This is a genomic window from Providencia zhijiangensis (assembly GCF_030315915.2).
Classification (GTDB): domain Bacteria; phylum Pseudomonadota; class Gammaproteobacteria; order Enterobacterales; family Enterobacteriaceae; genus Providencia; species Providencia zhijiangensis.
The window spans coordinates 3,631,676-3,689,346 of the sequence record NZ_CP135990.1; the positions used below are offsets into that span (position 1 = coordinate 3,631,676).

At 44.0% G+C, this 57,671-nt stretch carries 41 protein-coding genes, 2 tRNA genes and 4 rRNA genes (2 of these 47 running past the window's edge); 22 read left to right on the plus strand and 25 right to left on the minus strand.

Going from position 1 to position 57,671, the window contains the following annotated elements:
* Window positions 1-710, plus strand: the 3' portion of a protein-coding gene (gene coaA, locus QS795_RS16730) for a type I pantothenate kinase (protein ID WP_154602943.1). 241 nt of this gene lie to the left of the window's left edge; only the last 710 of its 951 coding nucleotides appear in the window; the start codon falls outside the window, past its left edge; the stop codon is at window positions 708-710.
* A gap of 32 nt (window positions 711-742) precedes the next feature.
* Here the strand turns inward: coaA and birA are convergent, their stop codons facing one another.
* The 10 genes from birA to btuB all read right to left on the minus strand — a co-directional run bounded on the left by birA (window position 743) and on the right by btuB (window position 11,590).
* The gene (gene birA, locus QS795_RS16735; RefSeq protein ID WP_154638317.1) at window positions 743-1,720 is read right to left on the minus strand and encodes a bifunctional biotin--[acetyl-CoA-carboxylase] ligase/biotin operon repressor BirA; all 978 of its coding nucleotides are present in this window, start codon (window positions 1,718-1,720) and stop codon (window positions 743-745) included.
* Window positions 1,717-2,751, minus strand: a complete 1,035-nt coding sequence (gene murB / locus QS795_RS16740; protein ID WP_318626654.1) for a UDP-N-acetylmuramate dehydrogenase — start codon at window positions 2,749-2,751, stop codon at window positions 1,717-1,719. Before murB ends, birA begins: the two co-directional genes overlap by 4 nt.
* Before the next feature lie 175 nt (window positions 2,752-2,926).
* Window positions 2,927-3,042 (minus strand): 5S ribosomal RNA (gene rrf, locus QS795_RS16745).
* 29 nt (window positions 3,043-3,071) lie between these two features.
* Window positions 3,072-3,147 (minus strand) — tRNA-Thr (locus tag QS795_RS16750).
* A 45-nt stretch (window positions 3,148-3,192) separates the two neighbouring features.
* Window positions 3,193-3,308 (minus strand): 5S ribosomal RNA (gene rrf / locus QS795_RS16755).
* A gap of 141 nt (window positions 3,309-3,449) precedes the next feature.
* Window positions 3,450-6,355, minus strand: a 23S ribosomal RNA gene (locus tag QS795_RS16760).
* A gap of 359 nt (window positions 6,356-6,714) precedes the next feature.
* Window positions 6,715-6,790, minus strand: a tRNA-Glu gene (locus tag QS795_RS16765).
* Window positions 6,791-6,875: 85 nt separating this feature from the next.
* Window positions 6,876-8,416 (minus strand): 16S ribosomal RNA (locus tag QS795_RS16770).
* The 16S, 23S and 5S rRNA genes sit together here with 2 tRNA genes alongside, the layout of an rRNA operon.
* A 443-nt stretch (window positions 8,417-8,859) precedes the next feature.
* Entirely contained in the window at window positions 8,860-9,723 is an 864-nt protein-coding gene (gene murI, locus QS795_RS16775) for a glutamate racemase (protein WP_286272373.1), read from the minus strand.
* Window positions 9,668-11,590: a TonB-dependent vitamin B12 receptor BtuB gene (gene btuB, locus QS795_RS16780; RefSeq protein ID WP_318626655.1), complete on the minus strand. Its 1,923-nt coding sequence runs from the start codon at window positions 11,588-11,590 to the stop codon at window positions 9,668-9,670. The genes murI and btuB overlap by 56 nt, the downstream gene beginning before the upstream one ends.
* Window positions 11,591-12,067: 477 nt before the next feature.
* On the opposite strand from btuB, the gene trmA reads away from it, so the two are divergent.
* Window positions 12,068-13,165, plus strand: a complete 1,098-nt coding sequence (gene trmA, locus QS795_RS16785; protein WP_286272367.1) for a tRNA (uridine(54)-C5)-methyltransferase TrmA — start codon at window positions 12,068-12,070, stop codon at window positions 13,163-13,165.
* Between the two features lie 87 nt (window positions 13,166-13,252).
* Here trmA and QS795_RS16790 read toward each other — a convergent pair whose 3' ends face one another.
* Together QS795_RS16790 and fabR are read right to left on the minus strand one after the other, a co-directional pair.
* A complete protein-coding gene (locus QS795_RS16790; RefSeq protein ID WP_154603290.1) occupies window positions 13,253-13,642 on the minus strand; it encodes a YijD family membrane protein in 390 nt (129 codons plus the stop codon).
* 10 nt (window positions 13,643-13,652) lie between these two features.
* A complete protein-coding gene (gene fabR / locus QS795_RS16795; RefSeq protein ID WP_036950902.1) occupies window positions 13,653-14,312 on the minus strand; it encodes an HTH-type transcriptional repressor FabR in 660 nt (219 codons plus the stop codon).
* Window positions 14,313-14,647: 335 nt separating this feature from the next.
* On the opposite strand from fabR, the gene sthA reads away from it, so the two are divergent.
* Window positions 14,648-16,048: a Si-specific NAD(P)(+) transhydrogenase gene (sthA, locus tag QS795_RS16800; RefSeq protein ID WP_036950900.1), complete on the plus strand. Its 1,401-nt coding sequence runs from the start codon at window positions 14,648-14,650 to the stop codon at window positions 16,046-16,048.
* Between the two features lie 88 nt (window positions 16,049-16,136).
* Here the strand turns inward: sthA and oxyR are convergent, their stop codons facing one another.
* On the minus strand, window positions 16,137-17,042 hold the full coding sequence (gene oxyR, locus QS795_RS16805) for a DNA-binding transcriptional regulator OxyR (protein WP_036950898.1): 906 nt from the start codon (window positions 17,040-17,042) through the stop codon (window positions 16,137-16,139).
* A 1,349-nt stretch (window positions 17,043-18,391) separates the two neighbouring features.
* Here oxyR and QS795_RS16810 point away from each other — a divergent pair.
* Window positions 18,392-18,745, plus strand: coding sequence for a hypothetical protein (locus QS795_RS16810; RefSeq protein WP_154603289.1), 354 nt, complete (start codon window positions 18,392-18,394; stop codon window positions 18,743-18,745).
* A gap of 62 nt (window positions 18,746-18,807) precedes the next feature.
* Here the strand turns inward: QS795_RS16810 and argH are convergent, their stop codons facing one another.
* From argH to argC, 4 genes are all read right to left on the minus strand, one after another.
* Entirely contained in the window at window positions 18,808-20,184 is a 1,377-nt protein-coding gene (argH, locus tag QS795_RS16815) for an argininosuccinate lyase (protein WP_286272365.1), read from the minus strand.
* Window positions 20,185-20,261: 77 nt separating this feature from the next.
* Complete coding sequence (locus QS795_RS16820) at window positions 20,262-21,482, minus strand: argininosuccinate synthase (protein ID WP_036950892.1); 1,221 nt, start codon at window positions 21,480-21,482, stop codon at window positions 20,262-20,264.
* A gap of 67 nt (window positions 21,483-21,549) precedes the next feature.
* Complete coding sequence (gene argB / locus QS795_RS16825; protein WP_036950890.1) at window positions 21,550-22,326, minus strand: acetylglutamate kinase; 777 nt, start codon at window positions 22,324-22,326, stop codon at window positions 21,550-21,552.
* 34 nt (window positions 22,327-22,360) lie between these two features.
* Window positions 22,361-23,365 (minus strand): N-acetyl-gamma-glutamyl-phosphate reductase, encoded by a 1,005-nt coding sequence (gene argC / locus QS795_RS16830; RefSeq protein WP_286272360.1) that lies wholly within the window; start codon window positions 23,363-23,365, stop codon window positions 22,361-22,363.
* A 102-nt stretch (window positions 23,366-23,467) separates the two neighbouring features.
* Between argC and argE the strand changes: the two genes are divergently transcribed.
* The 4 genes from argE (at window position 23,468) to gadC (ending at window position 29,457) form a co-directional block, all read left to right on the plus strand.
* Window positions 23,468-24,622 (plus strand): acetylornithine deacetylase, encoded by a 1,155-nt coding sequence (argE, locus tag QS795_RS16835; RefSeq protein WP_181477707.1) that lies wholly within the window; start codon window positions 23,468-23,470, stop codon window positions 24,620-24,622.
* Window positions 24,623-24,885: 263 nt separating this feature from the next.
* The gene (metF, locus tag QS795_RS16840) at window positions 24,886-25,773 is read left to right on the plus strand and encodes a methylenetetrahydrofolate reductase (protein ID WP_036950884.1); all 888 of its coding nucleotides are present in this window, start codon (window positions 24,886-24,888) and stop codon (window positions 25,771-25,773) included.
* Window positions 25,774-26,440: 667 nt separating this feature from the next.
* On the plus strand, window positions 26,441-27,841 hold the full coding sequence (locus QS795_RS16845) for a glutamate decarboxylase (RefSeq protein ID WP_154603284.1): 1,401 nt from the start codon (window positions 26,441-26,443) through the stop codon (window positions 27,839-27,841).
* A gap of 77 nt (window positions 27,842-27,918) precedes the next feature.
* A complete protein-coding gene (gene gadC / locus QS795_RS16850) occupies window positions 27,919-29,457 on the plus strand; it encodes a glutamate/gamma-aminobutyrate antiporter (protein ID WP_154603283.1) in 1,539 nt (512 codons plus the stop codon).
* 62 nt (window positions 29,458-29,519) lie between these two features.
* On the opposite strand, the gene ppc is transcribed toward gadC, so the two are convergent.
* The 3 genes from ppc to metB form a co-directional block, all read right to left on the minus strand.
* Window positions 29,520-32,159: a phosphoenolpyruvate carboxylase gene (ppc, locus tag QS795_RS16855; RefSeq protein WP_286272359.1), complete on the minus strand. Its 2,640-nt coding sequence runs from the start codon at window positions 32,157-32,159 to the stop codon at window positions 29,520-29,522.
* Between the two features lie 363 nt (window positions 32,160-32,522).
* Window positions 32,523-34,964, minus strand: a complete 2,442-nt coding sequence (locus QS795_RS16860) for a bifunctional aspartate kinase/homoserine dehydrogenase II (protein WP_154638644.1) — start codon at window positions 34,962-34,964, stop codon at window positions 32,523-32,525.
* 17 nt (window positions 34,965-34,981) lie between these two features.
* Window positions 34,982-36,136, minus strand: coding sequence for a cystathionine gamma-synthase (gene metB, locus QS795_RS16865; protein WP_154603280.1), 1,155 nt, complete (start codon window positions 36,134-36,136; stop codon window positions 34,982-34,984).
* Window positions 36,137-36,461: 325 nt separating this feature from the next.
* Between metB and metJ the strand changes: the two genes are divergently transcribed.
* A complete protein-coding gene (gene metJ / locus QS795_RS16870) occupies window positions 36,462-36,779 on the plus strand; it encodes a met regulon transcriptional regulator MetJ (RefSeq protein ID WP_036950870.1) in 318 nt (105 codons plus the stop codon).
* 88 nt (window positions 36,780-36,867) lie between these two features.
* Here metJ and QS795_RS16875 read toward each other — a convergent pair whose 3' ends face one another.
* On the minus strand, window positions 36,868-37,131 hold the full coding sequence (locus QS795_RS16875) for a hypothetical protein (protein ID WP_154603279.1): 264 nt from the start codon (window positions 37,129-37,131) through the stop codon (window positions 36,868-36,870).
* A 38-nt stretch (window positions 37,132-37,169) separates the two neighbouring features.
* Here QS795_RS16875 and QS795_RS16880 point away from each other — a divergent pair, with 38 nt between their 5' ends.
* Both QS795_RS16880 and QS795_RS16885 read left to right on the plus strand, forming a co-directional pair.
* Window positions 37,170-37,895: an outer membrane protein gene (locus tag QS795_RS16880; RefSeq protein ID WP_154603278.1), complete on the plus strand. Its 726-nt coding sequence runs from the start codon at window positions 37,170-37,172 to the stop codon at window positions 37,893-37,895.
* A gap of 257 nt (window positions 37,896-38,152) precedes the next feature.
* Window positions 38,153-38,887, plus strand: a complete 735-nt coding sequence (locus QS795_RS16885) for an outer membrane protein (protein ID WP_286272355.1) — start codon at window positions 38,153-38,155, stop codon at window positions 38,885-38,887.
* A 99-nt stretch (window positions 38,888-38,986) separates the two neighbouring features.
* Here QS795_RS16885 and rpmE read toward each other — a convergent pair whose 3' ends face one another.
* A complete protein-coding gene (rpmE, locus tag QS795_RS16890) occupies window positions 38,987-39,202 on the minus strand; it encodes a 50S ribosomal protein L31 (RefSeq protein WP_036950864.1) in 216 nt (71 codons plus the stop codon).
* 225 nt (window positions 39,203-39,427) lie between these two features.
* Between rpmE and priA the strand changes: the two genes are divergently transcribed.
* The 7 genes from priA (at window position 39,428) to rraA (ending at window position 47,632) form a co-directional block, all read left to right on the plus strand.
* Window positions 39,428-41,626 (plus strand): primosomal protein N', encoded by a 2,199-nt coding sequence (priA, locus tag QS795_RS16895; protein ID WP_286272354.1) that lies wholly within the window; start codon window positions 39,428-39,430, stop codon window positions 41,624-41,626.
* 289 nt (window positions 41,627-41,915) lie between these two features.
* Window positions 41,916-42,944 (plus strand): DNA-binding transcriptional regulator CytR, encoded by a 1,029-nt coding sequence (cytR, locus tag QS795_RS16900; protein ID WP_286272353.1) that lies wholly within the window; start codon window positions 41,916-41,918, stop codon window positions 42,942-42,944.
* A gap of 72 nt (window positions 42,945-43,016) precedes the next feature.
* The gene (ftsN, locus tag QS795_RS16905; RefSeq protein ID WP_318626657.1) at window positions 43,017-43,847 is read left to right on the plus strand and encodes a cell division protein FtsN; all 831 of its coding nucleotides are present in this window, start codon (window positions 43,017-43,019) and stop codon (window positions 43,845-43,847) included.
* 167 nt (window positions 43,848-44,014) lie between these two features.
* Entirely contained in the window at window positions 44,015-44,545 is a 531-nt protein-coding gene (gene hslV, locus QS795_RS16910) for an ATP-dependent protease subunit HslV (protein ID WP_006660514.1), read from the plus strand.
* An 11-nt stretch (window positions 44,546-44,556) separates the two neighbouring features.
* Window positions 44,557-45,891: an HslU--HslV peptidase ATPase subunit gene (hslU, locus tag QS795_RS16915; protein WP_108479178.1), complete on the plus strand. Its 1,335-nt coding sequence runs from the start codon at window positions 44,557-44,559 to the stop codon at window positions 45,889-45,891.
* A 185-nt stretch (window positions 45,892-46,076) separates the two neighbouring features.
* Window positions 46,077-46,994: a 1,4-dihydroxy-2-naphthoate polyprenyltransferase gene (locus QS795_RS16920; protein ID WP_154603275.1), complete on the plus strand. Its 918-nt coding sequence runs from the start codon at window positions 46,077-46,079 to the stop codon at window positions 46,992-46,994.
* A 119-nt stretch (window positions 46,995-47,113) separates the two neighbouring features.
* On the plus strand, window positions 47,114-47,632 hold the full coding sequence (gene rraA, locus QS795_RS16925) for a ribonuclease E activity regulator RraA (RefSeq protein WP_154603274.1): 519 nt from the start codon (window positions 47,114-47,116) through the stop codon (window positions 47,630-47,632).
* A 228-nt stretch (window positions 47,633-47,860) separates the two neighbouring features.
* Here the strand turns inward: rraA and zapB are convergent, their stop codons facing one another.
* Window positions 47,861-48,100, minus strand: coding sequence for a cell division protein ZapB (zapB, locus tag QS795_RS16930; RefSeq protein ID WP_154603273.1), 240 nt, complete (start codon window positions 48,098-48,100; stop codon window positions 47,861-47,863).
* A 305-nt stretch (window positions 48,101-48,405) separates the two neighbouring features.
* Between zapB and QS795_RS16935 the strand changes: the two genes are divergently transcribed.
* From QS795_RS16935 to QS795_RS16945, 3 genes are all read left to right on the plus strand, one after another.
* Window positions 48,406-49,236, plus strand: a complete 831-nt coding sequence (locus QS795_RS16935; protein WP_154603272.1) for an MIP/aquaporin family protein — start codon at window positions 48,406-48,408, stop codon at window positions 49,234-49,236.
* Window positions 49,237-49,306: 70 nt separating this feature from the next.
* Window positions 49,307-50,833: a glycerol kinase GlpK gene (glpK, locus tag QS795_RS16940; protein ID WP_132497051.1), complete on the plus strand. Its 1,527-nt coding sequence runs from the start codon at window positions 49,307-49,309 to the stop codon at window positions 50,831-50,833.
* Window positions 50,834-51,092: 259 nt separating this feature from the next.
* Window positions 51,093-55,073 (plus strand): hypothetical protein, encoded by a 3,981-nt coding sequence (locus tag QS795_RS16945; RefSeq protein ID WP_286272345.1) that lies wholly within the window; start codon window positions 51,093-51,095, stop codon window positions 55,071-55,073.
* Window positions 55,074-55,110: 37 nt separating this feature from the next.
* Here QS795_RS16945 and emrD read toward each other — a convergent pair whose 3' ends face one another.
* The gene (gene emrD, locus QS795_RS16950; RefSeq protein ID WP_154603294.1) at window positions 55,111-56,295 is read right to left on the minus strand and encodes a multidrug efflux MFS transporter EmrD; all 1,185 of its coding nucleotides are present in this window, start codon (window positions 56,293-56,295) and stop codon (window positions 55,111-55,113) included.
* 442 nt (window positions 56,296-56,737) lie between these two features.
* On the opposite strand from emrD, the gene fpr reads away from it, so the two are divergent.
* Window positions 56,738-57,484: a ferredoxin--NADP(+) reductase gene (fpr, locus tag QS795_RS16955; RefSeq protein WP_286272344.1), complete on the plus strand. Its 747-nt coding sequence runs from the start codon at window positions 56,738-56,740 to the stop codon at window positions 57,482-57,484.
* A gap of 11 nt (window positions 57,485-57,495) precedes the next feature.
* Here the strand turns inward: fpr and QS795_RS16960 are convergent, their stop codons facing one another.
* Window positions 57,496-57,671 carry the 3' end of a DUF805 domain-containing protein gene (locus tag QS795_RS16960; protein ID WP_154603269.1) on the minus strand. Its footprint extends 247 nt past the window's final position, so 176 of the gene's 423 nt are visible here — the last part of the coding sequence; the start codon falls outside the window, past its right edge; it ends in the stop codon at window positions 57,496-57,498.

Below are 57,671 nucleotides of genomic sequence, written 5' to 3' on the forward strand. Positions count from 1 at the left end.
GAACTAATGGAGCAAAAGTGCCATACATCATTGGTATCGCAGGTAGTGTTGCTGTAGGAAAAAGTACTACAGCACGTTTGCTACAAGCGCTACTAACCCGTTGGCCAGAACATCGCAAAGTTGACTTGATTACTACCGATGGCTTCTTATATCCAAACCAAGTCTTACGCGACAAAGATATAATGAAGAAAAAAGGCTTTCCGCAATCTTACGATATGCGGAAGTTGGTTAACTTTGTTTCTCAAATCAAGTCTGGAGCGCGTAATGTTGCAGCACCTGTTTATTCGCATTTAACCTACGATATCGTTCCTGATCAGACACAAATTATCGACCAACCTGATATTTTAATATTAGAAGGCTTAAACGTTCTGCAAAGTGACATGGATTACCCTCAAGATCCTCACCATGTCTTTGTTTCTGATTTTGTTGATTTTTCCATTTATGTTGATGCGGCCCCTCACTTACTGAAGCAATGGTATATCGGACGCTTTTTGAAATTTAGACAAGGTGCGTTTTCTGATCCTGATTCATATTTCCATAATTATTCTAAGCTCAGTGAAGAAGAAGCGATCAATGTGGCGAGTTCAATTTGGGATGAAATTAATGGTTTAAATCTTGAAGAGAATATATTGCCAACTAAAGAACGGGCAAGTTTAATTATGACCAAGGGCGAAAATCATTCTATTCGGAATGTACGCTTAAGAAAATAATGGATAAGGCCGGTATTACCCGGCCACTATAGTTAATTTTCATTCGATCTTAATGATATTTCACCGCCAATATAAGGGATAATTTCTCCATTTTCTTTTTGTAATAACAGAGCGCCCTGCTCATTTATTCCCTTTTCAATACCAACAACAATATCGTTACCAATCAAAAGCTTAACCTTGCGACCTAAAAAATTATCTAATTCAAACCACCGAGACAAAAATGGTTTCAATCCTTGTTTCTCAAATATACGTAATGATTCTTTTAATGAATTAATAATATTACCAGCTAATTCATTTCTCTCGACATTCTCAATTTCATCAATTAATGCAGACCAAGCTTGGTTAATTGTTTCCTCTTTTTGAATGATATTTTTACTCATACCAATATTGATACCAACACCAATAATAATATGTGCTGCATCGCCAGTTTTGCCTGTTAGTTCAACCAGAATTCCAGCAAGTTTCTTATCATTCATGTAGAGGTCATTAGGCCATTTAACCTTGACTTTGTTTCCACATAATTTATTTAAAGTTTCAGCAATTACGATACCAACAACTAAGCTCAAACCAATTGCAGCTGCAGGGCCTTGTTCTAATTTCCAATATGTTGAAAGGTAGAGGTTACATCCGAATGGTGAAATCCATTGGCGCCCGCGGCGGCCTCTTCCTGCACTTTGGTATTCAGCTAAGCAAGTATCCCCAGACTGCAGGTGAGGAATTCGATCCAACATATATTGGTTAGTTGAATCAATAACAGGTTCAACTATGACATTAGAATCAGAAACATATTGCTCAATGCGTTCTTTACTCAATAGGTTAATTTGCGAAGGAAGCTGATATCCCTTACTAGTAACTGTTTGAATATCAAGACCCCATGAGCGCAATGTTTTGATATGTTTGTTAATTGCAGCTCTCGTCATTCCTAAGTGCTCACCCAGTTGTTCCCCTGAATGAATCTGCCCATCAGCTAAAATATCAATAACCTGTAATGGAATGCTCATCTCTTTCATTGTATACAATCCACCGCATTGACCTCGCCATTTCGCCCTATAAAGCGAACTTCAGGCTCTAAATATATATCAAAATGCTGTGCAACTGTGTGACTGACATGCTTAGCTAGCTCCACAATATCTTTTCCTGTTGCATTTTCTTTATTGATCAATACCAAAGCTTGCTGTTTATGAACTGCAGCACCGCCTAGTTCATAGCCTTTTAAGCCGCATTGGTCAATCAACCAACCTGCTGCTAATTTTACATTTCCATCAGCCTGAACATATTGAGGGCAATTAGGGTAACTAGCTTTGATTGTCTCCGCGAGTTCAGCAGATACGACTGGGTTTTTAAAGAAGCTACCAGCATTACCTGTTATAGCGGGATCAGGTAATTTACTTCTGCGAGTCTCACATACCGTCTCAAACACATCTGAAGGCGTTACAGTGCTAGGATCGAGCTTAGCTAAATCGCCATACGCTAGCTTTGGTGACCACTCCTTAGCAAAAATCAATCCAACACTGATAATCGCATGCGAATTCTGATATTCATGTTTAAAGATACTGTCTCGATAGCCAAAATTGCATTCTTCCGCAGGGATACGAGTGATCCTACCTGTATCCAAGCAGAGGATATCCACATACTCACAAACATCTTTTAGCTCTAACCCATAAGCGCCAATATTTTGTATCGGTGCAGAGCCTACGCATCCAGGGATCAGCGCTAAGTTTTCTGCGCCATATATTCCCTTATGAAGCAATGTTTCAAGTAGTTGATGCCAGTTTTCCCCCGCAGATGCGTGTACATGCCAAGCATCTGCAGATTCAGTAATTTCGATACCTTTAATTCTGTTTACAATGACCACACCTTCAAAGTCTTCAGTAAATAACACATTGCTTCCCCCGCCTAATAGCAGTACTGGAAGATTGTCATTTTTTGCTGTTGTCCACTGTTGGTACAGCGCATCAGCGCTTTGTACAATATTCACCTTAATGGCTTTGGCATCAATACCGAAGCTATTAAGTGATTTGAGTTCGGCGGTCAGGTTCATTGCTACCTTCATTTCAAATAATGATCTAAGATTTTATAAGTCTATCAGCCAGGCCTAGCAGTGAATAGCATGTAGGCGGAAATAATATGATAAGTAAGAAATTGAGAAGAGTTTTGAAAAGTACAGATCGTTAGATAGCAAAAAGCCACCCATTGGGTGGCTTCTTATATTTAAAACCTAGCAGTTCCCTACTCTCACATGGGGAGACCCCACACTACCATCGGCGCTACGGCGTTTCACTACTGAGTTCGGCATGGGGTCAGGTGGGACCACCGCGCTATTGCCGCTAGGTAAATTCTTTTAAACTATTTTAGTATTCATGGTGCTGATACCCAGATTCGAACTGGGGACCTCACCCTTACCAAGGGTGTGCTCTACCAACTGAGCCATATCAGCAATATGGTACGGTCAGTCAGCACTGACACAACCTTAAAAATTAATGTCTGGCAGTTCCCTACTCTCACATGGGGAGACCCCACACTACCATCGGCGCTACGGCGTTTCACTTCTGAGTTCGGCATGGGGTCAGGTGGGACCACCGCGCTATTGCCGCCAGACAAATTCTGTTTATTCCCGTTTAGTCTCTAATCCACTAAACCAGAATATCAATCCTGAACAAGCTGTCGTGTCCACCTCTCGGCGTCCCACTTCATTGAATCAACTTTAATCTCTCATCTCGAAAACACCTTCGGTGTTGTCAGGTTAAGCCTCACGGTTCATTAGTATTGGTTAGCTCAACGTATCGCTACGCTTACACACCCAACCTATCAACGTCTTAGTCTTAAACGTTCCTTTAGGACCCTTAAAGAGTCAGGGAAGACTCATCTCAAGGCAAGTTTCCCGCTTAGATGCTTTCAGCGGTTATCTCTTCCGCACTTAGCTACCGGGCAATGCCATTGGCATGACAACCCGAACACCAGTGGTGCGTCCACTCCGGTCCTCTCGTACTAGGAGCAGCCCCTTTCAATCTTCCAACGCCCACGGCAGATAGGGACCGAACTGTCTCACGACGTTCTAAACCCAGCTCGCGTACCACTTTAAACGGCGAACAGCCGTACCCTTGGGACCTACTTCAGCCCCAGGATGTGATGAGCCGACATCGAGGTGCCAAACACCGCCGTCGATATGAACTCTTGGGCGGTATCAGCCTGTTATCCCCGGAGTACCTTTTATCCGTTGAGCGATGGCCCTTCCATACAGAACCACCGGATCACTAAGACCTACTTTCGTACCTGCTCGAGCCGTCACTCTCGCAGTCAAGCTGGCTTATGCCTTTGCACTAACCGCATGATGTCCGACCATGCTTAGCCAACCTTCGTGCTCCTCCGTTACTCTTTGGGAGGAGACCGCCCCAGTCAAACTACCCACCAGACACTGTCCGCACCCCAGATAATGGGGCTACGTTAGAACATCAAACATTAAAGGGTGGTATTTCAAGGTTGGCTCCACGCAGACTGGCGTCCACGCTTCAAAGCCTCCCACCTATCCTACACATCAAGGCTCAATGTTCAGTGTCAAGCTATAGTAAAGGTTCACGGGGTCTTTCCGTCTTGCCGCGGGTACACTGCATCTTCACAGCGAGTTCAATTTCACTGAGTCTCGGGTGGAGACAGCCTGGCCATCATTACGCCATTCGTGCAGGTCGGAACTTACCCGACAAGGAATTTCGCTACCTTAGGACCGTTATAGTTACGGCCGCCGTTTACTGGGGCTTCGATCAAGAGCTTCTCCTTACGGATAACCCCATCAATTAACCTTCCAGCACCGGGCAGGCGTCACACCGTATACGTCCACTTTCGTGTTTGCACAGTGCTGTGTTTTTAATAAACAGTTGCAGCCAGCTGGTATCTGCGACTGGCTTCAGCTCCATGAGTAAATCACTTCACCTAATGCCAGCGTGCCTTCTCCCGAAGTTACGGCACCATTTTGCCTAGTTCCTTCACCCGAGTTCTCTCAAGCGCCTGAGTATTCTCTACCTGACCACCTGTGTCGGTTTGGGGTACGATTAATGATAATCTAGAGCTTAGAGGCTTTTCCTGGAAGCGGGGTATGAGCTACTTCGCCACCGTAGTGACTCGTCATCAGACCTCAGCATATAGTGAACCGGATTTGCCTAATTCACCTGCCTACATCCTTAAACCGGGACAACCGTCGCCCGGCCAGCCTAACCTTCTCCGTCCCCCCATCGCAATTATCACCAGTACGGGAATATTAACCCGTTTCCCATCGACTACGCATTTCTGCCTCGCCTTAGGGGTCGACTCACCCTGCCCCGATTAACGTTGGACAGGAACCCTTGGTCTTCCGGCGTGCGGGTTTTTCACCCGCATTATCGTTACTTATGTCAGCATTCGCACTTCTGATACCTCCAGCATGCCTCACAGCACACCTTCACAGGCTTACAGAACGCTCCCCTACCCAACAATATTTACATATCGCTGCCGCAGCTTCGGTGCATAGTTTAGCCCCGTTACATCTTCCGCGCAGGCCGACTCGACCAGTGAGCTATTACGCTTTCTTTAAATGATGGCTGCTTCTAAGCCAACATCCTGGCTGTCTGAGCCTTCCCACTTCGTTTCCCACTTAACTATGACTTTGGGACCTTAGCTGGCGGTCTGGGTTGTTTCCCTCTTCACGACGAACGTTAGCACCCGCCGTGTGTCTCCCGTGATAACATTCTTCGGTATTCGTAGTTTGCATCGAGTTGGTAAGTCGGGATGACCCCCTAGTCGAAACAGTGCTCTACCCCCGAAGATGAGTTCACGAGGCGCTACCTAAATAGCTTTCGGGGAGAACCAGCTATCTCCCGGTTTGATTGGCCTTTCACCCCCAGCCACAAGTCATCCGCTAATTTTTCAACATTAGTCGGTTCGGTCCTCCAGTTAGTGTTACCCAACCTTCAACCTGCCCATGGCTAGATCACCGGGTTTCGGGTCTATACCCTGCAACTCATTCGCCCAGTTAAGACTCGGTTTCCCTACGGCTCCCCTATACGGTTAACCTTGCTACAGAATATAAGTCGCTGACCCATTATACAAAAGGTACGCAGTCACACCACAAGGGTGCTCCCACTGCTTGTACGTACACGGTTTCAGGTTCTATTTCACTCCCCTCGCCGGGGTTCTTTTCGCCTTTCCCTCACGGTACTGGTTCACTATCGGTCAATCAGGAGTATTTAGCCTTGGAGGATGGTCCCCCCATATTCAGACAGGATAACACGTGTCCCGCCCTACTCGTCGAGTTCACAACACTAACACCTTCGGATACGGGGCTATCACCCTTTACTGCCGGCCTTTCCAGACCGTTCTCCTGATGCTAATGCTGATTAAGACTCTGGGCTGCTCCCCGTTCGCTCGCCGCTACTAGGGGAATCTCGGTTGATTTCTTTTCCTCGAGGTACTGAGATGTTTCAGTTCCCTCGGTTCGCCTCGTTTGACTATGTATTCATCAAACGATAGTGCAACGAATTGCACTGGGTTTCCCCATTCGGAAATCGTCGGTTATAACGGTTCATATCACCTTACCGACGCTTATCGCAGATTAGCACGTCCTTCATCGCCTCTGATTGCCTAGGCATCCACCGTGTACGCTTAGTCGCTTAACCTCACAACCCGAAGGTGTCTTTTCATCAGACGACACGAAACGTCATGGCTGTGCGTGGTGAAGTTCTTCGTTGGGCAGGGTTCGCAATGCTCACGTACTCATGTACGCTGCGCTTGCTGCACGCTGTCCGCCTTGAATTTCACACTGCTCGCTCATGCCACTTGCTTGTGTGTTTGAAAAACACGTTCAAGTTGAGATTTTTGAGAGACTCTCACATTGTTTAAGCGATAAACAATGTGCGTTGTTTTCAATTTTCAGCTTGTTCCAGATTGTTAAAGAGCATAATTGTTAAACCAACTACAAGGTAATTGGCTTAATCATTATTTGTGGGGAACGTCTTTCACTCATTCTCCGCGCAATTGGCGTCCCCTAGGGGATTCGAACCCCTGTTACCGCCGTGAAAGGGCGGTGTCCTAGGCCTCTAGACGAAGGGGACACTACAGTCAGCTTCGCAGACGCGCTTTTTGCTCTACTTTCTATCAGACAATCTGTGTGAGCACTTCACAAGTACACTTCAATGGTAAGGAGGTGATCCAACCGCAGGTTCCCCTACGGTTACCTTGTTACGACTTCACCCCAGTCATGAATCACAAAGTGGTAAGCGCCCTCCCGAAGGTTAAGCTACCTACTTCTTTTGCAACCCACTCCCATGGTGTGACGGGCGGTGTGTACAAGGCCCGGGAACGTATTCACCGTAGCATTCTGATCTACGATTACTAGCGATTCCGACTTCATGGAGTCGAGTTGCAGACTCCAATCCGGACTACGACGTACTTTATGAGTTCCGCTTGCTCTCGCGAGGTCGCTTCTCTTTGTATACGCCATTGTAGCACGTGTGTAGCCCTACTCGTAAGGGCCATGATGACTTGACGTCATCCCCACCTTCCTCCGGTTTATCACCGGCAGTCTCCTTTGAGTTCCCACCATCACGTGCTGGCAACAAAGGATAAGGGTTGCGCTCGTTGCGGGACTTAACCCAACATTTCACAACACGAGCTGACGACAGCCATGCAGCACCTGTCTCAGAGTTCCCGAAGGCACTAAAGCATCTCTGCTAAATTCTCTGGATGTCAAGAGTAGGTAAGGTTCTTCGCGTTGCATCGAATTAAACCACATGCTCCACCGCTTGTGCGGGCCCCCGTCAATTCATTTGAGTTTTAACCTTGCGGCCGTACTCCCCAGGCGGTCGATTTAACGCGTTAGCTCCGGAAGCCACTCCTCAAGGGAACAACCTCCAAATCGACATCGTTTACAGCGTGGACTACCAGGGTATCTAATCCTGTTTGCTCCCCACGCTTTCGCACCTGAGCGTCAGTCTTTGTCCAGGGGGCCGCCTTCGCCACCGGTATTCCTCCACATCTCTACGCATTTCACCGCTACACATGGAATTCTACCCCCCTCTACAAGACTCTAGCTGACCAGTCTTAGATGCCATTCCCAGGTTAAGCCCGGGGATTTCACATCTAACTTAATCAACCGCCTGCGTGCGCTTTACGCCCAGTAATTCCGATTAACGCTTGCACCCTCCGTATTACCGCGGCTGCTGGCACGGAGTTAGCCGGTGCTTCTTCTGTTGGTAACGTCAATCGTTGATGATATTAGCATCAACGCCTTCCTCCCAACTGAAAGTACTTTACAACCCTAAGGCCTTCTTCATACACGCGGCATGGCTGCATCAGGCTTGCGCCCATTGTGCAATATTCCCCACTGCTGCCTCCCGTAGGAGTCTGGGCCGTGTCTCAGTCCCAGTGTGGCTGATCATCCTCTCAGACCAGCTAGGGATCGTCGCCTTGGTGAGCCATTACCTCACCAACTAGCTAATCCCATATGGGTTCATCCGATAGCGCAAGGACCGAAGTTCCCCTGCTTTGCTCCTAAGAGATTATGCGGTATTAGCTACCGTTTCCAGTAGTTATCCCCCTCTATCGGGCAGATCCCCATACATTACTCACCCGTCCGCCGCTCGTCAGCGAGAAGCAAGCTTCCCCTGTTACCGCTCGACTTGCATGTGTTAGGCCTGCCGCCAGCGTTCAATCTGAGCCATGATCAAACTCTTCAATTAAAAAGCTTGATGCTCAAAGAATGTTACTGTCGTTTGATTTCCGAAGAAACCAAATTACCTATTAGTTCATATATATGAATTAACGTGTTAGTCACTCTTCAAGACTTAAAATCAAATATTTTTTTGATAGTGTCCTGTGAGTGCCCACACAGATTGTCTGATAAATTGTTAAAGAGCGGTGCGACATTTCTTAAGAAATTCGACTCAGTTTTTATCAACTTAGGTCGTTGTCGCGAGGTGGCGTATATTACGCTTTCCTCAGTGAGAGTCAAGCATTTTTTTGCTTAATCTTTTCAGATTCTCTCGCTGCCGGTTCAGTGTCCATCGCGCTTTGCGTTGGCTTGTTCCCAGTCAGTGGATGCGCATTATAGGGAGTCAGAAAAATCTGGCAACCCTTTTTTTGATGTTTTTTTTCGTTCGCTCAGCTTTTCAGCTAATTTGGCTTAAATGGCTAGTTTTTTCAGCGATTTGAAGCCTTCCGCCTCAAGAACAGGTCTTAATTCTTGTAAACTCTCGTTCATTAATAAGCAGTAAGCGAAGTCTTCTTCATTTGAATCCGTTACTTCAGCCTGATTATTGATGAGCCAAACGGTTCTTCTGGCAATCGCGGCGCCAGAATCAATGAATCGCGTTCCACTTGGTAGCACTTTTTCCAACTCTTCTACTATAAGAGGGAAATGGGTGCAGCCAAGAATCACCGTATCTGGGGCTTCTTTCATTTTGATCCACGGTTTGACGGCTTGAGCCACTTCATCCAGCGGCAGTATTTCACCATGTAACTTTCTTTCTGCCAATTGTACGAGTTCTGCTGAACCTAAAGAGATCACTTTGCAGTCCGTCGCAAAACGTTCAATCAGCTCTTTTGTGTATTCACGATTTACCGTGCCCCGAGTCGCCAATAAACCAACGATACCGTTACGCGTCAGTTTGGTTGCAGGCTTAATCGCTGGAACGACACCGACAATTGGGAAAGTAAAATTCGCTCTTAAGTTAGGTAAGCTCACCGTGCTTGCAGTATTACACGCAATAACGGCAATGGTGAGAGGATGCTTTTTCGCGATGGCATTAACGATTTGATAAACCCTATCAATAATGAACTCTTCGCTTTTCTCTCCATAAGGGAAAGCTTCATTATCGAATGCATATATATAGTGCGCATTTGGGATCAGTTTTTTGACTTCGCGATAGACAGATAACCCGCCCACTCCGGAGTCAAATACCAGAATGGTCGGGCGAACAGATAGGTTGTTATCAGAAGTTGTAGCTTCCTGTGAGGAAATATTCTCTTCCAGCGGTGCGATAACCATACGCGGTCTCATAGTCTTTATCGAACATATTAGCTATTTTACCACGAATTGTGAGATGTGAAGTGATTGGATATGCAGCTGTGATATCCCAAAGGCTTACACCCCCGAGTTTTAGGCTTTCTGACTTACCATTCTCATAATAAGCAGTATCATGTCGCGAGCCGATATATTGATAGGTCAAGCCCATATCGAGTTTTTCTATATTCCAATCTAACTGATACTTAACTTGTTGCTGAGCTCGGCGTTCCAATACCTTATTGGTATCTTTATTACGAGGATCAATATATTGGTACGTAAATTGGTGATGGAATATCCACGTATCAAACTCACCAACCCATTCAACACCTTTAATTTCAGCCTTACCAATATTTTCATAAGAATTGAACTGCGCACCAGACTTATATGCAATTAAATTATCAATATCATTATGGTACGCATTGATTTGCCAAAATAAAGGACCTGTTGTGCCTTCTAAGCCAATTTCCCATTGTTGGCTTTCTTCAGGTTTTAGGTCTGGGTTTCCTTTCATTTTCCATGAAGGGTTATCTACATATAGCTGATTTAAATTAGGTGCTTTATAGGCGGTAGCATAAGAACCAACAAGTTTGTAGCCATCATAAAACTCCCAACTCAGCCCAGACTGCCATGTTGTATGCCAATCAAACTCTGAGTGGTGATCCGAGCGTATAGCTGCTTCAGCAATCACTGAATCTATTAGTGCATATTGCCCCGTAAGATAGATTCCCGTGTTATTAACGGTTTGTTTTTTACTCGTATTTGTGTAACCGCCTGGTTCAACACTTTGACGTTGATAATCAACGCCGGTGCTGAGACTACCTTTACCAAATTGGTAGTTATTACCCCATTGCAGATTATATTGTTTCGACTCATCCAGATTAGAATGCAGCCCATATTGACCGTATCTTGGATCGTAATTGTAATCTTTAGAGTGGCTATAACTTCCTAGCAATGATGTTGAGTAATTGCCTTGATGGTATTTCAGACCTGTTTCATAAGTTCGACTCGAGAACTTACGCGTATCAACAAGGTAATGCTGCATATTTGTGTAATCGGTATCATAGCTACCATCATAATCAGTCCGGTTATCATAACCATAGCCACGGGCATAAGCCGAAACATTCGGAGAGAATTGATGTTCAATTCCCAGCCATAGTGTTTTATTTAAGAAACCGTCTTTATCTGACTGAGGATATCCATTTGGGTAATTCCCTGTACTTCCTCTCGCCTCTACATCAAACCCTTTTGTATAGGTATAAGCCGCCGCGCCCGTTACGGTTGTATTCTCACCAATCTTCTGCTGCGTTGAACCGTTATAGTTTTGATAGCCATATGAACCGATCCCTGCATTCAAGGTGGTTCCTTCATTATTACGGCGAGTAATAATGTTAATCACCCCACCCACCGCATCAGAGCCATAAACGGCTGAACGTGCGCCACGAATATACTCAATACGCTGCACTAGCGAGATTGGAATTTGACTCATATCTGAAGAACCAGAAATTCCCGCTTGATTAAGACGAACACCATCAATTAAAACCAAAACATGGCGTGATTCTGTTCCTCTAATAAAGAGAGAACTTTGTTGCCCTATTCCACCATTTTGAGCAACATCCACCCCCGGTAAACGTCTCAATACATCAATCACGGTATTTGACTGCCAATGATCAATATCTTCACGGGTCACCACAGTCACTGGCGCTAATATAGAAGAGATAGGTTGTTCGAAACGGTTAGCAGACACCACCATTTCATCTGACGAATTAGAGCTTGCACTTGCCAAAGAGGAAATACCGCACAACACGGCCAGAGCTGCCACCGAAAGCGATAGCGACTTGTTATTATTCATTATGTTTACACTCGGAAAATCAATTAAATTAACATTCCGCGACGCCGAAAATCAGATCCGCGCTGAGATTCAACAAAGCGATAAGAGTTGTGGTAGGTATCGGACTTATAAAGTGACAAGTTGGGTTTCTATATATGAAGCGATATATAAAATGAAAATTCGACCTGTTATATCCCCTAAATAATTCAAGCTGCATGTAGGCGGCAAGCGAAGATATTCCTAGGAGCATACTGCAGTATGTGACTAGGATAGCTGAGCGATGCCAACACCCATGTAGCTTGAAGAATGACGGGGATACCTTAATTACCGTTGCGCGTCAGCTTTGGACTCTCACCAAATTCCCTCAACCACAGCACATAATCCTAAATTGAATAACTATCAGTGTCCATGAATCGATAATGAAAACTGGACATCTTCGCTGCTTGCCCTACAATTTCGCCCCTGATGTGAATTTTGACTGTTTTATGGGGCCATATGATGCAAAACACCTTGCACACCGAAGATTACGAACTGCAACTTGCAGAGAAAGTTGACCGTCTGAAGAGTTTGATGGCCCCTTATGCTGCGCCTGAACCTGAAATTTATTCATCTCCAACCTCCCATTATCGGATGCGTGCAGAATTTAGAATTTGGCACGAAGGCGATGACCTATTTCATATTATGTTTGATAAAGAGACCAAAGAACGCATTCGAATTGAGTCATTTCCAGTTGCTAGCCAGCTAATCAACGACATGATGGCTGAACTTCTGCCTTTATTAAAACGCTCTGAATTACTGCGCCACAAATTATTCCAGATAGATTACTTATCGACGCTAAGCAATAAGCTGATTGTTTCTCTGCTTTATCATAAAAAATTAAGTGATGAATGGACGGAACAAGCCAAACAATTGAAAGCCGATTTAACGGCCAAAGGCTTTGACGTTCAAATTATTGGTCGCGCCTCTAAAACTAAAATTATGCTCGACCACGATTATGTCGATGAAGTTTTACCTGTAAAAGGGAAAAACATGATTTATCGTCAGGTGGAAAATAGTTTCACACAGCCAAACGCGCAGGTGAATATTAAAATGTTAGAGTGGGCGATTGATGCGACTCGACATTCAACCGGCGATTTATTAGAGCTGTATTGTGGTAATGGCAACTTTTCACTGGCGCTGGCTCAAAACTTCAATCGTGTTTTAGCGACTGAAATTGCCAAGCCTTCAGTGCATGCGGCGCAATACAATATAGAAGCTAACAAAATAGATAATGTGCAGATTATCCGAATGTCTGCGGAAGACTTTACCCAAGCAATGAATGGTGTACGTGAATTTAACCGTTTAGAGGGAATTAATTTAGCAGACTACCAGTGCAATACGATTTTTGTCGACCCACCACGTAGCGGCTTAGATGACAAAACTGTTCAGCTGGTACAAGAATATGACCATATTCTGTATATCTCCTGTAACCCGGAAACCCTGTGCGATAATTTAGCGGAACTCACCAAAACCCATAAAGTCGAAAAACTGGCTTTATTTGACCAATTCCCATATACCCATCATATGGAAAGTGGTGTGTTACTCACTCGACGCTAATACTCTCTATAAATTATTCCCTATAAATTATCCATAAAAAACGCCGCACTATTATGTTGCGGCGTTTCTTTTTATTCAAAACTGATATTAATGTTCAGTTTCGCTTTCTAGAGCTTGTTCTTGCAGCTCTTTTTTACGCGCTTTCCAACTGGTATACATCCACAATGCAATAATGACAATCACCGTTGCTGGGATAAAGTTAGAACCGACATCAGGATGTTGGACGCGTAAAATCGCTGCGTAGCCAAACATACCTAAGAAAAAGCTGCCGGCGACAAATTTTGGTAATCCCATTGGCATAGCTTGATTTAAATAGCGCTGGTGTAAACAGTAAACAGCCAAAATTAATGTGACGATTGGGAAGATAGAAAATTCCACAAAGGAATTAAACAGGGTAGAGAACGTTCCATGAGTCGATAAGCCGATTACTAAAGATAGCAGTAACGTGCTTCTCTCATAATTCTTGTGTTCCGTCATTGTCTCTCCTTTACTCTTTGGTTAAGTCAGGGTCTGTATCATTTTGTTTTTCTTGCTCGCGGCGGTACCAGTAATATGCGCCTTTAGCTATCATACGTAGCTGTAATACTAACCGCTCTTCGAGGCGTCGACGTTTTTCTTCATCAATATCAAGCGCTTCAGCGCCCGCACTAAACACAATAGTGACCATAGCTTCGGCTTGCATTTCAGTGAAATACCGCGGTGTACGATTTTCTAATTCAAGATAATCCGCTAATTCTGCAATAAAATGTTGGATTTCTCGTGCGACCGCAGCACGAAACTCAGCAGAAGTTCCTGAGCGCTCACGTAATAATAACCTAAACGCGTTAGGGTTATTACCAATAAACTCCATAAAAGTGGAGACTGACGTGCGGATCACACTCCCGCCTTTTGCGATACGTTGACGCGCTTGTCTCATGAGTTGGCGTAGCATCAAACCACTTTCATCAACCATGGTTAACCCAAGCTCATCAACATCTTTGAAGTGACGGTAAAACGAAGTTGGTGCGATGCCCGCTTCACGAGCGACTTCCCGTAAGCTGAGGCTAGTAAAACTACGTTCTGCACTTAATTGGCTAAATGCCGCTTCCACGAGCGAACGACGAGTTTTTTCTTTCTGTTTTGCTCTAACGCCAATAGTGTTGCTCACGATTTTCCTAGTTTTCTACAATTAAAACGCCGCGAATAGATCAAAATATCACTTTTGAATGCGCCCATCCGTTAAGCATACCTGAAAATTATTAATCTAGTTTAATGAAAAGATGACTCTCCCATCAATTTCGCCATTTTCAGAATTTCACCCAGCTTCATTTTTTCTAGGCTGTGTCTTTTATCGATTTTTTTCTATAAATTTTTTATATACTTTGCGCGCCTTTATTTTTATCTGCTTTCTATACTTATTTGTCTTTAGGATTTCGAATTGAGACAAGATGGCAAACGAATGTTACTATCACAACGTCCCTAGAATTAAAACAGGCTTACCTCATGCAACAACATACCCATTTTGATGCAATTGTCATTGGTTCAGGTCCTGGTGGTGAAGGTGCCGCTATGGGCCTGGTTAAACAAGGAAAAAACGTTGCTGTTATAGAACGTTATAACAGTGTCGGCGGCGGCTGTACCCACTGGGGTACTATTCCCTCTAAAGCCCTTCGTCATGCTGTTAGTCGAATTATCGAATTTAATCAAAACCCTCTATATAGTGATAATTCCCGCAGTTTACGCTCCTCTTTTTCTGAAATTCTTACTCATGCCGAAACCGTTATAAGTCAACAAACTCGTATGCGTGAAGGGTTTTATGAACGCAATGGTTGCCAAATGTTTTCTGGTGAAGCAACTTTTGTTGATGATCAACATGTTAGCGTACGCTATGCAGATGGAAGTTGTGATGTCCTTAGCGCAGATAAAATTATCATTGCGACTGGATCACGACCTTATTGCCCGCCTGATGTTGATTTTACCCACTCCCGAATTTATAACAGCGATACCATTCTCAGCCTTTCCCACGAACCTCGCCATGTGATTATTTATGGTGCGGGTGTGATTGGTTGTGAGTACGCATCCATATTTCGTGGGTTAGGGGTCAAAGTCGATTTGATCAACACTCGCGATCACTTATTGGCATTCCTTGATCAAGAGATGTCTGATGCATTGTCTTACCATTTCTGGAACAGTGGCGTAGTTATCCGTCACAACGAAGAATATGAGAAGATTGAAGGTTTAGATGATGGCGTTATTGTTCATCTTAAATCAGGTAAGAAAGTGAAAGCAGATTGCTTATTGTTCGCGAACGGTCGTACTGGTAATACTGATAATATCGGTCTGGCGAATGTGGGGATCGAAGCGGATGGTCGCGGCTTAGTCAAAGTTGACCATGCTTATCGCACCAGTAATGAGCATATCTATGCTGTTGGCGATGTGATTGGCTATCCAAGCCTAGCTTCTGCGGCTTATGATCAAGGGCGCATTGCGGCTCGTGCAATTACCTCTGGCTTAGGTAATGCCCATTTAGTTGAAGATATTCCGACGGGCATTTATACCATTCCAGAAATTAGTTCCGTGGGTAAAACAGAACAAGAATTGACGGCAATGAAAGTCCCTTATGAAGTTGGTCGTGCTCAGTTTAAACATTTAGCACGAGCACAGATTGCTGGCATGAATGTGGGTAGTTTGAAAATTCTCTTCCATAGAGAAACTCTTCAAATTTTAGGTATTCACTGTTTCGGTGAGAGAGCGGCTGAAATTATTCATATCGGCCAAGCGATTATGGAACAAAAAGGTGAAGGGAATACCATCGAATACTTCATTAATACCACATTTAACTATCCAACCATGGCTGAAGCGTTCCGAGTTGCGGCATTGAATGGTCTAAATCGACTGTTTTAGCGGTTCTCTACGCTTTACACTGAATGATTGGCTTTAGAATAAGTGATTGCAGGTTTATTCCCGCAATCACTTTTTTTGTTTTTATCGCTTACTTTTTATTTCTGTAGTACTTATCCATCGAGCTGTAAATTGTCTCAGCAAGCTGCTCATAACGTCCACGCAATGGAGAGCCCGGACGATAAACTAATACAATGCGGCGTTTTGGCTCAGGTTCAATACAGTTCAAGTAACAAACGCCATCCCGACAAGCCTCATGAGGTACAGCCAAATCAGGCAGCAATGTAATTCCGCTACCCGCTGCTACCATGTTTCTCAGCGTTTCTAAGCTTGTCGCTCTGAAATGGGTATCTTCTTTTGCCCCGGCTTGGAAACAGAATCCCATCGCTTGATCACGTAAACAGTGACCATCTTCCAACATCAATAATTTTTCACCCGCTAATTCGCCCATTTCAACCGTGTCACGGTCATGCCATGGGTGATTTTCATAAATCGCGAGTTTCATTGGCTCTTCAAATAATGGCACCACAATAAATGGTTCCGTTTCTTTGACTTCTGCCAGAATGGCGCAATCCAACTTACCACTATCTAACTGAGCTAATAATTGCTGAGTTTGTGCTTCGTGTAAGTAAATTTCTAATTTAGGGTGCACACGGTGTAATTCAGGAATAATGTGCGGAAGCAAATAAGGTGCAACAGTTGGGATCAGTCCTATATGTAAAGGCCCTGACATGCTTTCACCTTGTAAAGCGGCCATTTCTTGTAGAACTTTTATCTCTCTTAAGATCGTTCTTGCTTGCTCAACGAGCAATAAACCTTGTTGAGTAAAAAGCACTTTTCGGCTGGTTCTTTCTAATAGCATCACGCCGAGCTCTTCTTCAAGCTTACGAATTTGACCGCTCAGCGTAGGCTGACTTACATGGCAAGAATCCGCAGCACGTCTAAAGTGCTTGTGCTCAGCAAGTGCAACTAGGTACTCCAGATCACGAATATTCATCCGCCTTTTTCCTCTCGTTATGCCTGACTATATAGATAATACCAATCATTATAGAGAATATATAACGTTTCATCTATTGATAAAAATAAAAAGCAATATTTAAATTTTTTTAAGAAAAATCTCATTTAAATATGAAACAAACTGTAATATATGGAAAATAAATGTATCAGTCTTTTTCCGAATAAAAAATGATTTCAATATGCAACAATCAACCATTTTTACTCGCTAAAAGAGTAATTATTATGTATTAAAAAATATTCAAGTAACTATTCCAATAAACTTCTTAATATATCTTTCTTCTCATTATCGCACTTACGAACTAGTTCAATGAATCACCAGAGGCATCCACTAAACCTATCAACCTCACTACACTTTCCTCATCGAGCAATATCAGAAGAAAAAATGAATAATTTTATTAAAAATAATAACATACAAAATTAATTATTTGTTTTTTTTGACATATTTTTAAATATTTTTAACGTTGAAGTTAATCACCTTAATGCCAATAATATACCTACTTGAACGCAATTAGCACAATTTAGAAATTACGTTGATAAGAATCATGAATTGGTAAAGAGCTATCAATAACCCCATAAAAACCATTAAAATAAATAATCATTTATTCAAATTAGTTGAATCCATTTGCCAATGATGGCTTTGGATAGCTGAATAATACTCAATAGCAATGATGCTAAATGTTAAATACATATTACCCATTATTAGAGTATTTATATTGATACTTAGCCATCCTGATAATTGCTCTTAAATTCCTATATAGAATGGCTACCAAACAAGCTAATAGGACTTAATACCCGAAAATGAGGTAATAGCAAAAATAAGGGATATAGCTTTATTAAGTATTAGCTCATAGTAATGAAACATTTTGTTATATTCTCTTTCATATTTAATTAAAGTTTGTAAATACATATAAAAGAATATATTAAAGTGATCTGCATAGATTTCAATATTCATTATCACTCACCTAACGAATGAGTGTACTCAAAACTCAATAACTAGCAATTTAATTCATCAATATATGATAAGTAAGTTTCTTGTATCAAAATTATAAACAAATTGGTTCTTAACTAGTTTTTTATGGGTATATGTTTTTACTTATACTATATTTAACTTATCCCATATTGTTTAATTTAATTTTAAAATTTCCATACATTTGATTTTCAATATTTACACCTTAATGGAGTTATTTGAATTATTATAAGCCCCATCAAATAGCACGAGGTAATTGAAAAAAGAAAAGTAGCTAATATATATCTTACGCAATACCGAATTAATTAAATTAATACACTTAAACAAATTGATTAAACACAAATCAGTTAGGGGATACTATTATGAAAAATTTACCATCAATCGCTAAAAAAACCTTCTTTCGCGCAGTCATGGCATTATTACTCGTTCCTGCTTTTAGCGCCGTTAATGCCTATGCAGAAAACAGCGAACATAACGGTACCATCCAATTTACAGGCTCAATTGTCTATGCATCTTGCTTGAATGAAGTAAATAATAATAATGTCACTGTAAATTGTCTGAACGACAATGACGATATGGTTGCCAATAACATTGATCTGAAAAAGTTAGTGAAAACTCAAGGTTGGAAAGTCCTGAATGGCGGTCGAAGTGTTTATTCTTATGATTGGGTGAATGAAGACAAACAGATGGGTATGTTAACAATTAAATATAGTTAAGATTAAACGTTATGGAAATTGGGGTAGCCATGCTACCCCCCATTTTTTCTACATGTCTTTATTTACATCTTCAAGCGAGTTCTCGCATCCACAATAGCTTTTGCTACCTGCTTTTGAGATACCCCACCTTTTGCTAATCGCTTATCAAGACAAGATTGTAGAGATAAAATCTCATACACATCCAGTTGGATAGTTGCACTGAATTTTTGCAAATCACTTAATGCCATCTCTTCTAATGCCTTACCCTGCGCTATCGCAGCCACCACCGCTTCACCCACAATATGGTGAGCTTCACGGAATGGAACGCCTTTCGCCACTAGATAATCCGCCAGCTCAGTCGCATTTGCATAACCTTGTTTTGCTGCATCTTCACAACGAGGACGACGAATTTGGATACCATCCAGAACGAGTACAGCCATATGCATACAATCTAACCATGTATCGAGGGCATCGAATAATCCTTCTTTGTCTTCTTGCATATCTTTGTTGTAAGCAAGCGGCAACCCTTTCAGGGTCATCATCATGCCAGTCAATGCCCCTTGAACACGGCCACATTTACCACGAATTAACTCCAATGCATCAGGATTTTTCTTTTGCGGCATCAGCGACGAGCCTGAAGTCACTTTATCGGATAACTCCACAAACCCTGCTTCACCACTGTTGAAGAAAATCAAATCTTCAGCAAAGCGAGATAAATGCACCATGCCGATGCTGGCGTCAGATAAAAGTTCTAACACATGGTCTCTATCAGAAACGGTATCTAAACTGTTACGCGTTGCGGATGAAAAGCCTAACCATGATGCTAATTGCTCACGGTCAATATCATAGGCCGTACCCGCCAAAGCCCCACAACCTAATGGGCTGACATCTAAACGCTTTAAAGTATCTTGCAAACGGCTTTCATCACGAGACAACATTTCGTTATACGCTAAACACCAATGGGCGAATGTCACTGGTTGAGCACGTTGTAAGTGGGTATAGCCCGGCATCACTGCATCTTGGTTATTTTCAGCGGTGATGACCAACGCTTTTTGTAATTCGGTGACGGCTTCTAATAACAGCGCCACTTGGTCTTTACACCACAGTTTTAAGTCCGTTGCGACTTGGTCATTACGGCTACGACCTGTGTGCAGCTTTTTCCCTAAATCACCGACTTTATCAATCAGTTTACCTTCTACCCAGCTATGGATATCTTCGGCGTCACTTTGCAAGATAATCTCAGGATCGGCTTGCACTTCCGCCAATAGCGCATTGAGTGCTTGCTCGAGAGATTTTTGCTCGCTATCAGACAGCACGCCAACTGTGACCAATGCTTTTGACCATGCCACAGAGCCAATAATATCCTGCTCAGCTAAGCGATAATCAAAACGCAGTGAATCATTGAATTGTTTAAACCGTTGATCTGCCTGCTGACTAAAACGTCCACCCCAAAGTGCCATAACGAGTCCCTACCTGATTGATAAAATAAGTATCTGCCCGACAGCCTTATTTGGCTGTCGGAGTCATACTGATAAAACTATTTTGCTTTGTTCTGTTCTTTCAGCGCACGAATACGTGAAGAGAGTGAGTAGAGGCGGATAAACCCACCAGCATGGCTGTGATCGTAAACTTCATCTTCACCAAATGTTGCAAACTCTTCAGAGTACAGGCTCTTATCCGCTTTCTTCTGGATAGCCGTCACTTGCCCTTTATACAATTTCAGAACCACTTCACCGGTCACATCCTGAGCCAGAGATTCTGCTGCTGCTTGCAAAGAATGACGAAGTGGCGCAAACCAGCGACCGTCATACACCACATAAGACATTTCCAGACCTAGCTGTTCACGCCATTTGTAGCTATCGCGGTCTAATACTAATTGCTCAACACCACGCAGTGCTGCCATCATGATGGTGCCCCCTGGGGTTTCATAGCAGCCACGGGATTTCATACCCACTAAACGGTTTTCCACGATATCGATACGGCCCACGCCATGTTTTGCACCCAGCGTATTTAATGTTTCTAAACAGCCTAATGGAGACAGCGCTTTCCCGTTTACAGAAACCACTTCGCCGTGTTTCACGCCAACCGTCACCAGCTCAGCTTCATCCGGTGCGTCTTTCGGATCAACAGTCCATACCCAGCAATCTTGGTTAGCGGCATTCCATGTGCTTTCCAATACGCCGCCTTCGGTAGAAATGTGCCATGCGTTTTCATCACGGCTGTAGATTTTCTCTAAGCTAGCAGTTGTTGGAATATTACGTTCTTTCAGGTAATCCAGCAGAGCTTCACGGGAACGTAAGTCCCACTCACGCCATGGTGCAACCACTTTCAGTTGTGGTGCTAATGCGGTGTAAGTGCTTTCGAAACGCACTTGGTCGTTACCTTTACCGGTCGCGCCGTGCGCGACGGCATCTGCACCAACTTTCAGTGCGATTTCAACTTGTGCTTTAGCGATAATTGGACGCGCCATTGACGTACCCAGTAAATAGCTACCTTCATACAGCGCACCTGTTTTCAGCACTGGGTAGATATATTCCTTGATAAATTCTTCACGCAGGTCAACTACATAGCATTCAGAAGCACCTGATTGCAGGGCCTTTTTCTCAACACCGACTAAGTCTTCTCTGTCTTGACCCACATCAGCAACGAATGCCACGACTTCACAGTCATCGTAGTTTTCTTTTAACCATGGAATGATAGCCGACGTGTCTAATCCACCGGAGTACGCTAATACAATCTTCTTAATGCCCTTTTTCATAAATTACCTATCCCAATTCTTTTAAAATAAATGTTTGATTTGTCTATTTGCTTGCTCAGTTCTGCACTCAAGAAGCAAGAATTCGTGTGCCAATCGCGGTGCCATTAAATAATGATGGCAACTGTTCCGCATGGCGCCAGCTCGCAATATCCACTGGACGTTGCAATGTGGACGCCGCTTCTAACGCCGCATTCACTTTAACAATCATTCCATCCGTGATGATGCCTTGATCAATCAGTTTCTGCGCTTTAGCGGTGGTCATTTCATCAATCTTTTGGCCTTTACCATCCAAAATACCGCTCACATCAGAAAGCAGGACTAAATCTGCATTCAGTGCTTGAGCAATCGCTGTCGCCGCTTGGTCTGCATTGACATTCATCAGTTGCCCCTCTTCAGTGATCCCGATAGAGCTAATGATTGGCAAATATCCCGCAGACAGTAATAGTTTCAGTAACTTCGCATCACCCGCTTTCGCACTACCCACATGACCGAGTTCATCATTAATTTGCGTAACCACTGCACTGTGCCCATCCCCAAGGGATAAACCCACCGCTTGCAATTGATGTTTAATCGCCCATGCCAACAAGGTTTTATTCGCCGTTCCGGCTAGTGCACCCGTAATAATGTCAATTTGATCTGCTGGTGTGACACGCAATCCTTGCTTTTTCACGACGGGTAATTGCAGTTTTTGCATTAATTCATCGACTAAACACCCACCACCGTGAACAATCACCAGCTCACGTTGATGAGCCTGACGGTAGGTTTGGATCGCCGTAAATAATCTTTCTAGGGCTTCTTCGCTATCGAGTAACACACCACCCAATTTAATGACTAAAGGTTGCATGGGGATTTATCCTTAATAAATTGCCATAAGAGCATTAAAGTAATGATTGCGTTTCGTTGAAACCAAACCGAATATTCATGCACTGAACCGCTTGCGCTGCGGCACCTTTTAATAGGTTATCTTCTGTACCTACTAAAATCAGGTGCTCACCTTTCAATACAAAGCCGATATCACAAAATGGCGTGCCAACCACCGATTTCAGTGCAGGAACGCCTTTATCATATAAACGGACTAACGGTTTATCGTGATACGCATCTTTAAATGTTTGGCTAATTTGCTCCGCTGTAACGCCGGCTTTCACTTTGCAAGTGATGGTCGCCAGTATGCCCCGTGCAAAATTGCCTAAATGTGGCGTGAAAATCACATTTCTACCTAGATGCGTCGCGATTTCAGGTTGATGACGGTGAGTGAAAATACCGTAAGGCTGTAAGCTCACTTCGCAAAAGCTGTTCGTCATGGAAGCTTTGCGCCCTGCCCCTGAAACTCCACTGGTCGCATTAATCACTGGCCACATGTTTTCATCGAGCAAATCCGCTTCAATCAGCGGCTTTAATGAAAGTTGAGAAACCGTTGGATAACACCCCGGCACCGCAATCAGCTGAGCTTGACGGATTTTATCTGCCTGCCATTCCGCTAAACCGTAAACTGCTTGCATTAACCACTGGGTATTTGTATGTTCGAAACCGTAGTATTGCGGATAAAAAGCTGCATCTTGAACACGATAAGCACCCGAAAGGTCAAACACCACGCAACCCGCTTCAAGAAACTGGGGCGCGATGTCATGACTCACTTCATGGGCGGTCGCGAGGAAAACAACATCGACCCCTTTTGCTGCCTCAGCCACATCGGTAAGCGGCCGAACCGGAAGGTCGATAATGCCTTTATACTGGGGATGTAAATCAGAAAAGCATTTACCTGCATCCGCACTTTGTGCAGAAACCATCAGCCCAGAAAGATGAATATCGGGATGACGTTGTAAGTAAGCGGCTAATTCTGCTCCAGTATAACCACTGGCCCCGACAATGAGTGTGTTCAACATGTGTTTTCTACCTTGTACTCGTGACCCAAACAGTTTAATGTGTATTTTTATTCAAATAAAGTGCATGAATATTGATACTATTATGGATAAAGGCTGTCAACAGTGAATATTAAATTACCTGCATTTATTGAGATTTATCGTCAATTAATCGCCACGCCGTCGATTAGTGCGACCGATTCGCAACTCGATCAGAGTAACCGAGCGCTGGTGGAGCTATTAGGTGGATGGTTAGAAACCTTAGGCTTTACTGTGAATATTCAACCGGTCCCTGATACCCGAGATAAATATAACCTGTTAGCCTCGATTGGCGAGGGTAACGGAGGATTGATGCTATGTGGTCATACGGACACCGTGCCATTTGATGAGGGTCGCTGGAGTAAAGATCCGTTTAAACTCACCGAACATAATGGCAAGTTGTATGGGCTAGGCACCGCCGATATGAAAGGTTTTTTTGCCTTTATTATTGATGCGCTGCGTGATGTTGACCTCAGTACCTTAAAGCGCCCTCTGCATATTCTTGCCACGGCAGATGAAGAAACCTCGATGGCTGGTGCTCGCTTTTTTGCCGCCAGTACCGAATTACGCCCTGATTTCGCCATCATTGGTGAACCGACGTCATTACAGCCTATTCGCGCGCATAAAGGACACCTTTCCAATGCCATTCGTATTACAGGTCAATCTGGGCATTCCAGTGATCCAGATAGAGGCGTTAATGCCATTGAATTAATGCATGAATCTATCTCTCACTTAATGACTTTGAGAAATACATTGAAAGAGCGCTATAACAACCCTGCGTTTGTGATCCCGTATCCAACCATGAACTTTGGTCATATTCATGGTGGTGATGCAGCGAACCGAATTTGTGGTTGCTGTGAATTACATATGGATATTCGCCCACTGCCAGGTTTAACGTTGCAAGATCTGGACGAGCTACTCAATGAAACTCTCGAACCCGTTCGAGCAAAATGGCCGGGTCGCTTAGCCATTGAAGAGATGCACCCCCCGATCCCTGGCTATGAATGCCCGACAGATCATAAAATGGTCGCAGTCATTGAGCAGTTATTAGGTAAAAAAGCGGAAACCGTAAACTACTGTACGGAGGCGCCATTTATCCAAGAACTTTGCCCGACACTGGTGCTGGGCCCCGGCTCTATTGAACAAGCCCACCAGCCTGATGAGTTCATCGATATGAGCTTTATTGAACCAACCCGCCAACTCATCAGCCAAATGGTCGAGCACTTCTGTTTTACTGAATAGTGTTTTATTGAATAATGTTTTACTAAGTAATGTTGTACCGCATGCGGAGTCACTCGGCTCCGCATTTCCCCATCATGAATTTTTCTCTTATTGCGCCTGAAAAAACATCAATTCCAAATTTGATTTAGGAGTTGACTCTCTCTCTCAATATCGCGTAATCTCTATTTGGACGTCTAAACGTATAGAAGTACAAAAGAATGCATATAATCAAATAACGAAAATAATCATTACATAATCAGTTTCTTGAGGCGAGGTCACAGGGTATGAGTTTCTTTCACGCAAATCAGCGCGAGGCGTTGAACCAGAATTTAGCTGAATTAGATGGGCAGATTAATGTCTCATTTGAATTTTTCCCACCTCGCTCAGCAGAAATGGAACAGACATTGTGGAAATCTATCGATAGGCTCAAGGTCTTAAAACCGAATTTTGTCTCTGTCACCTACGGCGCTAACTCCGGTGAGCGAGATAGAACCCATAGCATCATTAAAGATATCAAAGACAAAACAGGATTAGTAGCCGCACCGCACTTAACCTGCATCGATGCCAGCCCTGATGAGCTAAAAACTATCGCTCGAGATTATTGGAACAACGGTATTCGCCATATTGTGGCATTACGGGGAGACCTTCCTGATAACAGCCGTAAGCCCGATATGTATGCAGAGCACTTGGTTGAATTACTGAAAACTGAAGCTGACTTTGACATTTCCGTCGCCGCTTACCCTGAAGTACACCCTGAGGCCAAAAGTGCTCAGGCTGACTTAATCAATTTGAAGAAAAAGATTGAAGCCGGAGCCAACCGTGCCATTACCCAATTTTTCTTTGATGTTGAAAGCTACCTACGTTTTCGTGACCGCTGCGTAGCAACGGGTATTGATGTGGAAATCGTACCGGGAATTTTGCCTGTTTCTAACTTCCGCCAGCTAGAACGTTTTGCCAAAATCACCAATGTGCGTATCCCAAGTTGGATGAATAGAATGTACGAAGGCTTAGATGATGACCCTGAAAGCCGCAATCTTGTTGGTGCGTCAATTGCCATGGACATGGTGAAAATTTTAAGTCGTGAAGGCGTAAAAGATTTCCATTTTTACACCTTAAACCGCTCTGAATTGACTTACGCCATTTGCCATACATTAGGCGTTAGACCAAAATAATTGGGTGTAAGGTGAAGCAGCCACTTTATTCCATATTACTTATCGGGTTAATTCATTTATCGTGAATTAACCCAGTCATATTCCCCTTTCCTCTATTCTATTTATCGCCATTCTCTATAATTCCATTTTCCATAGTTAATACAGGCTAAAACCAGTCATTATTAGACTAGATATTAAAATTATGGCATAAATAATTAATTGAATATGTCCAAATAGAATTAAAATACATTAAATATTTAATTAAAAACCTGAAATTAGATCAATCCAAAACAAATAGTCTTTTAATGATGTACTGCTTAATATCATTAAAAACCACATAAAACGCTATTTTATCCTTCTTCACCATTATTTTCCTGATAATGAAAATATTATTTTTTCAATAGCTTACAAAATCAAGGAAACCGCACATCCCATTGATGCAACTCATTTTTTCACATTGAATGACGTAGTGAAAACCCAGATTAACAATGTTGATAAATTGTTATACCTGATTAACTTCGAATTTAAATCATATTTACCATGAAAACAAATAATCAAAAAAAACACTATTAAAATCAGACTTTCTTTTAAAGAACTTTATTCTGTTTTATTTTTATGCTTATATGAAAATATAAGATTATTGATCATTCCTAGTAATAACATCTCAATTATTGAGGAGATTCGTTGTATGAATAATAAATCAGTATCTTCAAAATATAGTGAATTAGATGATATTTATGCTTCATTTGATTTATCCCAATCCTTACCAAAAACGAAATTCCCAATCAAAGAAAGCGACCCGAGAAATGTATTTAGTGCAGTTCGTGATGAGCTAATGCTAGATGGTAATTCCCGACAAAACTTAGCGACATTTTGCCAAACATGGGTAGATGACGAAATTCGTAGTTTGATGGATCTCTCTATCGACAAAAACATGATTGATAAAGACGAATATCCGCAAACTGCCGAAATTGAAAACCGCTGCGTGCATATGCTCGCTGATTTATGGAACTCTCCTGACGCGCTCAACACATTAGGCTGCTCAACGATTGGCTCTTCAGAAGCCGCAATGTTAGGGGGGCTGGCGTTAAAATGGCAATGGCGTAAAAAACAAGCAGCCAAAGGAAAACCAACCGATAAACCTAACTTAATCTGTGGTCCTGTCCAGATTTGTTGGCATAAATTTGCCCGTTATTTTGATGTCGAACTGCGTGAAATTCCGCTCGAAGGCGACCGCCTGATCATGAGCCCAGAAGAAGTTATCAAACGCGTTGATGAAAATACTATCGGCGTCGTTCCAACTCTAGGCGTGACGTTCACTTGCCAATACGAACCCGTGAAAGCTGTTCATGATGCATTGGATAAACTGCAAAAAGAAACGGGCTTAGACATTCCTATCCACGTGGATGGTGCAAGTGGTGGTTTCCTCGCGCCTTTCTGTGCGCCTACACTGGAATGGGATTTCCGTTTACCTCGCGTTAAATCCATCAACGCATCTGGACACAAATTTGGTTTAGCGCCATTAGGCGCTGGTTGGGTAATTTGGCGTGAAGCAAAAGATCTCCCAGAAGAGCTCATTTTCAATGTGAACTACCTTGGCGGTAACATGCCAACCTTCGCATTAAACTTCTCTCGTCCGGGTGGACAAATCATTGCACAGTATTACAACTTCCTGCGTCTTGGTCGCGAAGGATACGCCAAAATTCATAATGCCTGCTATGCCACCGCTCAATACCTTGCCCGTGAAATTGAAAAACTGGGCCCATTTGAGATGATTTTTGATGGCGATAGTGCCAAAGGTATCCCAGCACTGGCATGGAAATTAAAAGACGGTGCGAAAACCAGTAACTACTCTTTATATGATATTGCAGACAAACTACGTAGCCGCGGCTGGCAAGTCCCCGCTTACTCAATGCCTGCAAACCGTGAAGATCTGGTGATCCAGCGTATTTTAGTCCGTCACGGTGTCAGCCTCGACCTCGCCTCATTACTCATCGAAGACTTCAAACGCACCCTCGAATATTTCGAGAAACACCCTGTCAGTACACCACTTTCTGAAGAAGAAAGCGGCGGTTTCAATCACAGCTAATCCTTAGTCGTTTATCCAGTCGGCGTATTCATTTATGCGCCGACTGACTTCGTAAAACATATGACAGGAGAATAGGCATGGCGACGTCAACAACAGCTCCAGCCGCAAAACAACTCACCTTGTTAGGTTTTTTTGCGATCACCGCGTCTATGGTGATGGCGGTCTATGAATATCCGACATTCGCCACATCGGGTTTCAGTTTAGTTTTCTTTTTACTCTTAGGGGGATTGCTATGGTTTATCCCCGTAGCCTTATGTGCTGCCGAAATGGCTACCGTTGAAGGCTGGGAAGAAGGGGGAATTTTCGCGTGGGTTTCCAACACATTGGGAGAGCGTTGGGGATTTGCGGCGATTTCATTTGGTTATTTACAAATTGCGATAGGCTTTATTCCGATGCTGTACTTTGTACTCGGCGCCCTATCCTACATATTAAATTGGCCAGAGCTCAATACCGATCCCGTCACCAAAACTATCGGTGCTCTGGTAATTTTATGGGTTCTCGCCTTTACCCAATTTGGGGGAACCAAATATACAGCAAGTATCGCAAAAGTCGGTTTCTTTGCTGGGATTTTATTACCGGCTTTAATTCTCGTTGGGCTAGCGATTAGCTACTTGGCAAGTGGTGCCCCTTTAGCTATCGAGATGAGCACAAAAACCTTTATTCCTGACTTCACTCAAATCGGCACATTAGTGGTCTTTGTTGCCTTTATTCTCAGTTACATGGGTGTTGAAGCCTCAGCAACCCACGTCAACGAAATGAAAAACCCTGGTCGAGATTATCCTGCGGCAATGTTTTTACTGATGATTGCGGCGATTTGCTTAAGCTCTATTGGTGGTTTATCGGTTGCTGCCGTGATCCCTAACAGCGAAATCAACCTGTCTGCGGGTGTGGTACAAACCTTTGAAGTTCTCGTTAGCCACTTTAATTCCACCTTAGAGTGGGCAGTACGGATTATTGCTGCGTTGCTGTTACTCGGCGTATTAGCGGAAATTGCCTCTTGGATTGTAGGGCCTTCCCGTGGGATGTATGTCGCTGCACAAAAAGGAATTCTGCCGAAAAGCTTTGCCAAAGTGAATAAAAACGGCGTACCAGTCACGTTAGTCATTTCCCAATTACTGATCACCACGGTGGCGATTATTGTCCTCACCAACACAGGCGGCGGCGGGAATATGTCCTTCCTGATAGCGCTGGCATTAACTGTTGTTATTTATCTGTGTAGCTACTTTATGCTGTTCCTCGGTTATATGCATTTAGTCTGCAAACAATCAGATAAAAAACGGGCATTCAACGTACCGGGCGGTAAAGGCTTTAAATTATTAATCGCGTTTGTTGGGTTAGTGATCTCAATTCTGGCATTTGTGGTGTCATTCTTCCCGCCAAGTTCATTACCAGGCGGAGCAGATGATACGACTTACGTAACGCTGCTAGCGGTCAGTTTTGTGATTATCTTCCTGCTACCTTTTGTGATTTATGCATTCCACAATAAAGCCGGAAAATCCACCAACGTCTCCATGGTGCATATCAAAACGCACAATGCCCCAACTAACCATTTCTTTATCCATCCACGGGCGCGTTCGCCTTACCATCTGATCCATAATGATCAGAACAAAAAATAACGTTCAACCATAAACGAAAAAGGCTGCCAATTGGCAGCCTTTTTACTGACAGAAACTAATCGTTATCCGGTATTACGCATACCCGCCGCAACACCAGCAATGGTCACCATCAACGCTTGCTCCACACGTGGGTCTGGATGCTCTTGTTGACGAGAACGTTGGAGCAATTCGGCTTGAAGAACGTTCAGTGGGTCAGTATAGACGTTACGTAGCGCGATAGATTCTGCAATCCACGGTAAATCCGCCATCAACGCTTCATCTTTAGAAACAGCTAAAACACTCTTAATATCTTCAGATAACTGGTCACGCAGCTTTTGTCCCAGAGGCCATAAACGTTTTTCAACGAGGCAATGGTCATAGTATTCCGCCAGCCATAAATCGGCTTTCGCGTACACCATTTCCAGCATCGCAATACGGGTTTTGAAGAATGTCCACTCTTGCCACATTTCATCCAGTACCGCTTGCTTGCCTTCTTTTTCGATAACATGTTTCAGCGCCGCACCTGCCCCTAACCACGCGGGCAACATCAAGCGGTTTTGTGTCCACGCAAAAATCCAAGGGATAGCGCGAAGGGTTTCAACGCCCCCAGTAGGACGACGTTTTGCAGGGCGAGAACCTAATGGCAATTTACCCAGCTCTAACTCTGGGGTCGCCGCACGGAAATACGGGACAAAGTCAGGCTGTTCACGCACATAATCGCGATACATCGCGCAAGACACATCAGACAGCGAATTCATCACCGCCTTCCACTCTTCTTTCGGCTCTGGCGGTGGCAGTAAGTTAGCTTCAAGGATAGCGCTCGCATACATGGCTAAGCTGCTAATGGTCACTTGCGGGAGACCAAACTTAAAGCGGATCATCTCGCCTTGTTCCGTCACACGCAGTCCGCCTTTTAAGCTTCCCGGTGGTTGGGAAAGTAGTGCAGAGTGTGCCGGAGCACCACCGCGGCCAATGGTGCCGCCACGCCCATGGAACAGTGTCAGTTTTACGCCTTCTTTATCGCACAACTTAATCAGGGCATCTTGTGCACGATACTGCGCCCATGATGCCGCCATCACACCCGCATCTTTTGCAGAGTCCGAGTAACCAATCATCACCATTTGGCGATCATCAATCAGCTCACGATACCACTCAATGCTGAGCAACTTAGTCATCACGCTTTCGGCGTTATTTAAGTCTTCAAGGGTTTCGAACAGTGGCGCAACCGGCAATTTAATCGAAGCACCCGCTTCTTTTAGCAGGAGTTTGACGGCTAAAACGTCGGATGGCACTTTCGCCATCGAAATCACGTAAGCGGCGATAGAGTCATTCTTCGCTTTAGCGATAACGCGGCAAGTTTCGAACACTTCTTGCGTTTCAGCTGTCGGTTGCCAGTCTTGTGGGATCAGCGGACGACGAGATTGCAGCTCAGTCAGTAAGAAATCTTGTTTCTCTTGTTCTGACCAATCGCCATAGTTACCCAGTCCCAAATATTCTGTCAGTTCAGACAGCGCATCTGTATGGCGAGTGCTTTCTTGGCGCACATCGATACGCACCAATTGCAGACCAAAGCTGCGAATACGGCGCAGCGTATCTAACAGTGAACCATTAGCAATAATGCTCATATTACAAGCAACTAGCGATTGGTAGCAGGTATACAGCGGATCCCACAGTTGCGCGTTATCCGTCAGTAAATCCGCTGGTGGCAGAACTTGCTCGCCTTTCACTCGGCGCTCTAAATATTCCAATGTAGAGAACAGTTGGCTACGCAGATTTTTGGCAATTTGGCGATATGGCTCATCCACATCATCGCCGCCCGCCAGCGCACGTAGTTCTGGCGTCGCTTCCGTCATAGAAAGCTCCGACACCAAGACCTGAATATCTTTCAAGAATAAATCGGCAGCTTTCCAACGGCTTAATAATAGAACGTGGCGAGTCACTTCCGCGGTCACATTCGGGTTGCCATCACGGTCGCCCCCCATCCATGACGTAAAGCGGATTGGGTTGGCTTCGACAGGTAATTCAGCCCCAATGGACTCTTCGAGCTGTTCATTGAATTCCCGTAAAAATGCCGGAACCCCTTCCCACAATGAGTTTTCAACAACCGCAAAGCCCCATTTGGCTTCATCGATTGGCGTAGGGCGAATTTTACGAATTTCATCGGTATGCCAAGATTGCGCCACCAATTGACGTAAGCGACGCATAATATTGTTGCGTTCGTAATCCGCTAAATCATCATGGTCGAGCTGGGATAAACAGGTGTTCACCTCAACCAGTTTGTGAATTAAGGTGCGGCGGGCGATTTCGGTTGGATGGGCAGTCAGTACCAGCTCAATAGAGAGCTCTTCAACGGCTTTTTGAATATCACCGTGGCTAAAATCATGCTCTTTTAAACGCCCAAATAATTTCTGTAGGGCAACAGGGTTACTCGCCGCTTCACCGTGGGGAGAAATACTGTGGTATTGCTCTGCCACGTTGGTTAAGTTTAAGAATTGGTTGAATGCCCTCGCAACGGGTAATAGCTCATCGTTGGTGAGTGTTTGCAAAGTCATTAATAATTTTTGGCGCTGAACTTCATTACCTGCGCGGGAGGATTTGGATAACTTGCGAATAGATTCGACTTTATCGAGGATATCTTCACCAAGAGCGTCTTTGATGGTATCACCGAGTAGCTTACCCAACATACTGACATTACTGCGCATTGCGGAATATTGCTGATTCATGGGACTCCTGATCTTGTGCTGTTGGCAGGATGCCACCCCGCTTCTCGTGAACGGTTAACAAACTGCGCTGGATTTCCTGTAATAAAATTTCAGTCGGCTAGAATTATGTTTTGTGATGCAGACCGCGAATTTCACCCTGTACCCTATATTCATATCAGAAAAAAAGCGCTTTGGGTGATTTTTCTGAAATTTAATTACAGCACTATTTTTATTAATTTTTCTTATTTAAGTATTGCGTCAGCGCAATCTATCGTCGATTCAGCACTTTTAAGTCATGAATCTTATTTAAGAATAAAATAGGAATGGGAAAATTTGAGAAATGAAGAGAACGCACGAGTTTATCTACCCCGTGCGTTGCTGATTTTATAAAAGCTGAGAAAGTCGATTCAAGTCAGATTGGATAGCGCCAGCGGTCACATCGCGACCTGCTCCCGGTCCGCGGATCACCAATGGGTTATCACGATACCAACGGCTTTCAATGGCAAAAACGTTATCCCCCGGTAATAAAGAGGCTAACGGATGCTCAGGTTTAACCGCCTCGACACCCACTTTTGCTTTACCTTTCACCGCATCAAACCGCGCTACATAACGTAGCACTAATCCTAGCTCCTTCGCGGCTTCTAAGCGCTGCTGCATCTGATCGTTAATCACGGCGCTATTTTCAAAGAATTCATCCAGTGAGCCCGTTTCCGCTTGCGCTGGCACTAATGATTCCACGCGCACGTCATCCGGTTCGATATCATAGCCCGCTTCTCGCGCTAGAATAATGAGCTTGCGCATCACATCTTGCCCAGATAAATCGATGCGAGGATCCGGTTCTGTTAATCCTTGCTGCCAAGCTTGCTCGACAAGCTCACTGAAAGGCACAGAGCCATCAAATTGCAAGAATAGCCACGATAATGTGCCGGAGAAGATCCCACTGATCGCCAGAATCGCGTCACCACTTTCTTTGAGATCGCGCACGGCGTAGTTGATCGGCAACCCCGCGCCGACGGTCGCGTTGTAGAGCCAATGGCGCCCCGTCTTCGCAAACGCATCACGAATATCACGGTATTGCTGAGTAGGCGCCGCCCCTGCAAGTTTGTTTGCACTGATAACGTGGAAACCATAGCTCGCAAAATCCACATAACTATTGGCGAGCTCGCCGCTGGCGGTGACATCCAACACAATCAGGTCATCATAAGGGTGCGCTCGCATCCATAAAAACAGATTATCGTCTTGGTGCTCAACTGCTTCGTCATCAAAGAAGGCTAATGCGCGGCTTGGGTCGATACCTTGGTAATTCAATAAACTGCGGCGGCTATCTACCACGCCCGCCAAGACAAAATCAAAGTCACTGCGAGCAGAAATATTTTGCTGCTCGACCGAAAACAGCTCTAACCAACGAGCGCCAATATTACCTTTACCAAACAACACTAAGCCAATGCGCTTTTCGGCACGGAATAAGCTTTGGTGCATGCCTTGAATAATATGCTCAGTTTGATTAGTACGCAGTACCGCGACTAAGCTAATGCCATCTTCTGAGTGCCAGATAAACTCAACCGGCTGCCCTTTGAGTTCTTCATAAAAGCGGTGGCTGTGCAGCGGTTTTTTACACACACCAGCACCAACCAGAGCCACCAGTGAAAAACCTTCACGTAATGAAAGAGACCCCGGCAATGCCGCTTCTTCCAACACATTCAATGCACTTTCGACCACTTCCGAGGTGTAGCACAGTTGCAAGATAGCGCGATCATGGTGAACACCTCGCGCCAGAGGGCGAAGTTGTACGCGTTTTAATAATAAATCCACATCCTTGCAGATTTGGTTAAAATCGCGCCCTGCGGCAATTCGCAGCTCAATTAAGCACACATCGTTATGGCTGGTGACAATTTTTGCCCCTGTACCCGACGCTAATACACGCTCAATTTTGGTGGAGCCTTGTTCCGGTTGGTAGCTACAGCGCAGCTGCAAATCAATGTTGCTGACAGAAACCGGCTGCAAAGTACGCGTATGTAAGACAGGTGCGGCAAGGCGTGCCAATTCACTGGCTTCATCTAACCGCAACAATGGTAGCAAGCACGCATCTTTTACTTTGCGAGGATCCGCGCTGTATACCCCGGCCACGTCACTCCAAATGGTGACTTTGCCGACATCAGCTAATGCCCCAACTTGGGTAGCCGAATAGTCGCTGCCGTTACGCCCCAATAAGACGGTTTCACCTTTTTGGTTGCGGGAGATAAACCCTGTGACCACAAGGCGGCGCTGGGGATGTTGCACCAATAATTGCTGTAAGAGATGGCGGGATTGAACCTCATCCACCTGTGGTTGCGCGGCTCTTTCTGCGCGCAAAAATGCACGTGCATCTAACCAAGCGCTTGCCATATCAAACTGTTCAAGCACGGCGGACATTAAACGTGCTGACCAGATTTCACCGTGCCCCACGACTTCTGCGTAAGTGGCATCATTGATAGGTTTATCCAGTAGCCCGCTGAGGCGTTCTAAATCCGCAACAAATAGCTGATTGAGCTCATCGGCCTTCTCTTCAGGAAGTAGGCCGCTAATCAAATCTTGCTGGTAGCGGCGTAGCGCTTGCTGTACTTGATGGGCAGAAATACGATCACTCTGGCTCAGTTTAAGCCAACTTATCAGCTGGTTTGTGGTACTCCCTGCCGCAGAAACAACCATTAAATCGCCGGGTTGGCTGTAGTTCGCCATAATGGTGGCGACACGCTGATAACATTTCACATCAGCTAAACTACTTCCCCCAAACTTATGTAACTGTCGGTGACAAGGGATCACCTCAAATGCTGTTATTGCACTCATCAAAAACTCCGCTAACGTTATGACGCAACCTTAAATGCGTGGCTTAAATCTGCGATAAGATCCTGACTATCTTCAAGACCAACTGAAATGCGCAGTAAACTATCAGTAATACCTGCTGCGGCTCGCGCTTCAGGAGACATGCCTGCATGGGTCATGGTCGCCGTATGGGAAATCAAGGTTTCTACACCACCGAGAGATTCCGCTAATGTAAACAAGCTCAGCGCCTGTAAAAACTGACGAAGTTGCGCTTCATCGCCTGCAAATTCAAAACTTAACATTGCACCAAAGCCAGATTGTTGCGCGGCGGCAATGTGATGTCCCGGATGATCACTTAAGGCAGGATAATATATTTTCTTCACCAGCGGCTGAGTTTTAAGATATTTTACGATTTCACCTGCATTATGCTGCTGCTGTTTTATACGAGGCAACAGTGTTCTCATACCTCTGAGTAACAGGTAACTATCAAATGCGCCGCCAGTGACACCGATATTATTCGCCCACCACGCTAATTCTAGAGCCCATTTCTCTTCTTTTGCAATCACAGCACCCGCAATAATATCTGAATGACCATTGAGATATTTTGTACAAGAATGTACAACAAAATCAGCACCTAACGCTAATGGTTGCTGTAATGCGGGGCTTAAAAATGTGTTATCTACCACCACCAAAGCCCCTGCTTGGTGCGCAAGCGTCGAAATATGTTGGATATCGTAAATTCTCAGTAACGGGTTGCTTGGGGTTTCGATGAGTACCAGTTTGGGTTTTCTCGCTAATGCCGCTTGCAACGCAGATTCGTCGCCTTGGTCAACAAATTCAACCTGATAAGCCCCTTTTTGGCTCAAGCTGTTAAATAAGCGGTAGCTGCCGCCATAACAATCGTGAGGGGCAACGAGTAAATCACCCGGCTGTAATAATACCGTGCATAATAGATGGAGAGCCGACATCCCGCTGTTAGTCATTACGGCACCACTTCCGCCTTCTAGCTGTGCCAGTGTTCGCTGCACAATATCTCGCCCAGGATTGCCACGACGGGAGTAGTCATGGGTTCTCGGCTCATTGAAATCCGTAAAATTATAGGTGCTAGATAAATAGATGGGAGGAACAACGCAACCAAATTGCGAGTCTTCATTGAGTCCATTATGTATCGCGATAGTGGATGCTTTGTATGTCATGAGTGTCTCTCCAAGTATGGGATAGCTCAAATCATACTCAAAGCAAATTTAGCCGTCAACATGTCCAGACGTCTAAACCTCTTTACGTTTATAACAACTAATGGAATAATCAGCCATAATAATTATGTGCCAATGGATAGTTAGACCACATTACCGGCATATAAAAAGACTTAATTTATTGATTTTAATATGCATTAAATAATAACTTAAGCCCTTTATTCTTAACCCGTATGCTGAGTGTATCTTGAAAAAAATTCATCTTCAGGATCAGGAAACTGACACTCGTATATTATTTTATTATCAATGAATATATCCAAGGTATCTCATGGCTGAATGGAACGGTGAATATGTCAGTCCGTATGCTGAACATGGCAAAAAAAGCGAGCAAGTCAAAAAAATTACAGTATCGATTCCTTTAAAAGTACTGAAAATTTTAACTGATGAACGCACTCGTCGTCAGATCAATAACTTGCGCCACGCGACTAACAGTGAATTACTGTGCGAAGCCTTTTTACATGCATTTACTGGTCAACCGCTGCCGGATGATGATGATTTGCGTAAAGAACGCAATGATGAGATCCCTGAAGCAGCAAAAGAAATCATGCGCGAGCTGGGTATTGACCCAGAAACTTGGGAATATTAATCCTTCTGCGTCTTTCTTTAACACTCGGCTTACTGATGTAGGTCGAGTGTGACTTATCTTAGTCACCTATTTCACCTAAATAGCACTCTTACCCGCTGATCCCCCCATCATTTATTTTCATTATCTTCATGCTGTTAAGCAATTTCATTTGTTGCCGATAACCAATATACGCCTTTTGCCATGGATTAATCTTTTGGGCACTTAATCCGTCAGATAAAGCGCGATTTTTCTTTCCTCTAAAGACTATTTTTACAGCTAAATGCTTAATTATATTAAAAAACAATAAAGCCTGCTGTATATCAAGTTTTATAGGGATCCTGCATAGATAAATTAAATAGTTATCTATACTCATATTGCGTGATCCGAATACATAGCTAAATGGAATTTATAATGAAAAAAATTATTGCCGTATCTCTACTCAGTTTGGTGTCTAGTGCTGCCTTTGCAGGGGCAGAAAGCCTGTATGTCTCAGGTAAAATCGGGGCTTCAATTGTCCAAGTTTCCAATCAAAAATGGGAAACCAGTGATAACGAATTTGAAAAAACCAATCTCGGAAATACCAATGATTCTGTTTTCGGTGGCAACATTGCCGTCGGTTACGATTTCTCTAAAACCACCACGTTACCTCTGCGTACTGAACTTGAATTTGGTATGCGAGAAAAAGCCTCCACTAGCCATAATCTCAACTCTTTCAATGACCAAAAGGGTTTCAGCAGCTCCGATGATGTTAAAACTGATATCACCTTAAATACCGTGATGATCAATACCTATTATGATTTCAAGAATGACACCAAATTTACGCCATATGTCAGTGTTGGGTTAGGTATGGCAAGCATTAACCACAAAATGCGTTATGACTATAATGATCATGATGTCGGTTTAAACCAGTTCACCCACGAGAAATACACTAAATCCAAAACCACCACTAACTTTGCGTGGAGCGTCGGTTTAGGTTCACAGTACAGAGTGAATAATCACGTTTCATTAGATATGGGATACCGCTTCTTAGATGCAGGAAAATCTGAAGCGAGTTACTACGCAGATAGCCAAGAAAACACCTCAAAAGTGAAAGTCAGAAGCCATGACATTATGTTTGGTGTAACTTACCGTTTCTAAGGATTTTCAGTGAGCACCTTAATAAGCATTATTGAGGTGCTCACTCCAAAGCCAAATATTAAATCTAGATATTCACATTAAGATAAACATTTAATCTTTAATGTGTTGTGTTTTCAGCATTAAAAACCAAGAAATATTCGTTTTATTCTCACTTTTTAGCTCAATACCTCAAAGTTTCTTACACTGACTATAGCCCTTCCCGCATCACTTATACTCCAGTTAGGTTTCTGTCTGAAATAATTAACTGGTGCTTAATAATGAAAAATTTACTTTTAGCCTTGAGTTGCTTGTTGTTTGCTAATTTAGCAATGGCATCCAGTAATAACGGTGTGTATATATCAAGTAAAATTGGTGTATCTGTCTTGAATATATATGATTCTAAATTCGAATACAGCGATGAAAAAAAGCCCGATTATAAAATGCTGAAGTTTAATGATAAAAGTCATCCCGCTTTTGGTAATTTTATCGGTATTGGCTACGATTTTTATAATCAATTCTCTGTGCCTATCCGTACAGAGTTAGAAGTGGGTATGCGAGGAAAAGTGAGCAACACCCATAGCCTTAATGCACTTTCCACTGTTCCAAATAGTTCAGCTGAGATGAAAAACGAAGCCACACTGACAACTGTCATGCTGAATAGCTACTATGATATGAAAAACCAAACTGCCTTCACGCCATATATTTCTTTTGGGTTCGGATTGGCAAGTACGCGGTATGAAAATACACAACGGTCAGAATTCGAAATTTTTGGCCTTAAACAACGTTCCAATCAATCAAAATCAGATAGAATCAATAAGTTAGCATGGAGCTTGGGACTGGGTAGCCGGTATGCGGTCAGTGATAACCTTTCATTTGACTTAGGTTATCGGTTTACTGAGGCGGGGAAATATAAAATTTCCATGCAGAATGCTTTCGACAAAGATGCCACTGACACCTCAACCATAAACCTGGCCAGCCATGACTTTATGTTTGGTGTCGCTTACCGTTTTTAATACACCTAATTCGGTAAATTTTAAGCAATAAAAAACCTGTTCAATTGAACAGGTTTTCTTACTGAATACGTTAAATCAACTTCAACGTGACAGGTTTTATTACTTTTTAGCACCTGGGATGCTGAAACGCTGGTTGAAGCGATCAACACGACCACCGGTAGCAACATCACGTTGTTTACCAGTATAGAACGGGTGGCAGTTACCACAAACGTCCAGGTTCAGAGAGTGACCAGCTGTTGAGTTGATTTTCATTACGTTGCCGCAAGAACAAGTTGCAGTAACTTCTTCGTATTTAGGGTGAATACCTTTTTTCATGGGAGAACCTCTAATAAGGCCGTGTCGCCATTCCAGCCCTAACGCCGGACACCACACGTCGTGTTGATTAAATTTAGTTTATTGGCAAAACAAAATTAATTGATACCAAAGGCGGCGGATCATACAGAAAATCTGTTTATCGCGCAATGAAAATAGCATGATTTTTGTGGTACTCTAACAGAATACCCTCATCTTTTTGTATAAAAAACAGACGGAAATCCAGCTATGATCGTCGTTCAGGTGGCGTTACCTGTTCCTTTAAATCGCACATTTGATTATCTCTTGGGTGCAAATATGCCAGTCCCCGTCATCGGTGGGCGAGTCATGGTACCTTTTGGCAAACGCCAAGCCCTTGGTGTGGTTGTCAATCTGAGCGATAAAAGCGAGTTTCCCGAAGACCAACTCAAAACCGTGGAGCTAGTATTAGATTCACAAACTCTGTTCCCCGATGATCTCTGGCAACTGCTGCTGTGGTCATCTCAATATTACCATTACCCAATTGGCGAAGTGCTATTTCACGCGATGCCGACCTTACTGCGCCAAGGAAAACCCGCTGAGTTTACCCCGATCTGGCAATGGCAAGTGACTGAAGAGGGTCAGGCGGCGGATCTGAATGAACTAAAACGATCCCCAAAACAGCAGCAAGCGTTAGCGTTATTACGCCGCCGTCCGGTTTATCGCCATCAAGTTGGTGAGCTTGAAATCAGTGAAAGCGCCCTGCAAGCTTTGAAGAAAAAACAGTATGCCGAGTTGCATCCTGTTCAACCGGTTGCGGAAAAGTGGCAATCGCAATTTACCGTGAGTGGAGAACGTTTACGACTCAATAGCGAGCAAGCCACCGCTGTAGGCGCAATTCGCGCAGAAGATGATAATTTTTCGCCGTGGTTACTCGCGGGGATCACCGGATCAGGAAAAACCGAAGTCTACCTGAGCGTGTTAGAAAATATTCTGGCTCAAGGTAAGCAGGCGCTGGTATTAGTCCCTGAAATTGGCTTAACGCCACAAACCATTAATCGCTTCCGTGAACGCTTTAATGTACCTGTCGATGTTTTGCACTCTGCACTCAATGACAGTGAGCGCTTAGCGGTTTGGCTGCGCGCCAAGCAGGGTTCTAACGGTATTATCATCGGGACTCGCTCTGCCTTGTTCACACCATTTGCCCGTCTTGGCATTATTATTATTGATGAAGAGCATGACAGTTCGTATAAACAGCAAGATGGCTGGCGCTACCATGCCCGTGATTTAGCGGTTTTCCGTGCAAAAAAAGAAAATATTCCAATTATCATGGGAACTGCGACGCCATCACTCGAAACACTGAGCAATGTGCAACAGAATAAATATCGCCAATTAAATTTGACGATCCGCGCAGGCAATGCCCGTCCCGCTGAGCAGCATTTGATTGATTTAAAAGGACAGCCACTTAAATTTGGGCTGTCCCATTTACTGATCCAACATATTAAAAATCACCTCGCACAAAATAATCAGGTGATTTTGTTTCTAAATCGCCGAGGTTATTCCCCAGCACTTATCTGCCATGAATGTGGTTGGATAGCGGAATGCCAGCGTTGCGACCATTACTATACGCTGCACCAAAATTTTCATCAGCTACGTTGCCATCACTGTGATAGCCAGCGCCCTGTCCCACGCCAATGCCCACAATGTGGATCAACACATTTAGTCCCTGTTGGGATGGGAACCGAGCAACTGGAAGAAGGGATTTCCGAGCTATTTCCAGATGTACCCGTGACTCGTATCGACCGAGATACCACCAGCCGTAAAGGCGAACTGGAGCAACATTTGAACGCTGTGCATGAAGGCGGCGCACGAATTTTGATCGGCACACAAATGCTGGCGAAAGGACACCACTTTCCTGATGTGACTCTCGTGGCATTGCTGGATGTCGATGGCGCCTTATTTTCGAGTGACTTTAGAGCTGCCGAACGTTTCGCACAATTATATGTACAGGTTTCTGGACGAGCGGGACGAGCAGGCAAGCAAGGTGAAGTGTTCTTACAAACTCACCACCCAGAGCACCCTCTTTTGCTCACCTTATTAGAAAGTGGCTATAACGCCTTCTCCACAGAAGCCCTTGAAGAGCGCCGAGTGGCAATGCTCCCACCGTTTACTAGCCACATTCTTATTCGATCTGAAGATCATAATAATCAGGATTCAAGGCAGTTTTTACAGAATGTTCGCCAATATATTAGCCAGCACCCACAAAGTGACTCGCGCTTATGGATTTTAGGCCCTGCACCGTCCATTCAAGCTAAACGAGGCGGACGTTTTCGCTGGCAACTTTTATTGCAGCATCCATCACGCGCCTATCTGCAACAGTTTATGGCGCAATTATTACCTGAGTTACTAAAACAACCGGAAAGCCGTAAGGTAAAATGGAATATTGATGTGGATCCTACGGACGGTTAACAGCACTAACTTACCCTAAAAACGGGTACTGTAACTCACTGACTCCAATAACTAAACCATCATTTTTTCCATAAACGCATGGATTAAGAATTTGGATTAAGTGGTTATCACTATAACTATTTTCAAAATTTGCGAGGCAGCTCTAAAAAATGATGCAAGTCACACTTTTTATGCAAACTAGGTAACAGATATTATTGTGAAACTCTTTAGAATGTCTTTTAATTAGCAAATTGACGTGTTTGCGCCATTCAAAAAAAAGCAATCGATTAAATAGACAAAGGAAGGCGTTGTGGAAAGTAAAAAGCACAATAATACGGCGACCATGAAAGATGTCGCGAACGCAGCAGGCGTATCAACAGCCACCGTTTCTCGGACATTGATGAACCCTGAAAAAGTCTCCCTACAAACACGTCAAAAAGTTGAGCAAGCCGTCTTAGACGTTGGCTATTATCCTCATAACCTCGCCCGCAGCTATAAACGCAATGAATCCAAAACTATTCTCGCGATCGTCCCAGACATTAGCGATCCCTTCTTCAGCGATGTGATCTGCGGCATTGAAGAAGTGGCAGCCCACGAAGGTTACTTTGTGCTGATTGGCGACTGTAAACATCAGCAGAAACAAGAAAATGCCTTTATTAACCTAATAATTACCAAACAGATTGATGGCATGGTTCTGTTGGGATCTAACTTACCGTTTGATGTTTCAACCGAAGAACAAAAAAACCTACCGCCAATTGTGATGGCCAACGAATTCGCGCCGGAATTAAAACTTCCAACGGTGCATATTGATAACCTCACCGCGGCATTCAATGCTACCCACTACCTGCTAAAACAAGGTCATAAACGTATTGCTTGTATCGCAGGTCCTGAGGAAATGCCACATAGCCAATACCGTTTAGAAGGATATAAAAAAGCGATGTTACGTACTGGCGAAGGGCTAAAAGAGAGCTATATTGTGCGTGGGGATTTCTCTCATGAAAGTGGTGCTGAAGCATTAAAAACATTACTTTCATTGCCTGAGCCACCGACAGCCGTTTTCTGCCATACTGATATCATGGCATTCGGTGCAATGTGGCAAGCGAAGAAAATGGTGCTAAAAATTCCCGACGATATCTCTTTTGTCGGTTTTGATAACCTCGAGCAAGCCAAATACACCTTACCCGCACTGACGACCATCAATCACCCTCGCAGGGAAATTGGTCGCCACGCGATGCTATTATTGCTAGAACAGCTACACGGAAATAGTGTCACCGCAGGTTCTCGTCTCCTAGATTCTGATTTAATCGTGAGAGAGAGTACAAAAGCGCCTAAATGCTAGGCAAAATCGTTAAGGTTAAGTAACATATGACCTAAATAACGATTAACAACTGACAACTAGTGAATTAATAGCGTGGCACAAAAAGATTATGTAGCTCGAGGACGGTCGTCCGCTCGTAAAAAAGGCAAAGGCAAATCGAAGAAAGCCCAAGGGCTACCACTAACCACATTAATTGTGGCGGTCGCTATTGTGGTGTTATTCGTGGGTGGCCTATTTTTTATTACTCATAATAAAAAAGAAGCGCCTCAAACTGCACTCCCCACTCAAGCTGCAAAACCGGGTAGCACGCTGCCACCTAAACCTGAAGAACCTTGGCGCTATAAAAGAGAGCTGGAAGAGCCTTGGCAAGATTATACTTCGCCATCGCAACCTAGCACAAATAGTGGCAATATTCGTCAGTCTGATCTCACTACCGAACAGCGCCAGTTGTTAGAACAAATGGATTCTGATCGTCGTCAACCTGTGACCAACCTGCAAGAAGTACCATTTAATGGTAAGCCGGTACCGCGTTCACAAGTCGTGATCAACGAACCTGCTAAGCCGGTCGAAACTCCGACCCAACGCAAACCGTCGATTATTGAGCCAAAACCTGAAACACGCCCAGTTGCGCCAGTTCAGCCTGCCACAAAACCGGAAGTAAAACCTGAGCCTAAACCTGAAACAGCGCCTGTAAATAAAATGCAGAATATGCTCGTGCAATGCGGTTCATTTAAAACGGCAGAACAGGCTGAGTCAGTACGTGCCACTCTCGCATTTGCGGGTATCGAAAGTCGCGTCACCGCAGGTGGTGGCTGGCATCGTATCGTATTAGGCCCATATTCTAAGTCCACCGCTGAAAGCATGCGTGACCGTGCAGCAGGCGTTGGTGTGAGCGGTTGTATTCTTCGTGCTTCTGGGGGTTGAAAAATCCCCCCGTCCCCCCCATCTACTGTTTTAACGTACTCGTAAGCAGTTATTTTTGAGTTCAATCTCTTTCAAGTGATAGTGAATAGACCACTATCACTTGAAATTTATCTATCAAAAAATGAAATCAACTGCATTCTTTTTGTAATACAACCAGGGGCTAACTCATGACAACAATCGTAAGTGTTCGCCGTAATGGCCAAGTTGTAATCGGTGGTGATGGACAGGCGACGATGGGTAATACCGTCATGAAAGGCAATGTCCGCAAAGTACGCCGTTTATATAACGACAAAGTCATTGCAGGATTTGCCGGTGGCACCGCAGACGCATTCACTCTCTTTGAACTGTTCGAGCGCAAGCTTGAACTCCATCAAGGACACCTCACTAAAGCGGCGGTGGAATTAGCCAAAGATTGGCGTACCGACCGCATGCTGCGCAAATTAGAAGCGCTGCTTGCCGTCGCTGATGAACACACTTCATTAATTATTACGGGTAATGGTGACGTCGTTCAGCCTGAAAACGACCTGATTGCGATTGGCTCCGGTGGCCCATATGCACAATCCGCAGCACGCGCCCTTCTCGAAAATACAGACTTAAGCGCTCGCGAAATCGCGGAAAAAGCCCTCGCGATAGCGGGAGATATCTGTATTTACACCAACCATAATGTCAACTTTGAAGAAATTTCTTCAAAATCATAAGGATTGCTAGCATGTCCGAAATGACTCCACGCGAAATTGTCAGCGAACTCGACAACCATATTATTGGCCAACATAAAGCTAAACGTTCTGTTGCTATTGCCCTGCGTAACCGCTGGCGCCGTATGCAGTTAAATGAGCATTTACGCCATGAAGTGACTCCAAAAAACATTCTGATGATTGGTCCTACCGGGGTAGGTAAAACCGAAATCGCACGCCGTTTAGCCAAACTGGCAAATGCGCCATTCATCAAGGTTGAAGCTACTAAGTTCACGGAAGTGGGCTATGTAGGTAAAGAAGTTGACTCTATCATCCGCGATCTTACCGATTCTGCGGTAAAAATGGTGCGTTTACAGTCTATCGAGAAAAACCGTTATCGTGCCGAAGAGATGGCGGAAGAACGCATTCTTGATGTGTTGATCCCACCAGCAAAAAATAACTGGGGACAAGCAGAACCTGTTGATGAGCAATCACCAGCACGCCAAGCATTCCGTAAGAAATTACGTGAAGGCCAATTAGACGATAAAGAAATTGAAATTGAAGTTTCCGCAGCACCAATGGGCGTTGAAATCATGGCTCCTCCGGGCATGGAAGAGATGACCAACCAACTGCAATCTATGTTCCAAAACTTAGCAGGTCAAAAGCAGAAGCCTCGTAAGATGAAAATCAAAGAAGCTTTTAAACTGCTGGTGGAAGAAGAAGCGGCAAAACTGGTTAATCCTGAAGAGCTGAAAGAACAAGCCATTGAAGCCGTTGAACAAAACGGTATCGTGTTTATTGATGAGTTCGATAAAATCTGTAAACGTGGCGGTCAAAGTTCAGGCCCTGATGTGTCCCGTGAAGGGGTACAACGTGACCTGCTGCCATTAATCGAAGGCTGCACCATCTCAACTAAGCACGGTATGGTGAAAACTGACCACATCCTGTTTATCGCATCTGGGGCATTCCAAGTCTCTAGCCCATCTGATTTGATCCCAGAATTGCAAGGTCGTCTGCCAATTCGAGTTGAGCTCCAGGCTCTAACGACTGAAGATTTCGAACGCATCTTAACTGAGCCTAATGCATCTTTGACTGAACAGTACAAAGCGCTGATGGCAACAGAAGGTGTTAGCGTCGAATTCACCGCGGATGGTATTCGCAAAATTGCAGAGTCTGCATGGCAAGTGAATGAATCAACTGAGAATATCGGTGCGCGTCGTTTACATACTGTGCTAGAACGCCTGATGGAAGATATCTCTTTCGACGCCAGCGAGCGTGACGGACAAAGCATTACAATCGATGCAGAGTATGTTCGCCAGCACTTAGACGAACTGGTAGCAGACGAAGACCTGAGTAGATTTATTTTATAATCTTATTAATTATCAGGTTTTCATGTATCCTTAATGGATGTTAGCTAAAGTGCAGCAATCTTGCTGCACTTTTGACATATAAAATCCAACTTAATAAGAACATTTACTCCCAATAATTCAAACGGTCACTCAGCAGCAAAGCCACGTTACCCATTGAAATATCACGAGTACGGTGAATAAATTACATGAACTCATCTTCAATCAGCCGCAAACAAGCTTGGCTAGAAAGTTTACGACCAAAAACCCTGCCATTAGGGGTGATTGCCATCGTCACTGGATCCGCATTGACCTATTTCACGGGTAACTTTAAGTGGCCAGTCGCTCTGCTTTCTATTATCACAGCGGGCTTATTACAAATTTTATCTAACCTCGCCAATGACTATGGCGATGCGATTAAAGGTTCAGACACCGCTGAACGCATCGGGCCTCTGCGCGGAATGCAAAAAGGCGTTATCACCAAAGAAGATATGAAAAAAGCGCTGAAGCTGAATATCTTCGCGGCTTGCCTTTCTGGCCTATTGTTGATTATTGTCGCGTGCGAAAAACCAGAAGATGCCATCGGATTCCTTGGCTTAGGGTTAGTGGCTATCGTGGCTGCCATCACTTATACCGTCGGTAAAAAACCTTATGGCTACCTTGGCCTTGGGGATATTTCCGTTCTCATTTTCTTTGGCTGGTTAAGTGTGATTGGTACTTTTTACCTACAAGCGAACAGCTTTAATATCATCACTGTCCTGCCAGCAACAGCTTGCGGTTTACTGTCTGTGGCTGTTTTAAATATCAACAATATGCGTGATATTGAAAACGACATTAAAGCAGGTAAAAATACGTTGGCAGTGCGCTTAGGCCCACAAGGCGCGCGCATGTACCACGCCATTATCATCATCGTTTCCATCTTATGTTTGGTATTTTTCAATTTACTCTATTTAACAGGTTGGGCGGGCTGGTTATTCTTATTGGCGGTGCCAATGCTGATGAACCATGTGCGCAAAGTCCTTTCTGATCCTACCCCTGAAGGGATGCGCCCAATGCTAGAAAACATGGTGAAAATCGCTTTAGTCACCAACGTTTTATTCTCCCTCGGGGTTATCCTGAGTAAATAGTCTCAATTATTTGCTGTTTTTTTGACTTTTCCCGCTTATTTTCTGGCGGGAATTTTGCCAATCAGTGACTAAAAGGGATATACTGACCTTCCTCTTGCAGCAAAAAAGACCTAAATCCTATGAAATATGATACTTCCGAACTCTGCGACATCTACCAAGAAAGCGTTAATGTAGTAGAACCTTTATTCTCCAACTTTGGTGGACGTACTTCATTTGGCGGTCAAATCATTACAGTAAAATGCTTTGAAGATAATGGCATTCTGTATGATTTGCTGGAAGAAGACGGCCATGGGCGCATCTTGCTGGTGGATGGCGGTGGTTCAGTGCGTAAAGCACTGATTGACGCTGAACTCGCTCGATTAGCGGTAGACAATGGCTGGGAAGGTATTGTGGTTTACGGTGCCGTCCGTCAAGTGGATGCATTAATGGAGTTAGATCTCGGCATCCAAGCTGTTGCTGCAATCCCTGCGGGTTGCCCTGACGAAGGTATCGGCGAAAGCGATATCCGCGTTAATTTTGGCGGCGTGACGTTCTTCTCTGGCGATTATCTATATGCCGATAACACGGGTATGATTTTATCCGAAGAACCACTGACCCAAGCAGCTAACGACGATTTCGACGAAGCCATCGACGAATAATCCCCACCAAATTCCATAAAAAAGGCAGATATCACTATCTGCCTTTTTCTTTTCTGTTTTCCGTTTTTCACTTCTTTCAGAAAACACTTCTACATACCCCTACATTCCCAAAATAATTCGAGTCACAGGTAGGCGGCGAGTGGAGGATATCCCGATGAGCATACATAAGTATGTGATTCGGGTATCCAAACGAAGCCAACACCCCTGTGGCTTGAAGTATGAAGGGAATTAAACTTCTTCCATCTTGCCGAGAAGCGTCCGTAACCTCTCCTGCCAAGTTGCCTGCTCTTGCTTCAGCTGTTCATTTTCACGAACCAGTGATTCAGTACCTGATTTGTTGGTTTGTAACTCTTGGCTTAATGCACTGTTTTGTTCTTTCAGTTCATCAATTTCCATCTGCATTAATGCGATGGTATCGATGGCTTGCTGAACTTTGGATTCTAGTTTCTCAAATACTTCAAATGACATGTTCGGATCTCCCTTTATAAGCGCTTTCCCCCGATTGTAAGTAGCATGATCCTCTGTGTCCAGTGACTTACACTTGATTACAAACATTATTCTTTTAATTGTTTCGACCGTGACTATTCAAATGTTTGAATTCGACCTTAAAAATGATTGTTTGTTTTCGTTTTTTGGTGATTTGACACACAGTTTTCACAAATCGCAATATTCGATTATCTTTTTTCTCGCTAAATTAACAGAATAAATTTTCGCGAAGAAAATTTTACTCGTGCAAAACGCCCCCTATATTGACTATTGCAGGATGAATAATTATGAGCAAAATGACACCTTCAACACTGACAGGTCAGTGTATATCGGAGTTTCTTGGAACTGCTCTGTTGGTTTTTTTTGGTTTAGGATGTGTCGCAGCTGTACGTATTGCGGGTGCCCAGTTAGGCCTTTGGGAAATTAGTGTGATTTGGGGCTTCGGCGTCGCGCTGGCAGTTTACCTAACTGCGGGCATCTCTGGCGCTCACTTAAACCCTGCCGTCACATTAGCATTATGGTTATTCGCGTGTTTCGATAAGCGAAAAGTAGTTCCTTACATTATCGCTCAAATGCTCGGGGGCTTTTGTGCTGCTGCCCTAGTTTACTCCATGTATTCCCCTGTCTTTTTCGATTACGAACAAGTTCACCATATTGTTCGTGGCACGCAAGAAAGTTTATTTACTGCGGGTGTCTTCTCAACTTACCCTGCGCCACAAATCAGCGTGCTCCACGCATTCTTTATTGAAGTGGTGATTGCCGCCATTTTAGTCTGCTTAATTTTAGGTTTAACCGATGATGGTAACGGTGTTCCTAAAGGTCCATTAGCGCCATTATTGATTGGTATCTTAATTGCGGTTATCGGCGGCTCTTTTGGTCCATTGACTGGATTCGCCTTAAACCCAGCGCGTGACTTTGGCCCGAAAGTCGTGGCTTATTTAGCCGGATGGGGTGATATTGCCCTGACAGGTGGACGTGATATTCCTTATTTCCTTGTCCCATTGACTGCACCGATTGTTGGTGGTTTGCTAGGGGCATTCGGTTATCGCAAATTAATTGGTCGCCATCTGCCTTGCATGACTTGCGAGTCTGATGAAGAAGAGAAAAAATCCTCTTAATACCGTTTCTTATTTCCAAAACTGGGTTTACTTAAAACCAGATTAACCCATTGCTGAACAGGTTTAAATTATGACAACAGAAACCAATATCGTTAAAAAATATATTGTCGCTCTTGATCAAGGCACAACCAGTTCGCGAGCTGTCGTTCTCGACCATGATGCAAATATCGTCAGTATTTCCCAGCGCGAATTCACGCAAATTTACCCAAAACCAGGCTGGGTAGAACATGACCCAATGGAAATTTGGGCAACACAAAGTTCGACTTTAATTGAAGTTCTCGCTAAAGCCGATATTCGCACCGATGAAGTAGCGGGTATCGGTATCACCAACCAACGTGAAACCACAATTGTTTGGGAAAAAGCGACAGGTAAACCCGTCTATAATGCGATTGTTTGGCAATGCCGCCGTACCGCTGACTTTTGTACTCATTTAAAAACGAACGATAAAGAACTTGAAGAGTATATTCGCCAAAACACAGGTTTAGTGGTCGACCCTTACTTCTCCGGAACCAAAGTGAAATGGATCCTCGATAACGTCGAAGGTGCTCGTGAACGCGCAGAAAAAGGTGAATTACTGTTCGGTACTGTCGATACTTGGTTAGTTTGGAAAATGACTCAAGGTCGCGTCCACGTCACTGACTATACCAATGCCTCTCGTACCATGTTATTCAACATTCGTAATTTAGAGTGGGATGACAAAATTCTTAAAGCATTAAATATTCCTCGTAACATGCTGCCAGAAGTCCGCCCTTCTTCTGAAGTTTACGGACAAACCAACATTGGGGGTAAAGGCGGTACGCGTATCCCAATTTCGGGTATTGCGGGTGACCAACAAGCGGCACTGTATGGTCAATTGTGTGTAAAATCCGGCATGGCAAAAAATACCTATGGAACTGGCTGCTTCTTATTAATGAATACTGGGGATACCGCCGTTCGTTCCAATCATGGCCTATTAACCACCATCGCTTGCGGCCCTAAAGGCGAAGTGAACTATGCCCTTGAAGGTGCGGTATTTGTGGGCGGAGCTTCTATTCAGTGGCTACGTGATGAACTGAAACTGATTGATGAATCCACCGACTCCGAATATTTTGCGACAAAGGTTAAAGACAGCAACGGCGTATATGTTGTGCCTGCCTTTACAGGTTTAGGCGCTCCATATTGGGATCCGTATGCGCGCGGCGCTATCTTTGGTTTAACGCGTGGGGCAAACCGCAACCACATTATTCGTGCAACATTGGAATCTATCGCGTATCAAACTCGCGATGTCCTCGATGCGATGCAAGCCGATTCTGGTGAACGCCTAAAAGCATTGCGTGTGGACGGTGGCGCCGTTGCGAATAACTTCCTGATGCAGTTCCAATCTGACATTCTCGGCACCTCTGTCGAGCGTCCTGAAGTACGCGAAAGCACCGCGCTGGGTGCGGCTTACTTAGCGGGTATCGCCGTTGGATTCTGGGAAAGCTTGGATGAGCTGCAAAGTAAAGCCAACATTGAGCGTGTCTTTAAACCGGGTATTGAAACTACCGAACGTAACTATAAATACGAGGGTTGGAAAAAAGCGGTCGCTCGTGCTCAAGAGTGGGAAGATCGCGCTTAATTTTTCGGTATCACGACATATATTGCTAAACAAAATATATTGCGAAACAAACAGTCAAAGCAGTGCTCCGGCACTGCTTTTTTTATGAGGTTTTCCCATCAAACCACACCGGTAATTAGCTAATAAATAAAAAGGCAATTATCAGACGAATAATAAATTAGAAAGAAGTCACCCACTTATCTAGAATTCACTCCCGCAATAACTTTTTATGAACAAATTCGTTCATAAACAACCATTTTCATTTTTTGGAGCTTTGGTTATGGATAACCGCAAAAAATACCCTTTTAACACCACCAATTCGCGCACTGTACAACTTATCTCTCATGCCCAACAACAAGGACATCTCCAATTTGGTAACTACAACGCACGAGGGCGTGTCGTCAGAATTCATACAGACAGCTTTTTTCTTGATGGATTAAGTGCCAATCCTCAACAAACTCACTCAGGGCGAGCTGCATTTGAACTGACAAATTGGTTAATGGATAAGCCTCGATTATTTGGTGAGCAGCGCCAAAATTACTTACTAAGTACCTTGGATAAAAATGATTTTTCCGGTTTCTCCTTCCACCCACAGCATGGCCTATGGGTAGATAGCTTCCATTCCTCTCATCAATGGCGTGATGGTGAACCTCGTTCCCAAGCGCAACTTGCCGATGCACTTCTACCTAGTGGGCAGTGGAATCGCCACTACGATACCGTCATTCTTGCCAGCGATGCCAATGACCAACAAGTTGACATTATTCGCCACTGGCTGGAGCTAACCGGCGGCAGTGTCATTATTATTGAGGATGACGAGAAAACGGTTTCACTGCCCATTCAGCAGCTACTTAACGAAGTAGAAAATATCGATATTAATAACGTTTCTCAGCCAACCTACTCCTCGCTCCAAAAGCCAGGTATGCAGGTAACAGCCTACCAATCCACATCCCATGGAATAGAAAAAAATACCTTCACCATCTCTAACTTGACTCACTATGCTAGCGGCTTACCTGAAAGCTCATCATTCACCGTTTGGGTCTATGAAGGAACTCTCACTGTACCTAAATCTGAAAATATTCGCATTTATCTGGACACGTTGTACCACAGTGAAGATTTTACCTTCGAGGTCAACCAACAGACTCGAAAAATGACTCAAGATGATGAATTTGCTGAAATTATTATCGCAAAGTCGAAAGCTGATCAGCAAATACCGTTTAAAATCACCACGACAACCGGGGGACTGCCGCCAGAAATACGTTTAGGTTGGGGCTTCCCAGATGATGATGAAATCCAATTTATCCCTGACCATGCTATTCATCACGCTCCGCAAACAACGTCGAGTTTGCCCTCATTAGCACCATTACCTAAGCTGCAAACGACATTTAACGCCCACGGTTTTCAACAGCGTGTTTCACTACCCGCTTTATCAATAAATACACTGACATTAACCGAAGAGACGTTGCAAAATAGCCACTATTTTTCGATGATACTCAACAGCTCACGAGAAACTATCGCCCTACGTCTGGATGATATCGAACTTTCCCGCCAAGATTCTTGGGATGCGCTCGCCTCAGAAATCGAGCTCCATGTTAATCAACAGCTGGCCCGTCTTGAATTGCCATCTATTTCCATGCGTTATGCAAACCACCAGCTAGTCATTGATTGTAATGGTATGCAGGTTTCACAGTTTCAGCTGAAAAATCAATCTACTCACCCAATTCTCATTGCTAAAAACCCAAATGGCGTCACCAACCAATTCGTCATTGGAGCAATAATTGGCAACCTTCCACATCACGAAGAAATCGACTATTTCCAATTGATTGAAGCACCGTTATTTGGGGAAGTTGAACTTAATAAAGATACAGGCGAGTGGCAATATCAACCAAATAGCCACCAAGCGTTTAAAGGACATGACCAGTTTGATGTTGTGGCAGTGATGAAAAATGGCGCTATTTCTGCCCCCATGTCGATTCAATTGCAAGCCGAAGATGCCCCCCAACTTTCTATTCCTGGGCAACGTACATTTTCACTACCCGACCCCATTTACCACCAGCCCCAACGCCGTCACCAGCCAGTTCCGAATGATATGCAGGTTCATGGTATCCAGTTAGCGCAGACGCATTTATTATCGCCAAATTCCCCTTATTTTGGTTTAACCGCCAATCGCTGGGCATTACTCAAAGTCGATATCACCAGCCAAACCGCCAGAAATGCCCCTGATATTGTCGCGATAATTCGCAATAAACAAGGTGACGAACTGGAGCGTATTGTTTTGACAGGCCCAATAATGCTTCCCTCGCAACTAAACGAGAAACCGACGACACCGAGTATTAATGCTCAACATTTTCATCACCAAAGTTACACCGCCCCCATAAAAGGCAAATGGGTACAACCAGGCATGCAAATCCAGATAATGGCTGGAGATCAACCCATCATTCAACCATACACCAATGCTGAAGGGCTTTTTTCACCGACGATAAAGTCTGTTACCCCGATGACGACTCACGTCACGCATACAAGCTTATATCGTGACGGGCATGGGATTTATAATTATTCGCCACTGAGTTGGGGATTAGAGGCCACCGCCAAGCTGCCAACCCACGAATTCACACTATTTAGCTACCCATCACTGAGCCAGAATATGGGACTTTATCCTTATATTGTTAAGGATAAAAAAGGCTATATAGACACCTCAACGTTAGTGCACCCTCAGTATGATGCCCCTAAAAACATTCCAGAAGCATCGATGTCCCAAATTGATTGGGCCTATTCGGATAGCCAAAGAGCCGCACGACGCACTCTGCTCTATTCCGAATTTTTCTACTCTTCCATTGAACATTTAGCCATGTCAGGGGGAACCGCGCGAACCATTGGGCTCGCAACTCACAACTTTGGAGGGGGGATCACCAAACCCAGCATTCTGTGGCATGAAGTTTTTGGACATGGGCTAAGTTTAGGACATACCACAAAAGAAGGTTATCCCTATCACCCTGAAAATCATGGTGAAAATATGGCATTTGATCAATATCGTCAGCAATACACGACGTATCGCCAACAAAATCAAACTGATGAAATCATCCCTGCGATGTACCCCGCCGATTACCCACATTACACCGATCAGTATGATGCTTTTCTCGCCCATTCAGATTATTTGACCCAGCAGGCGCAGGACTTTCTGGCCAATATTGATGAAAACGCGGTAGAGCGTAAATACCAACCCGTCTATCAACTAACGGGGATTTTTTTGCCACTATCGGACGGAAAATTACACCCCTATAGCTACCTAACCATCACTCAAACCATCGGACATGTGATCCAAAAAGATCATTTCGATTCCCCGCATAGTTTGACGATCACTTATGTCACGCCATCCGGATTACTCACTGAAACCCTCAAGGTTTCACTGAAAGGTAATGAAATCAACCTCAGTATCGCCAATAAAGGGGAGTTAGTTAGCCTAGATATCCTCAAAACTGAAAATGGCACAGAAACCACGGTTTATCAGTATAAAAATCCAGAATCGCTGGCAAATCGCTTATTTATTTATGGGGATGGAAAAACAATACCAGAAAACTTACAGATGGATAATTATTGGCGCGGCAGCAAACTGTTTTGGTCGGTGAGTGAAGATAACCAAGCTTTGTGTGCAAAATGGGTCGAAAATGGGCGATTAAACCTGCAATACTTTTCATTAGACCCATCGCAGCCCCTTGTGGATACTAAAGCAACATTTATCCCTCTCAATCATTTTGATTTATATGAGGAAAACTCATCCACATCATTCCCTCAACTGGCAGTCCTATCCGATGTTCAGTTACTGTCTGATGTGCAACTGAATCAACAAATTGATATTGGCAAATTAGCATCATCGAGCAATACCTACTGGGTAGCCATCTGCCTTTACGATGAGCAAGGTAAAATTCAAGAATATGCACCTATAGAGCCTTGGTATCTTTCAGATCAAGATGGCATTTTGACGGTAAAAGGCACGCTAGACAGTACCCCAGATTTACATATTGCAGGGATCAAAGTGTATATCGACCGACATTTGCAGGACGATGTTGAAGCTAGCTCTGTATGGATACAGCAAAATGACCAAGGCACTCTTGCAGAAAACCGAGAATTTCTCAATTATGACCGTCCCGTGGAATTTAATGCACTGATTTCACAGATGGTGGGAATGAAAGAAGACGCTATCCATGCACAACAGAATGCAGCCCAATGGGTTGAAGCTACGCAATTTATTCCATTAGTTGCATAATAAATCAGGGGGCTTATTTGCCCCCTGAACATGAATATTAAACCATACGCTCGGTATGGCTCATTCGGCGTGCCAGCGGTAACCAACACAGCACCACCAACATCGACATCAAGAACATCAGCAAGCCAAGGCTAAACTGGCCATTTTGTGGCATCAATGCGGAAACCCACGTTGCCACACCAGAACCCACGTTCTGTAAACCACCCACTAATGCCCCCGCAGCCCCCGCTAAATAGGGGAAAGGTTCCATCGCACCAGTAGTCGCCAACGGGAATAACATCCCTGCACCAAAGAAGAAAAGCGCAGCAGGCACTAATAATGTCCATGTGTTCATGATGCCAAACCAACCCGGCACCCACATCATGATGCCCGCAGCCAAACAAATGAGTACCGACTGCCACATCAAGGTGGAGAAATTCTTACCTTCACGCCCCGCATACCAAGCACCAAAGAACGCCGCAGGAATAGGCAGAATAAACAGAATACTGACGGTAATACTGCTTAGCCCTAACACGCCGCCCATCAATACACCACTACAGGCTTCGAAAACTGCGATCCCAGCAAGTGCACCAATCAGCATCGTCAAATACGACAGAAACGAACCGTTAGATAATAATTCACGGTATGACGCCACTAAATTATGCTTTTCAGGTGAAATAGGACGAGTTTCCGGCATCCAGCGATACATACTGAACAACACCCCGCCACCCAATAGGAATAAGAAAATATAACAAGCGTGCCAGCCAAAGAAGTGCGCCAGTATCCCACCAAACATAGGCGCTAACAGTGGGCTCACTAACACCCCCATATTGAGCAGACTATTGGCGTAACGTAGCGCGGTGCCTTTATACAGGTCGCGCGGCATGGTTCTCACCATCACTCCCGCAACCCCTGTACCTAAACCTTGTAAACCACTCGCAACTGTCAATACAGTCAATGTTGGGGCAAAAATGGCGACAATCGTTGAAACTAAGAAGATAGATAACCCAGCTAAAATCACCGGACGGCGACCAATTTGGTCAGATAACGGACCATATAGTAGCTGAGAGAAACCATAAGAAAACAGATACGCCGCCATAACGCGCTGTACGGCACCCGAAGGCTCGCCGAAATACACCGCAATTTCAGCAATAACAGGGACATAAACAGTTTGAGTCATTTGCCCAACCGCAGCGAGGGCAATCAACATTAATAACAGATTAAAATTTTCAAGCTTTCTCATTTTGCTCTCAGACACTCACAATTCCTGAGCACACAATAGCGCCGTATTATTAAAGTTTAATAACACGAACGCTTGCACTTAGGATTAAATAATAGATTTTTGTTCGTTGTTTTGCCCATTACATTGGAATTATATAACTAGCAAACAATTGATGTTGTTCTTGTGTGATAAAGATAACAAAATTTATGAATTTTTCGAGGTAGAACACCATTTTAATTTACTTCGCGTTGGCAGTAATATTCGCCACCTCTGTCAACTTAAATGTACATTAAAATTACCAAACTCCCCATTTGCAGAACAATCCACTAAAACACTTTATCGATAAGCATAAACAATGAACTGATCTAGTATGAAATCCTATTAAGTTCAGCAATGTATATCTTAAATAATTCACACTGTTGAATACTTTCTCTGAGGTTTTTTCGATAAGAGGGACAAATTTATGGCGAATTGGGTAACAGGTCGGGTGGTTGAAGCCAAATATTGGACAGAAACCTTGTTTAGTTTAGTGGTAGATGCGCCTATTCAACCGTTTATTGCAGGACAATTTGCTAAACTCGCCCTTGAAGTTAATGGGGAACGCGTTGCCCGCGCCTACTCTTATGTGAATGCTCCCAGCGACAACCGCCTTGAATTCTATTTCGTCATCGTTCCCAATGGAAAACTGAGCCCGAAGCTCGCTGAGCTACAAGTCGGCGATACACTGCAAATCACCGATGAGGCTTCTGGCTTCTTTGTACTGGATGAAATTCCTGAATGCAAACATCTTTGGATGCTTTCGACAGGTACGGCTATTGGTCCATTTCTCTCTATTTTACAAGAGAATAAAGGGCTAGAGCGCTTCGAAAAAATCGTCTTACTGCATGCCGTGCGTTACCAAAAAGATCTGAGCTACCTGCCGCTCATGCAGCAATTAGAGCAGCAATTCCAAGGGAAATTACGCATTGTCACCGTCGTGAGTCGTGAACATGCCCCCGGCTCTCTATATGGGCGGGTTCCCGCATTAATTGAAGATCATCAATTGGAAAAATTTGTTGGGTTGCCGATTGATGCAGAAAATTGCCACATTATGTTGTGCGGCAACCCAGAAATGGTGCGAGATACACGGGATAAACTCAAAGAAACCCACGGGTTAGTTAAACATTTACGCCGTAAACCGGGGCATATCACCAGCGAACAGTACTGGTAATAACCTAACGATTAAGACAGATAATCCACTTTATCTGTCTTTTTCCCATACGGATTCTCACCTTCCATTCCCACAAAAACGCCGCAATCAATCAGCATCATCATCGTGATCAGTAGTGGAAGAAAGCGTCCAATTCCCCATTGCCAAATTTCTGCCAATTGACTGACATCGAAGGAAAAAAGGGCAA

Bases quoted from the DNA above. Each gene is read 5' to 3' on its own strand.
- birA (WP_154638317.1), bottom strand. From the start codon at position 1,720: ATGAAAGAGATGAGCATTCCATTACAGGTTATTGATATTTTAGCTGAT.
- murB (WP_318626654.1), bottom strand. From the start codon at position 2,751: ATGAACCTGACCGCCGAACTCAAATCACTTAATAGCTTCGGTATTGAT.
- murI (WP_286272373.1), bottom strand. From the start codon at position 9,723: ATGGTTATCGCACCGCTGGAAGAGAATATTTCCTCACAGGAAGCTACA.
- btuB (WP_318626655.1), bottom strand. From the start codon at position 11,590: ATGAATAATAACAAGTCGCTATCGCTTTCGGTGGCAGCTCTGGCCGTG.
- trmA (WP_286272367.1), top strand. From the start codon at position 12,068: ATGCAAAACACCTTGCACACCGAAGATTACGAACTGCAACTTGCAGAG.
- QS795_RS16790 (WP_154603290.1), bottom strand. From the start codon at position 13,642: ATGACGGAACACAAGAATTATGAGAGAAGCACGTTACTGCTATCTTTA.
- sthA (WP_036950900.1), top strand. From the start codon at position 14,648: ATGCAACAACATACCCATTTTGATGCAATTGTCATTGGTTCAGGTCCT.
- oxyR (WP_036950898.1), bottom strand. From the start codon at position 17,042: ATGAATATTCGTGATCTGGAGTACCTAGTTGCACTTGCTGAGCACAAG.
- QS795_RS16810 (WP_154603289.1), top strand. From the start codon at position 18,392: ATGAAAAATTTACCATCAATCGCTAAAAAAACCTTCTTTCGCGCAGTC.
- argH (WP_286272365.1), bottom strand. From the start codon at position 20,184: ATGGCACTTTGGGGTGGACGTTTTAGTCAGCAGGCAGATCAACGGTTT.
- QS795_RS16820 (WP_036950892.1), bottom strand. From the start codon at position 21,482: ATGAAAAAGGGCATTAAGAAGATTGTATTAGCGTACTCCGGTGGATTA.
- argB (WP_036950890.1), bottom strand. From the start codon at position 22,326: ATGCAACCTTTAGTCATTAAATTGGGTGGTGTGTTACTCGATAGCGAA.
- argC (WP_286272360.1), bottom strand. From the start codon at position 23,365: ATGTTGAACACACTCATTGTCGGGGCCAGTGGTTATACTGGAGCAGAA.
- metF (WP_036950884.1), top strand. From the start codon at position 24,886: ATGAGTTTCTTTCACGCAAATCAGCGCGAGGCGTTGAACCAGAATTTA.
- QS795_RS16845 (WP_154603284.1), top strand. From the start codon at position 26,441: ATGAATAATAAATCAGTATCTTCAAAATATAGTGAATTAGATGATATT.
- gadC (WP_154603283.1), top strand. From the start codon at position 27,919: ATGGCGACGTCAACAACAGCTCCAGCCGCAAAACAACTCACCTTGTTA.
- ppc (WP_286272359.1), bottom strand. From the start codon at position 32,159: ATGAATCAGCAATATTCCGCAATGCGCAGTAATGTCAGTATGTTGGGT.
- QS795_RS16860 (WP_154638644.1), bottom strand. From the start codon at position 34,964: ATGAGTGCAATAACAGCATTTGAGGTGATCCCTTGTCACCGACAGTTA.
- metB (WP_154603280.1), bottom strand. From the start codon at position 36,136: ATGACATACAAAGCATCCACTATCGCGATACATAATGGACTCAATGAA.
- metJ (WP_036950870.1), top strand. From the start codon at position 36,462: ATGGCTGAATGGAACGGTGAATATGTCAGTCCGTATGCTGAACATGGC.
- QS795_RS16875 (WP_154603279.1), bottom strand. From the start codon at position 37,131: ATGAGTATAGATAACTATTTAATTTATCTATGCAGGATCCCTATAAAA.
- QS795_RS16880 (WP_154603278.1), top strand. From the start codon at position 37,170: ATGAAAAAAATTATTGCCGTATCTCTACTCAGTTTGGTGTCTAGTGCT.
- QS795_RS16885 (WP_286272355.1), top strand. From the start codon at position 38,153: ATGAAAAATTTACTTTTAGCCTTGAGTTGCTTGTTGTTTGCTAATTTA.
- rpmE (WP_036950864.1), bottom strand. From the start codon at position 39,202: ATGAAAAAAGGTATTCACCCTAAATACGAAGAAGTTACTGCAACTTGT.
- priA (WP_286272354.1), top strand. From the start codon at position 39,428: ATGATCGTCGTTCAGGTGGCGTTACCTGTTCCTTTAAATCGCACATTT.
- hslV (WP_006660514.1), top strand. From the start codon at position 44,015: ATGACAACAATCGTAAGTGTTCGCCGTAATGGCCAAGTTGTAATCGGT.
- hslU (WP_108479178.1), top strand. From the start codon at position 44,557: ATGTCCGAAATGACTCCACGCGAAATTGTCAGCGAACTCGACAACCAT.
- QS795_RS16920 (WP_154603275.1), top strand. From the start codon at position 46,077: ATGAACTCATCTTCAATCAGCCGCAAACAAGCTTGGCTAGAAAGTTTA.
- rraA (WP_154603274.1), top strand. From the start codon at position 47,114: ATGAAATATGATACTTCCGAACTCTGCGACATCTACCAAGAAAGCGTT.
- zapB (WP_154603273.1), bottom strand. From the start codon at position 48,100: ATGTCATTTGAAGTATTTGAGAAACTAGAATCCAAAGTTCAGCAAGCC.
- QS795_RS16935 (WP_154603272.1), top strand. From the start codon at position 48,406: ATGAGCAAAATGACACCTTCAACACTGACAGGTCAGTGTATATCGGAG.
- glpK (WP_132497051.1), top strand. From the start codon at position 49,307: ATGACAACAGAAACCAATATCGTTAAAAAATATATTGTCGCTCTTGAT.
- QS795_RS16945 (WP_286272345.1), top strand. From the start codon at position 51,093: ATGGATAACCGCAAAAAATACCCTTTTAACACCACCAATTCGCGCACT.
- emrD (WP_154603294.1), bottom strand. From the start codon at position 56,295: ATGAGAAAGCTTGAAAATTTTAATCTGTTATTAATGTTGATTGCCCTC.
- fpr (WP_286272344.1), top strand. From the start codon at position 56,738: ATGGCGAATTGGGTAACAGGTCGGGTGGTTGAAGCCAAATATTGGACA.